The 54,933-nt window shown below is 70.2% G+C and carries 61 protein-coding genes and 1 pseudogene (1 of these 62 only partly in view); 32 read left to right on the top strand and 30 right to left on the bottom strand.

All coding sequences use genetic code 11. The features are described 5' to 3' along the window. Both ABZT17_RS30110 and ABZT17_RS30105 read right to left on the bottom strand, forming a co-directional pair. Nucleotides 1–1,210, bottom strand: partial view of an aminoglycoside phosphotransferase family protein gene (locus ABZT17_RS30110; RefSeq protein WP_356353295.1) — the 5' portion only. 893 nt of this gene lie to the left of the window's left edge; 1,210 of the gene's 2,103 nt are visible here — the first part of the coding sequence; its start codon is at nt 1,208–1,210; its stop codon lies off the left edge, out of view. A gap of 239 nt (nt 1,211–1,449) precedes the next feature. Next, nucleotides 1,450–2,529, bottom strand: coding sequence for an aminoglycoside phosphotransferase family protein (locus ABZT17_RS30105; RefSeq protein WP_356353293.1), 1,080 nt, complete (start codon nt 2,527–2,529; stop codon nt 1,450–1,452). 168 nt (nt 2,530–2,697) lie between these two features. On the opposite strand from ABZT17_RS30105, the gene ABZT17_RS30100 reads away from it, so the two are divergent. Then, a complete protein-coding gene (locus ABZT17_RS30100) occupies nt 2,698–3,537 on the top strand; it encodes an HAD-IA family hydrolase (RefSeq protein WP_356353291.1) in 840 nt (279 codons plus the stop codon). On the opposite strand, the gene ABZT17_RS30095 is transcribed toward ABZT17_RS30100, so the two are convergent. Further along, complete coding sequence (locus ABZT17_RS30095; RefSeq protein WP_356353289.1) at nt 3,506–4,396, bottom strand: GntR family transcriptional regulator; 891 nt, start codon at nt 4,394–4,396, stop codon at nt 3,506–3,508. The two genes, ABZT17_RS30100 and ABZT17_RS30095, sit on opposite strands and share 32 nt — an antisense overlap. A 171-nt stretch (nt 4,397–4,567) precedes the next feature. Between ABZT17_RS30095 and ABZT17_RS30090 the strand changes: the two genes are divergently transcribed. Continuing rightward, nucleotides 4,568–4,756 carry a hypothetical protein gene (locus tag ABZT17_RS30090; RefSeq protein WP_356353287.1) on the top strand — a complete coding sequence of 63 codons (189 nt, stop codon included), beginning with the start codon at nt 4,568–4,570 and terminating at the stop codon, nt 4,754–4,756. On the opposite strand, the gene ABZT17_RS30085 is transcribed toward ABZT17_RS30090, so the two are convergent. Both ABZT17_RS30085 and ABZT17_RS30080 read right to left on the bottom strand, forming a co-directional pair. Further along, nucleotides 4,747–5,484, bottom strand: a complete 738-nt coding sequence (locus ABZT17_RS30085; protein WP_356353285.1) for an HAD family hydrolase — start codon at nt 5,482–5,484, stop codon at nt 4,747–4,749. The genes ABZT17_RS30090 and ABZT17_RS30085 overlap by 10 nt on opposite strands. After that, nucleotides 5,484–6,362, bottom strand: coding sequence for a GntR family transcriptional regulator (locus tag ABZT17_RS30080; RefSeq protein ID WP_356353283.1), 879 nt, complete (start codon nt 6,360–6,362; stop codon nt 5,484–5,486). Before ABZT17_RS30080 ends, ABZT17_RS30085 begins: the two co-directional genes overlap by 1 nt. Nucleotides 6,363–6,530: 168 nt before the next feature. On the opposite strand from ABZT17_RS30080, the gene ABZT17_RS30075 reads away from it, so the two are divergent. Then, nucleotides 6,531–6,719, top strand: coding sequence for a hypothetical protein (locus ABZT17_RS30075; protein WP_356353282.1), 189 nt, complete (start codon nt 6,531–6,533; stop codon nt 6,717–6,719). Between the two features lie 36 nt (nt 6,720–6,755). On the opposite strand, the gene ABZT17_RS30070 is transcribed toward ABZT17_RS30075, so the two are convergent. Continuing rightward, nucleotides 6,756–7,670, bottom strand: a complete 915-nt coding sequence (locus ABZT17_RS30070) for a GntR family transcriptional regulator (protein WP_356353281.1) — start codon at nt 7,668–7,670, stop codon at nt 6,756–6,758. A 171-nt stretch (nt 7,671–7,841) separates the two neighbouring features. On the opposite strand from ABZT17_RS30070, the gene ABZT17_RS30065 reads away from it, so the two are divergent. Next, nucleotides 7,842–8,027, top strand: a complete 186-nt coding sequence (locus tag ABZT17_RS30065; RefSeq protein WP_356353279.1) for a hypothetical protein — start codon at nt 7,842–7,844, stop codon at nt 8,025–8,027. Nucleotides 8,028–8,244: 217 nt separating this feature from the next. On the opposite strand, the gene ABZT17_RS30060 is transcribed toward ABZT17_RS30065, so the two are convergent. Both ABZT17_RS30060 and ABZT17_RS30055 read right to left on the bottom strand, forming a co-directional pair. After that, on the bottom strand, nt 8,245–9,504 hold the full coding sequence (locus ABZT17_RS30060) for a GNAT family N-acetyltransferase (protein ID WP_356353277.1): 1,260 nt from the start codon (nt 9,502–9,504) through the stop codon (nt 8,245–8,247). A 62-nt stretch (nt 9,505–9,566) separates the two neighbouring features. Next, nucleotides 9,567–10,175, bottom strand: coding sequence for an aerial mycelium formation protein (locus tag ABZT17_RS30055; RefSeq protein WP_356353275.1), 609 nt, complete (start codon nt 10,173–10,175; stop codon nt 9,567–9,569). A gap of 169 nt (nt 10,176–10,344) precedes the next feature. On the opposite strand from ABZT17_RS30055, the gene dtd reads away from it, so the two are divergent. Then, a complete protein-coding gene (gene dtd, locus ABZT17_RS30050) occupies nt 10,345–10,770 on the top strand; it encodes a D-aminoacyl-tRNA deacylase (protein WP_356353273.1) in 426 nt (141 codons plus the stop codon). A 48-nt stretch (nt 10,771–10,818) separates the two neighbouring features. Here the strand turns inward: dtd and ABZT17_RS30045 are convergent, their stop codons facing one another. From ABZT17_RS30045 to ABZT17_RS30020, 6 genes are all read right to left on the bottom strand, one after another. After that, entirely contained in the window at nt 10,819–11,784 is a 966-nt protein-coding gene (locus ABZT17_RS30045) for a folate-binding protein (RefSeq protein WP_356353271.1), read from the bottom strand. Between the two features lie 10 nt (nt 11,785–11,794). Then, nucleotides 11,795–12,232, bottom strand: coding sequence for a transcriptional repressor (locus ABZT17_RS30040; RefSeq protein ID WP_356353269.1), 438 nt, complete (start codon nt 12,230–12,232; stop codon nt 11,795–11,797). Nucleotides 12,233–12,248: 16 nt separating this feature from the next. Continuing rightward, nucleotides 12,249–12,824: an FABP family protein gene (locus ABZT17_RS30035; protein ID WP_356353268.1), complete on the bottom strand. Its 576-nt coding sequence runs from the start codon at nt 12,822–12,824 to the stop codon at nt 12,249–12,251. A 245-nt stretch (nt 12,825–13,069) separates the two neighbouring features. Beyond that, the gene (locus tag ABZT17_RS30030; RefSeq protein ID WP_356353266.1) at nt 13,070–13,984 is read right to left on the bottom strand and encodes a hypothetical protein; all 915 of its coding nucleotides are present in this window, start codon (nt 13,982–13,984) and stop codon (nt 13,070–13,072) included. Next, nucleotides 13,981–14,631: a hypothetical protein gene (locus ABZT17_RS30025; protein WP_356353264.1), complete on the bottom strand. Its 651-nt coding sequence runs from the start codon at nt 14,629–14,631 to the stop codon at nt 13,981–13,983. The genes ABZT17_RS30030 and ABZT17_RS30025 overlap by 4 nt, the downstream gene beginning before the upstream one ends. 902 nt (nt 14,632–15,533) lie before the next feature. After that, nucleotides 15,534–16,310, bottom strand: coding sequence for a hypothetical protein (locus ABZT17_RS30020; RefSeq protein ID WP_356353262.1), 777 nt, complete (start codon nt 16,308–16,310; stop codon nt 15,534–15,536). Between the two features lie 103 nt (nt 16,311–16,413). Here ABZT17_RS30020 and ABZT17_RS30015 point away from each other — a divergent pair, with 103 nt between their 5' ends. The 6 genes from ABZT17_RS30015 (at nt 16,414) to ABZT17_RS29990 (ending at nt 19,692) form a co-directional block, all read left to right on the top strand. Further along, nucleotides 16,414–16,776, top strand: coding sequence for a DsrE family protein (locus ABZT17_RS30015; protein WP_356353260.1), 363 nt, complete (start codon nt 16,414–16,416; stop codon nt 16,774–16,776). Nucleotides 16,777–17,017: 241 nt separating this feature from the next. Then, nucleotides 17,018–17,770: a DUF2993 domain-containing protein gene (locus tag ABZT17_RS30010; protein WP_356353258.1), complete on the top strand. Its 753-nt coding sequence runs from the start codon at nt 17,018–17,020 to the stop codon at nt 17,768–17,770. 192 nt (nt 17,771–17,962) lie between these two features. Then, on the top strand, nt 17,963–18,043 hold the full coding sequence (locus ABZT17_RS30005) for an Ms5788A family Cys-rich leader peptide (RefSeq protein WP_350751515.1): 81 nt from the start codon (nt 17,963–17,965) through the stop codon (nt 18,041–18,043). A 116-nt stretch (nt 18,044–18,159) separates the two neighbouring features. Beyond that, the gene (locus tag ABZT17_RS30000; RefSeq protein WP_356353256.1) at nt 18,160–18,999 is read left to right on the top strand and encodes a sulfurtransferase; all 840 of its coding nucleotides are present in this window, start codon (nt 18,160–18,162) and stop codon (nt 18,997–18,999) included. Nucleotides 19,000–19,067: 68 nt separating this feature from the next. Further along, complete coding sequence (locus tag ABZT17_RS29995) at nt 19,068–19,358, top strand: DUF1416 domain-containing protein (RefSeq protein WP_126393189.1); 291 nt, start codon at nt 19,068–19,070, stop codon at nt 19,356–19,358. Nucleotides 19,359–19,431: 73 nt separating this feature from the next. Then, on the top strand, nt 19,432–19,692 hold the full coding sequence (locus ABZT17_RS29990) for a DUF3099 domain-containing protein (protein WP_356353254.1): 261 nt from the start codon (nt 19,432–19,434) through the stop codon (nt 19,690–19,692). Nucleotides 19,693–19,852: 160 nt separating this feature from the next. Here the strand turns inward: ABZT17_RS29990 and ABZT17_RS29985 are convergent, their stop codons facing one another. The 3 genes from ABZT17_RS29985 to ABZT17_RS29975 are packed head-to-tail and all read right to left on the bottom strand — an operon-like array spanning nt 19,853 to nt 22,106. After that, nucleotides 19,853–20,908, bottom strand: a complete 1,056-nt coding sequence (locus tag ABZT17_RS29985) for a hypothetical protein (RefSeq protein ID WP_356353252.1) — start codon at nt 20,906–20,908, stop codon at nt 19,853–19,855. Between the two features lie 2 nt (nt 20,909–20,910). Next, nucleotides 20,911–21,165: a MoaD/ThiS family protein gene (locus ABZT17_RS29980; RefSeq protein ID WP_356353250.1), complete on the bottom strand. Its 255-nt coding sequence runs from the start codon at nt 21,163–21,165 to the stop codon at nt 20,911–20,913. Between the two features lie 59 nt (nt 21,166–21,224). Beyond that, entirely contained in the window at nt 21,225–22,106 is an 882-nt protein-coding gene (locus ABZT17_RS29975; protein ID WP_356353248.1) for an alpha/beta fold hydrolase, read from the bottom strand. Between the two features lie 181 nt (nt 22,107–22,287). Here ABZT17_RS29975 and ABZT17_RS29970 point away from each other — a divergent pair, with 181 nt between their 5' ends. The 6 genes from ABZT17_RS29970 (at nt 22,288) to ABZT17_RS29945 (ending at nt 27,954) form a co-directional block, all read left to right on the top strand. Next, nucleotides 22,288–23,067 carry a response regulator transcription factor gene (locus ABZT17_RS29970; RefSeq protein WP_356353246.1) on the top strand — a complete coding sequence of 260 codons (780 nt, stop codon included), beginning with the start codon at nt 22,288–22,290 and terminating at the stop codon, nt 23,065–23,067. A gap of 97 nt (nt 23,068–23,164) precedes the next feature. Continuing rightward, nucleotides 23,165–24,187 carry a LacI family DNA-binding transcriptional regulator gene (locus ABZT17_RS29965; protein ID WP_356353244.1) on the top strand — a complete coding sequence of 341 codons (1,023 nt, stop codon included), beginning with the start codon at nt 23,165–23,167 and terminating at the stop codon, nt 24,185–24,187. A gap of 146 nt (nt 24,188–24,333) precedes the next feature. Next, entirely contained in the window at nt 24,334–25,476 is a 1,143-nt protein-coding gene (locus ABZT17_RS29960; RefSeq protein WP_356353243.1) for a trypsin-like peptidase domain-containing protein, read from the top strand. A 28-nt stretch (nt 25,477–25,504) separates the two neighbouring features. Beyond that, on the top strand, nt 25,505–25,711 hold the full coding sequence (locus ABZT17_RS29955) for a hypothetical protein (protein ID WP_356353241.1): 207 nt from the start codon (nt 25,505–25,507) through the stop codon (nt 25,709–25,711). A gap of 78 nt (nt 25,712–25,789) precedes the next feature. After that, on the top strand, nt 25,790–26,524 hold the full coding sequence (locus ABZT17_RS29950; RefSeq protein ID WP_356353239.1) for a response regulator transcription factor: 735 nt from the start codon (nt 25,790–25,792) through the stop codon (nt 26,522–26,524). Further along, the gene (locus ABZT17_RS29945; RefSeq protein ID WP_356353237.1) at nt 26,521–27,954 is read left to right on the top strand and encodes a HAMP domain-containing sensor histidine kinase; all 1,434 of its coding nucleotides are present in this window, start codon (nt 26,521–26,523) and stop codon (nt 27,952–27,954) included. The genes ABZT17_RS29950 and ABZT17_RS29945 overlap by 4 nt, the downstream gene beginning before the upstream one ends. A 20-nt stretch (nt 27,955–27,974) precedes the next feature. On the opposite strand, the gene ABZT17_RS29940 is transcribed toward ABZT17_RS29945, so the two are convergent. The 4 genes from ABZT17_RS29940 to ABZT17_RS29925 form a co-directional block, all read right to left on the bottom strand. Continuing rightward, nucleotides 27,975–28,577 (bottom strand): DUF4276 family protein, encoded by a 603-nt coding sequence (locus ABZT17_RS29940; protein WP_356353235.1) that lies wholly within the window; start codon nt 28,575–28,577, stop codon nt 27,975–27,977. Beyond that, the gene (locus ABZT17_RS29935; RefSeq protein ID WP_356353233.1) at nt 28,561–29,793 is read right to left on the bottom strand and encodes an AAA family ATPase; all 1,233 of its coding nucleotides are present in this window, start codon (nt 29,791–29,793) and stop codon (nt 28,561–28,563) included. The genes ABZT17_RS29940 and ABZT17_RS29935 overlap by 17 nt, the downstream gene beginning before the upstream one ends. 305 nt (nt 29,794–30,098) lie before the next feature. Next, on the bottom strand, nt 30,099–30,449 hold the full coding sequence (locus ABZT17_RS29930) for a hypothetical protein (protein ID WP_356353231.1): 351 nt from the start codon (nt 30,447–30,449) through the stop codon (nt 30,099–30,101). Next, entirely contained in the window at nt 30,446–31,762 is a 1,317-nt protein-coding gene (locus ABZT17_RS29925; protein ID WP_356353229.1) for a serine/threonine-protein kinase, read from the bottom strand. The genes ABZT17_RS29930 and ABZT17_RS29925 overlap by 4 nt, the downstream gene beginning before the upstream one ends. A 204-nt stretch (nt 31,763–31,966) precedes the next feature. On the opposite strand from ABZT17_RS29925, the gene ABZT17_RS29920 reads away from it, so the two are divergent. The 3 genes and pseudogenes from ABZT17_RS29920 to ABZT17_RS29910 all read left to right on the top strand — a co-directional run bounded on the left by ABZT17_RS29920 (nt 31,967) and on the right by ABZT17_RS29910 (nt 33,915). After that, on the top strand, nt 31,967–32,221 hold the full coding sequence (locus tag ABZT17_RS29920) for a hypothetical protein (RefSeq protein ID WP_356353227.1): 255 nt from the start codon (nt 31,967–31,969) through the stop codon (nt 32,219–32,221). A 150-nt stretch (nt 32,222–32,371) separates the two neighbouring features. Further along, nucleotides 32,372–33,729, top strand: a pseudogene (locus ABZT17_RS29915) (IS200/IS605 family accessory protein TnpB-related protein). Between the two features lie 18 nt (nt 33,730–33,747). Beyond that, on the top strand, nt 33,748–33,915 hold the full coding sequence (locus ABZT17_RS29910) for a hypothetical protein (protein ID WP_356353225.1): 168 nt from the start codon (nt 33,748–33,750) through the stop codon (nt 33,913–33,915). Here the strand turns inward: ABZT17_RS29910 and ABZT17_RS29905 are convergent. Both ABZT17_RS29905 and ABZT17_RS29900 read right to left on the bottom strand, forming a co-directional pair. After that, complete coding sequence (locus ABZT17_RS29905) at nt 33,905–35,689, bottom strand: ABC transporter ATP-binding protein (protein ID WP_356353224.1); 1,785 nt, start codon at nt 35,687–35,689, stop codon at nt 33,905–33,907. The two genes, ABZT17_RS29910 and ABZT17_RS29905, sit on opposite strands and share 11 nt — an antisense overlap. Nucleotides 35,690–36,221: 532 nt before the next feature. Further along, nucleotides 36,222–38,024: a bifunctional metallophosphatase/5'-nucleotidase gene (locus ABZT17_RS29900; RefSeq protein WP_356353222.1), complete on the bottom strand. Its 1,803-nt coding sequence runs from the start codon at nt 38,022–38,024 to the stop codon at nt 36,222–36,224. Between the two features lie 193 nt (nt 38,025–38,217). Between ABZT17_RS29900 and mshD the strand changes: the two genes are divergently transcribed. After that, entirely contained in the window at nt 38,218–39,144 is a 927-nt protein-coding gene (gene mshD / locus ABZT17_RS29895) for a mycothiol synthase (protein WP_356353220.1), read from the top strand. Between the two features lie 29 nt (nt 39,145–39,173). On the opposite strand, the gene ABZT17_RS29890 is transcribed toward mshD, so the two are convergent. The 5 genes from ABZT17_RS29890 to ABZT17_RS29870 all read right to left on the bottom strand — a co-directional run bounded on the left by ABZT17_RS29890 (nt 39,174) and on the right by ABZT17_RS29870 (nt 43,753). Beyond that, nucleotides 39,174–39,839 carry an ABC transporter gene (locus ABZT17_RS29890; RefSeq protein ID WP_356353218.1) on the bottom strand — a complete coding sequence of 222 codons (666 nt, stop codon included), beginning with the start codon at nt 39,837–39,839 and terminating at the stop codon, nt 39,174–39,176. Between the two features lie 98 nt (nt 39,840–39,937). Then, nucleotides 39,938–41,464 (bottom strand): ABC transporter permease, encoded by a 1,527-nt coding sequence (locus ABZT17_RS29885; protein WP_356353216.1) that lies wholly within the window; start codon nt 41,462–41,464, stop codon nt 39,938–39,940. After that, the gene (locus ABZT17_RS29880; RefSeq protein WP_356353214.1) at nt 41,461–42,327 is read right to left on the bottom strand and encodes an ABC transporter ATP-binding protein; all 867 of its coding nucleotides are present in this window, start codon (nt 42,325–42,327) and stop codon (nt 41,461–41,463) included. The genes ABZT17_RS29885 and ABZT17_RS29880 overlap by 4 nt, the downstream gene beginning before the upstream one ends. Next, on the bottom strand, nt 42,324–43,184 hold the full coding sequence (locus ABZT17_RS29875; protein ID WP_356353301.1) for a zf-HC2 domain-containing protein: 861 nt from the start codon (nt 43,182–43,184) through the stop codon (nt 42,324–42,326). Before ABZT17_RS29875 ends, ABZT17_RS29880 begins: the two co-directional genes overlap by 4 nt. 29 nt (nt 43,185–43,213) lie before the next feature. Next, complete coding sequence (locus tag ABZT17_RS29870) at nt 43,214–43,753, bottom strand: RNA polymerase sigma factor (RefSeq protein ID WP_356353212.1); 540 nt, start codon at nt 43,751–43,753, stop codon at nt 43,214–43,216. A 111-nt stretch (nt 43,754–43,864) separates the two neighbouring features. On the opposite strand from ABZT17_RS29870, the gene ABZT17_RS29865 reads away from it, so the two are divergent. From ABZT17_RS29865 to ABZT17_RS29835, 7 genes are all read left to right on the top strand, one after another. Then, nucleotides 43,865–44,296: a GntR family transcriptional regulator gene (locus ABZT17_RS29865; RefSeq protein ID WP_356353210.1), complete on the top strand. Its 432-nt coding sequence runs from the start codon at nt 43,865–43,867 to the stop codon at nt 44,294–44,296. After that, a complete protein-coding gene (locus ABZT17_RS29860) occupies nt 44,293–45,204 on the top strand; it encodes an ABC transporter ATP-binding protein (protein ID WP_356353208.1) in 912 nt (303 codons plus the stop codon). Before ABZT17_RS29865 ends, ABZT17_RS29860 begins: the two co-directional genes overlap by 4 nt. Further along, entirely contained in the window at nt 45,201–46,235 is a 1,035-nt protein-coding gene (locus ABZT17_RS29855) for an ABC transporter permease (protein ID WP_356353206.1), read from the top strand. The genes ABZT17_RS29860 and ABZT17_RS29855 overlap by 4 nt, the downstream gene beginning before the upstream one ends. Next, a complete protein-coding gene (locus ABZT17_RS29850) occupies nt 46,232–47,050 on the top strand; it encodes a hypothetical protein (protein ID WP_356353204.1) in 819 nt (272 codons plus the stop codon). Before ABZT17_RS29855 ends, ABZT17_RS29850 begins: the two co-directional genes overlap by 4 nt. A gap of 327 nt (nt 47,051–47,377) precedes the next feature. Beyond that, nucleotides 47,378–49,606, top strand: a complete 2,229-nt coding sequence (locus tag ABZT17_RS29845; protein ID WP_356353203.1) for an RNA degradosome polyphosphate kinase — start codon at nt 47,378–47,380, stop codon at nt 49,604–49,606. Continuing rightward, nucleotides 49,587–50,759: a CHAD domain-containing protein gene (locus tag ABZT17_RS29840; RefSeq protein WP_356353201.1), complete on the top strand. Its 1,173-nt coding sequence runs from the start codon at nt 49,587–49,589 to the stop codon at nt 50,757–50,759. Before ABZT17_RS29845 ends, ABZT17_RS29840 begins: the two co-directional genes overlap by 20 nt. Beyond that, nucleotides 50,756–51,181, top strand: coding sequence for an NUDIX hydrolase (locus tag ABZT17_RS29835; protein WP_356353199.1), 426 nt, complete (start codon nt 50,756–50,758; stop codon nt 51,179–51,181). Before ABZT17_RS29840 ends, ABZT17_RS29835 begins: the two co-directional genes overlap by 4 nt. Here ABZT17_RS29835 and ABZT17_RS29830 read toward each other — a convergent pair. Beyond that, complete coding sequence (locus ABZT17_RS29830) at nt 51,178–51,363, bottom strand: hypothetical protein (RefSeq protein ID WP_356353299.1); 186 nt, start codon at nt 51,361–51,363, stop codon at nt 51,178–51,180. The genes ABZT17_RS29835 and ABZT17_RS29830 overlap by 4 nt on opposite strands. A gap of 65 nt (nt 51,364–51,428) precedes the next feature. On the opposite strand from ABZT17_RS29830, the gene ABZT17_RS29825 reads away from it, so the two are divergent. After that, on the top strand, nt 51,429–52,253 hold the full coding sequence (locus ABZT17_RS29825) for a hypothetical protein (protein WP_356353197.1): 825 nt from the start codon (nt 51,429–51,431) through the stop codon (nt 52,251–52,253). Between the two features lie 127 nt (nt 52,254–52,380). Next, nucleotides 52,381–52,551, top strand: coding sequence for a hypothetical protein (locus ABZT17_RS29820; RefSeq protein ID WP_356353303.1), 171 nt, complete (start codon nt 52,381–52,383; stop codon nt 52,549–52,551). A gap of 62 nt (nt 52,552–52,613) precedes the next feature. Here the strand turns inward: ABZT17_RS29820 and ABZT17_RS29815 are convergent, their stop codons facing one another. Further along, nucleotides 52,614–52,934, bottom strand: a complete 321-nt coding sequence (locus tag ABZT17_RS29815; protein ID WP_356353196.1) for a metal-sensitive transcriptional regulator — start codon at nt 52,932–52,934, stop codon at nt 52,614–52,616. 211 nt (nt 52,935–53,145) lie between these two features. Here ABZT17_RS29815 and ABZT17_RS29810 point away from each other — a divergent pair, with 211 nt between their 5' ends. Both ABZT17_RS29810 and ABZT17_RS29805 read left to right on the top strand, forming a co-directional pair. Then, nucleotides 53,146–53,766: a DUF47 family protein gene (locus ABZT17_RS29810; RefSeq protein ID WP_356353194.1), complete on the top strand. Its 621-nt coding sequence runs from the start codon at nt 53,146–53,148 to the stop codon at nt 53,764–53,766. A 7-nt stretch (nt 53,767–53,773) separates the two neighbouring features. Further along, entirely contained in the window at nt 53,774–54,772 is a 999-nt protein-coding gene (locus ABZT17_RS29805; protein WP_356353192.1) for an inorganic phosphate transporter, read from the top strand. Nucleotides 54,773–54,933: the final 161 nt, after the last annotated feature.

Below are 54,933 nucleotides of genomic sequence, written 5' to 3'. Positions count from 1 at the left end.
CCGGCACCCGTACCAGCGAATTGAGGTGAGTCGTTCCTTCGAAGATCTGATCGGCCGGGGTCACCGCCTCCTGCATCAGAGCCGCGGTCACGGCGGCATGAGAGAAGGCCGGGTGCTCCGGAACCCGCCGGTCCGGCTTCCATACGATCCGTGCCGCGCCCGAGCGGCTCTCGCCCCTCCGTCGGGCAGCCCGCCACCGGAACAGGGTCCGCTCGATGTCTCCCTGGCCGGGCACCTTCCGCAGCTCCAGCGCGTCCGCACCCCTCTCCAGGGCCTCGCGAACACGCGTGGTCGCCACGTCGAGGCCTCTGCGGTCGGACGAGCTCTTCAGGGCTTCCGCCGCCCGCATGACGTCCGCGTACACCGACTGCGCGTACTCGAACTTCACATAGTGGCGCAGATCGTCCTCCATGCCCCTGACGGCCTCCGGGCGTACCTGGACCATGACGTCCGCCCATGTGTCGATGACTTCCTGCCACTGGTCGGACGGGTATCGCATGCGGACCAGATGGGTCGCGAGATCGTGCAGGGGGTCGCCGTATGTCGCCAGCTCCCAGTCCACACAGATCAGGGGCGGCTCGTTGTCGTACGAGACGATCAGGTTGTCGCGGTGCAGATCGGCGTGGAGCAGGCTGTACGGACGTCGGGTCATCTCCGGAACCCGTTCGGCGAACCGGCGGAGCGCGTCCCCGGAGATACCGAGCATCCTGAACAGTCCGCCGTAAGCGGCCCAGTTGGCCTGCCGGATCTGCTGGTCCGCCGCGAGTGCCAGTGCGCGCAGGAAGGCCTGGCTGTCCCGGTGGTCGGCCGGCCAATCCGCGGGCAGCGCCGGCAGCGCGTCGCGGGGCACCTCGGCCATCCGGGCGAACAGCCAGGCCACCGCGCTCACCAGGGACTTGTGCACCTCCTCGTAGTCCCCGCACAGGCTGGACAGCGGCACCCCCGGGACGTAGGTGTGCAGGGCGAAGCCCGACCCCGTCCACAGGCATTCGGGTCGGGGGAGCCTGCCCTCCAGGGCGTCCAGGATCCGCGCCTCGTCCTGCCAGGTCCGGATCACCACAGGCAACGCGTCCGTGCGTCGGACCCGAACGGTCACGGGGGTTCCGGCGACGCGGCGGACCAACCCCGCCACGTCCGAGGGGAGCGGAACAACGTAGTTGTCGTTGTGATGGCCGCTGCTCGCCAGCGCGTTCGTCTCGGCGAGACGCACGAACGCGCTGACGACATCGTCATCACGAGGGGCTCGTCCCCCAACGCGACGGGGAGGACGGGGAGTTGCAGCCACAGGGCGCTCCGGGTGTTGCTCAGGACGGTGGCAGTGCCGATGTGCGCCGCATGCTAGAGCAGAGGCGCGGCTCCAGTGGCACGAACATACAGTGACCCAGGTCTCACGCGCTGCACAGGAGTCTCAGAACGGTAACGATGCCCCAGCGTCAAATCCCGTACGTCTCAGACGCCTTCGGGCAGCTCCTTGCGGGACCAGCGGACGAGCTCGGCCACGATCTGCGCAAGGCCCGGCATCCTCTTGAGCCCGAGCGGCTCGGCGGCTTTACCCAGGACCCTGTGCAGCTTCCGGGCGGCCGGAAGTAGGCTCGCCCAATTGAAATCCCCGCCCTCACACAGCGAGAGCGAGACCCGGATGACATCGGTGAACACCGACTGCACCCTCTTGAAATCGAGGAGCACCGGCAGATCCCGCTCCATTCCGTCCGATCCCCCGGTGAGCGTTCCGTCGATCACCCGACGCCATTCCCGCTTCATACGGTCTTCCTGATCCGCCGGGAACTTCGTCAGGTAGATATGCGTGGCCAAGTCGTAAAGGGGGTCGCCCAGCATGGCCAACTCCCAGTCGATGGCCCACAGTCTGCCCTGCGGATCAAGGATCAGGTTCTCGCGGTGGAGGTCCGCGTGCAACAGGCAGAAGGGGCGCCGCTCCATTCCCAACGCCCTCTCCCTGATCCGCACGAACGCGTCACCGCCCACCCCGAGTCCCGTGAAGAGACCTTCGAATCGGGCGCTGTTCTTCTGGTAGACCTGCTCCTCGGTGAAGACGATGAGCCGTTCCAGGAATCCACGGGTGTCGCCGTCCTTGGGACGGTCCTCCACGGTGCACCGCCGCTCCACGGCGGACAGGGTCGCCGGCGTGATCCGCGACATCTCCCGGAAGAGGTCGACGATCTGGACGAAGACCGGATCGGGAACACTGCGACCGGCCCAGGGACGGGATCCGAGAGTCCGCCCCACGATGAACTCCTGCATGCTCATACCCGCGATGTCATGGACCTCGGGGATACGAGTGATATGCCCCCTCAGAGCCCGCAGCAGTTCCTCCTCCGACATGAAGCACCGGCGGTCGTACCAGAGGATCTCGGCGCGCGGTTCACGGAACTTGACGGTCTGTCTGCCGCCCGGCAGATCCAGGACGTACGTCTCGTGGTGGTACCCCCTGAGTGGACCCATGACCACGCTCGAGGCGTCGCTCAGCGCCTCGGCTCGCCGCCGAACGCCGGAGACCAGGTCGGATGTCATTCTCTGGGGTCAGTCCGTTCCAGTGGTACCGATGAGGTAAGGGGTGATGGACGTTACTCCACCGGCCTCCTGTCGCGATGGACAACCCCTCCATTCGGCCGCACCCATCGCCGTCCCGGGCGAACCGGCGCACGCGCGAACGACGCCACGCCCATGGGCAATTACCGGGTGAACCTGCGCCGACCTGCGGCGTTGGTGGCGCAGGACCTCGATGAGAGACTCGGTCGCGACCACCGAGGAGGTCTCTTGACAGACACGATCGAAGAGCAGGCCGCCGTCCGGGAACTGCTCGATTCCGCACAAGCCGTGCTGTTCGACTTCGACGGCCCCGTGTGCGACCTCTTCGGCGACGAGTCCACATCGCCCGTCGCGAAGAAGATCAGGCGGATGGCGAAAGGGGTCTGGCGCGAGCTGGATCCCCAGGTCGAGTTCTGCGACGACTCGCACGGCGTCCTCCGCTGCCTCAGGGACATGTACGACCGCCGGCCGCACGGGGAACTCGACCCGAGCCCGCTCGCGGAAGCGGAGCGCATCGTCGCCGAGTTCGAGTGCGAGGTCGTCCTCGAAGCCCGGACCGCGCCGCACTTCGTCACTCTCGTGCGCCTACTGCTCGAACTCCCCAGGCGGCTGGCCATCGTGAGCAACAACGCCGAGCGTCCGATCCGAATGTATCTCCGAAAGCTGGACCTGGAGGGGGAGTTCGAGGTCTTCGGCAGGGACCCCGAGAACGCGGGACACATGAAACCGGACCCTCATTGCGTCGAACGCGCCCTTGACCACCTCGGGATCGAGCCCTCCCACTGCCTTCTGGTGGGAGACCAGATCACCGATCTGAAAGCGGCCCAATCGGTCGGCACGCCCTTCCTCGGTTACACACAGGACGAAGTCCGGCGAGTGGAGATGAGGAAATACGGAGCGCATTCCGTGGTCCTCTCGCACCTTCCCGTCGTAGCGGCCGCACGTGGGCTGATCACCATCAGTCGGGGATCGGGGCCGGCCGCTCCGTGAGAAATTCCCAAGCCGAGTCGAACCAGGTCTGCATGGTCTCCACGAACACGGTGCCCTGCGAGAACGGATCGTTCTCGTCCTTGACGTGATGGGTGAGCCGAGCACCGAGACCGAACACGTCGATCGCCTCGATCTCCTCGTCCTCGAGTGTTATCGGCCGTTTGAAGACCTCGTAGGGACCGTACAACGCCTCCGCCCCGTTGATGAGATAGAGCTTGAACGACGGAACCAGCAGGACCCGGCGGATCTCGAACTCCACCTGGGGGACCAGGCGCAAGGTCCTGAGATCACGGAGAACCCCCTGCAGCGATGCGGCGTGGCGGCGCGCGATGGCCAGGAGGCGCTCCCTCAAGCGCTGGTCATGAACGCCGTCGTCGGTCCGCCAGTAGGGAAACTCCAGCGACTCGGAAGGCAGCAACATACGGAGCGCGATGCGCCGCGGGGTGATGTTCCCGGCCCTGATCTCCTCTATCTGGAGCCGTATGTGGGCGTCCAGTGACTCCGACGTGAGCGTGAAGACGTCCAAGGTCACCTCGGGCTGTTCGAAGGCCCGGGCGATGAGCGGTCCCAACGTGACGGTGCGGTCGGGCCGTTTGCTGCTCGACGGAGAGTTGATCCGCTGCGTCCTGATCACCCGGGATCCGCTGCCCTGCCGGGACTCGATCCAGTGCTCGCTCTTGAGCTCCCTCAGCGCCCGCTGCACGGTGTCGCGGGAGACACCGAACTGTTCGGCCAGCTCACGCTGCGACGGCAAGGAGGAGCCCTCCGCGTAGGTGCCACCGGCGATGCGTGCCCGCAACTCCGCCGCGACACGCTCGAATTCCTTGCCGGTGCCGTCGCCGGCATTGCCGTCGCTCACACGGCGACCGTATCCCTCCGCGCCCTCGGGCACACCATTTTCAGCCCAATCAGCCATCCAGTTTGACTGCCCGTTAAGGGATCAAGCGACCAGGGCACAACCAATTCACGGCAACCAGTCCAATTGGACGGGTAGTTGATCGGTTCTCGGGAGCGGACAGGGGTGGGGCCCGTGTTGGTCGTCCAGTTGGTCGGTTCCGCAGCGGCACTTCTCATGGGGCAGCTGCTCCAGAAGCGCTACGGGATCCCCGCGGTGCTCGGCCTGCTCCTGCTGGGCATCGGGATCGAGGCGCGCAGCACGAAGTGCGCGGGCGTCGGGGCCGCCCTGCTGATGCTGGCCGTGGCGGCTCCTCAGACCTGATCCCGGAGCACCCGCAGCACCGGCAGCAGCGAGGGGACCACATGCCGGGCGCCCGCCTGCCTCAACTGCGTCGCCTTGTACTCATTACGCGCGTAGCCCAGGAACGGCACGCCCGCCTCCTCGGCGGCCGCCAGGTCCGTGGGGGCGTCACCGATCATCAGGGCAGCCGAGGGCGCGGCGCCCATCGCGTTCAACGCCCGGTTGAGGCAGTGCGGGTGGGGCTTGAGCAGGTCGAGTTCGGGGGTGCGCCCGTAGATGTGCGGGGCGAAACAGCCGGCCAGACCGCGGACGCCGAGGTAGTCGGAGACCGTACGGGGTGAGTTGTTGGTGGCGACGGCCAGCCGGCTGCCGACCGCGCTCCAGGTCCGTATCAGCGGATCCGCGTAGGCCGTCGGCATGGCGGAGGTGACGGCCTTGAGCTCCTGCTGGGTGAATCTCTCCTCCAGTTCCGCCACCAGATCGCTGTGCGGATGCCGTCTGTTGACGGCGTACAGCACCACCATCGGGTCCGGATGGACGCGTTCCTCCTCGGTGAGCAGACCACGCAGCCCCTGCCGCTCCAGCCAGGCGACGAGTTCACCCGCCACCTTCTCGGCGGTGTGCCCCGCGAACAGTCGACAGATCGGACCGTCGAAGTCGAACAGCACGAAGCGGGCGTTGGTGATCAGCTCCTGCAGGTTCCCAGTCTCTGTCGTCACCGGATCAGTCTGCGTCGTATCACTAGTCACTAGGAGAGTGTCAGGTCCGTCGTGATGGTTTCCCAGAGGGCGTCGAACCACTTCTGGGATTGCTCGAGGAACGCGGCGTCCCGTTGACCCGCCCGTTGCTCGAAGGAGAAGAGGAGCGAGTCGCCGCCCAGGGTGTCGTACATCTCCAGCCTCTCGCTGTCCCACTCCTCCTCCCGCTTGGTGATCATGTAGTACGCGATGAGCGCCTCGGAGCCGTTGAGCAGGTAGAGCTTGATGGGCGGGGTGAACGGCAGGGCGCGGAAGGTGACGCGGACGTCTACGCCGTGGGAGGAGCGCAGGGACTGGAGGTTGTGGCGCAGGACGTGGCCCTGGGCGTTGCGCATCTCCAGCCAGCGTTGGTGGACCGGGTCCTCGTCGCCCCGGCCCTCGACCGAGATGGGGAAGGCCAGATTGATCTCCCGGGACGGGAGGAGGAGACGGACGTCGATCGACTCGGGGCGTATCTCGCCCGCGTGGATGCGGCGGAGGGGCTCCCCCAGGGCCAGCATCAGGGTCTCGGCGGTCAGACATGCCGCGTCGACTCGGACGTTCGGTACCGCGAACGCCTCCGTGAGGCGGGGGGCGAGGCCCACCATCGTCGGTTGGGGTTCGCCCAGCGCCGGCGCGGGCACCGCGATCCGCGGCGGGCTGCCCTTGCTGACGTTCGTCAGGAGGCCGGCCTCCTGGAGGACCCGTAGTGCCTGGCGGACGGCGCCCCGTTCCACCCCGAACTCGTCCGCCAGCTCCGCCTGGGTGGGCAGGCGGTCGCCGGCCTTCAGGTCGCCGTTGTTGATGCGTTCCCGCAGGATGTCGGCGATCTCCTGGGGCGAGAGCCTTCTGCTGCCGTTCACTGCCACGTTCTCCTGGGTCACGACCAAACGCTACAACTTCGATCCATCTACGGGGAGTTGTTGATGACTTGTTTATTAGTAGGTACCAAGTGGGGACAACTTAATCAGAGTTGGTTACCAACTTAGCTCAGTTGGTGGAAGTTTAGCCTCCTGGGCTCACCATCTCCCGCTCCACCGCCTGAAGGGAGAACCACCGTGCCCGCCCTCGCCCTCCTTTCCGCCATCTTCGTCGTCGGCGTCGACCAGACCGTCCAGTGGAAGTACGGCCCCGCCGGGGTCATCGGCCTGCTCCTGCTCACCATAGGCATCAAAGCCAGAAACCCGGCCGTCAGTTCGGTCGGGGCTGTCGTGCTCGCGCTGCTGGTCGCGGGGCCCGCTCTATGAGTGAGGAAACAACCTGGTCAGATGGTGTGGGAGACATCAGCTCGTGAGCGTCAGCTCCGAACTGATCGTCTCCCACAGTGCGTTGAACCACAGGTGCGACTGCTCGACAAAGGTGGTGTCGCGCAGACCGGCGCCCTGCTCGAAGGCGAACAGCATGGACTGGGTGCCCTCGGCGTCGTACATCTCCAGCTGTTCGTGGTCGATCTCCTCCGCGCGCCGCGTGAGCGTGTAGTACGCGAAGAGCGCCTCCATGCCGTTGAGCAGGTAGAGCTTCACGGGCGGGGTGAAGGGAAGGGCGCGGAAGGTGACCCGGACGTCTATGCCGTGCGTGGCCCGCAGGGCCAGCAGGTTGTGCTTGAGGACCTGGCCCTGGGCGTTGCGCTGGGCCAGCCAGTGGCGTTGCAGCCGGCCGTCGACGGACGGGTCCACCGGGGTCGGGAAGGCCAGGTCGATGTCACGGCTCGGCAGCAGCACTCGGACGTCCACCTTGGCTGGATTCAGTCGCCCCGCGTGGATCTGGCGCAGCGGTTCGCCGATCGCGAGGTTGAGGGAGACCGAGGTCAGGCAGAGGGCGTCTATCTCGACGTGCGGAGCGGCGAAGGCGTCCGCTATACGCGGGGCGAGCGCCACCATGGTGGGCAGCGGAGGCGCCGCGGGGCCGGTCAGGGCGGACCCGAGGCCCGGACCGGGGGCCACGGTCGCGGGGGCGCCCTTCGACACGTTCGTCAGCAGGTGCTCGGACTGCAGGATGCGCAGCGCCTGGCGTACGGCACCGCGCTCGACTCCGAACTCGTCGGCCAGCCTGGCCTGCGTGGGCATGCGCTGGCCCGGGCGGAGCTCACCCGACCTGATGCGGTCGCGCAGCTCTGCGGCCACCTCCTGGTGTGACTTCTGTGGCCGCTGTGACCTCGTCCCTCCATTGACGGAGGCGTGTTTCGGGTCCACGACCAAACACTACAACTTCCCGCCATCTTTCGGCAGTTCCGGGAAAGGTGGTTATGAGACGCTTCCAAGCGGAGATAAGTACAGTGAAGTTGGTCGCCAACTTCAGCAACATGGTCAAACTTTTGGAGGGTTGGCCGCACCAGCGGTCCCTCTCCTCGCCCGAAGGAGGGACCGTCCATGCCGCTCTTCGCCCTCGTCATCGCCGGTCTCGCCGTCGGACTCGATCAGCTGGTCCAGTGGAAGCTCGGGGTGATGGGTGTCATCGCCGTCGCCGCCCTGTCCATCGGCCTCAGAGCAAGGAGCACCGCCATCAGCGGCCTGGGAGCGATCATCCTCGTGATGCTCCTCGCCCAGTCGGGCTGAAGGCACACAGCCCGCCGGTCTCGTCCCGGTTCGGCCGGCCGGGCTCCCTTCCGGAGGGGAGCCGGGAGCCCGATCGGTCTGCACAGCCACAACTGAACACCGACAACTGAACAGTTCTCCGAGCACAGTCACAACTGAACAAGCACAGCCCAGCACAGTCACAACTGAAGAGCACGGCTACGGATGAATCACCAACCGCCGTCCAGCGAAAGGAGCTTCAGAACATGTCCGGGCACCAGGGTCGCCCGGACGTACGCAGCAGGGCGTCGGCCACCCGGGCGGCGCCCGCTCGTTCTTCCCGCACCCGGCCGAGAGCCGCCAGCCGCAGCGCCGATTCGTCGCCCAGCCACAGTCGCGCCAACTCCGCGACATCCAGGGCGAGATCGGCGCTGTCCGTCGTGGGTGCGCAGGATCCGGCGCCCTCCGCCGACGCCTCCAGGCGGTAGCGGCCGCCGGTGAAGCCGGCCCGGTCGGTGACGTCGAGGACCAGGGAACCCGATGTGTCGTACGTCCGCGCCTCCAGAGCCCGTACGACATCCAGGATCCGCACCCAGAGCCAGTCCGCCTGTGTGGTGATCCGGGCGGCCCTCGGGTCCGGGAGCAGAAGGAGAAGCAGGTCGTCGGGGGCGCGCGGGCCGGTCTTGAGGTGGGTGACCCAGTCGATCGAGGCGAGATAGCGCCACAGGGCGTGCTCGGCGGCCGGGGTGGTGGCGATCAGGCCCCGTACGGTCGCCGTGTCCAGCGGCTGCTTGCCGTCGCCCCAGTTGTCGTCCACCTCGTACGCCACCAGGCCCTCGACCGTGCCGTCGGCCGAGCGGTACACGGCGAAGAACGGTTCGGTCCACTTCGCGTCGACCCGCAGGGCACCGGTGTTGAGCTGCCACCACCAGTCGCCGCGGCTGACGGCACCCGGGGTGGCGCGGCGGAAGCGGTCGTGCAGCTCGGGCCCGATCTTGCGTACGTCCTCGGCGTCCACCAGATCGATCCGGGCGCCGCCTTCGGGGCCCGGCCGGCGGGCGTCGAGGCCGCTGCGTGCGATGTCGACGGTCCACTCGGCGGCGGAGGTGGCGGGGCCGAAGCCGAAGCGGCCGTAGATCGGGTACTCGGCGGCGATGAGCGTGGCCACCACGTCGCCGCGCTCCTTCGCCTCGGCGAGGTCCTGGCCCATCATGCGGGTGAGCAGCCCGCGGCGGCGGTGGGTGGCGGTGACGGTGACCCCGGAGACCGCGTCGGCCTGGACCGGCGCGCCGCCGACCGCGGTGACCTCCTGCGCGAACGACCGGAACGTCGCCACACACCGGTCCCCGTCGAACGCCCCGAGATAGCGGTTGTGCTCGAACTGGGCACGCCGGGCCTCGAGTTCGGCCTCGTCGACGGTGGGCCCCTGGAGGAACCCGGCCTTCACCGCACGGAGCCACTCGGGAAACTCGGCCTCGGTGATCGGACGGACGTCGATGTCGGAGCGCGCGCGAGTCATGAGGTCACGGTAGATCCACGGCCGTGGGGTGTCGCGCGGTTTTCCGCGCCGCCCACGACGAGTCACATCAACAGGTCGTCCACCTGCGCCTCGCCCTCCCGGTAGCGGCGGGCGATCTCCGCGCTGCACTCGTCCGTCGTCCGCTGCAGCCGCTGACGGCGGCGCGAGACCTGCTGCTCGTAGCGGACCAGCCGGCCCATCGCGGTGTTCAGCTCCAGGTCCGTCCGCGCGTCCAGGTCGGAGAGCTCGACCTCGGCGAGCATGTCGGCGGCCAGCTGCCGGTACTCCGCGCTGTGCGGGGTGCCCAGCGTGACATGGCGGGCCGAGGAGCGCTGCCGGGCCGGGGCGTCCGTCAGGATCTCCGGGAGCCGCTCGACCACGGAGGCCGCGCCCGCGGGCGACCGTCGGGCCAGCTCGGCCCGCAGGATGTCGATACGGCCCTGCAGCAGCCGTCGCACATAGCTCAGGTCGGCCTCGTCGCGCTGTGCGTCCCGGCGCAGGGTGCGCAGCTCGGACAGGCGCAGGGCCGTCAGCTCGGGCTCGGGCGGATCTGCGGGCAGCTGCGGGCCGCCCAGCCCGATCGGACTGTCCTTACGTTGTGCGGGCGGGCGTGACGACGACCGCTCTCCTCTGCACGAGGCGGGCTGCCGCCCGGTACTCGGTGTGCTCATGTGCCTCAACCGTCCCCTCGACCGGCGTGTGAGGAGCATCGTCCCACCCCAAGTGGCCGCTATGTGACCGAGTGCCCCCGAACGGCCCCAGATGGGCGCTTAAGGATCAAAAAGAGGTCCCGGGGCGGCCGCTGACGAGGCCCTTCCCCGCGCACGGCATCATGGGCACATGCGTGCAGTGGTGCAGAGGGTCGACGGCGCGAGCGTCGTCGTGGAGGACGAGACGGTCGGGGAGATCACCGGTGAGGGACTGTGCGTCCTGGTCGGGGTCACCCACGAGGACACCAAGGAGAAGGCGGCCCAACTCGCCCGCAAGCTCTGGTCGATCCGCATGCTCAACGACGAGAAGTCATGCAGCGACATCGACGCCCCGCTGCTCGTCATCAGCCAGTTCACGCTCTACGGCGACGCGCGCAAGGGCCGCCGCCCCACCTGGAACGCGGCCGCCCCCGGCGATGTCGCCGAGCCCCTCGTCGACGAGGTCGTCGCCCAGCTGCGGGCGCTCGGCGCGACCGTCGAGACGGGCCGGTTCGGCGCGAAGATGCGGGTCTCGCTGACGAACGACGGCCCGTTCACGGTGCTCGTGGAGATCTGAGGAACCCGAAGAACTCCCACGGTTCCAGGGTTCTACGGTTCCAGGGTTCTACGGTTCTACGACGACCTCCTGCGCCGCCGCCGTCTCCCCCGCCACCAGCCTGGCGTCCACCGCCACGTTCCGCTTCACCAGGGCCAGGGCGACCGGGCCCAGCTCGTGGTGGCGTACGGAGGTCGTGATGAAGCCGATCTTGCGGCCGTCGGGGTCCTCGTCGGCGAGGCGGATCTCGGTGCCGGGGGTGGGGAGGTGGACCTCGCTGCCGTCCAGGTGGAGGAAGACCAGGCGGCGGGGGGGCTTGCCGAGGTTCTGGACGCGGGCGACCGTCTCCTGGCCGCGGTAGCAGCCCTTCTGCAGATGCACGGCCGTGCCGATCCAGCCCAGCTCGTGCGGGATGGTGCGGTGGTCGGTCTCGAAGCCGAGGCGGGGGCGGTGGTGCTCGACGCGGAGGGCCTCGTAGGCGAGGATCCCGGCCGGCGGGCCCGCCTTCTCGGCGTACGCCTCCAGGTCGGCCCGGGGCAGGAACAGATCACGGCCGTACGGCGTCTCGCGTACGACGACGTCCTCGGGGACCTCGGCGATCGAACCGGCCGGGAGGTGGACGACCCCGAACTCGGCGGTCCGGTCGGCGACTTCGACCCGGTAGAAGAACTTCATCGACTCCAGGTACGCGAGCAGCGCGTCCTGGGTCCCCGGCTCGATGTGCGCCCAGACCGTGGAGCCGTCGTCGACCAGGTACAGCGCGTGCTCGATATGGCCGTGGGCGGAGAGGATCAGGGCCTCGGTGGACCGGCCGACGGGGAGGTCGCTGACGTGCTGGGTGAGCAGGAGGTGCAGCCAGCTCAGCCGGTCCTCGCCGGAGACGGTGATCACACCGCGGTGCGAGAGGTCGACGAAGCCGGTGCCGTCGGCCAGGGCGCGCTGCTCACGGAACAGGTCGCCGTAGTGGGCGGCTACGCCTTCGTCCACGCCCTCGGCGGGGACGGCGCCGGGCAGGGACAGCAGGGGGCTCTTCATGGGCACAAGCCTACGACTCGGTAGTTGAAGTCTTCATGGAACAGTCGCGGCACCTGCCGAAGATCGCGAAGTGCTTCATGTCCGTCTCGAAGCCGAACTCCCGCCGCAGTTTCGCGGTGAAGTCGGAGGCCACCGCGACATCCGCCTCGATCACGTTCTCGCAGTCCCGGCAGACCAGGTGGATGTGGTGGTGGCGGTCGGCCAGGTGGTAGGTCGGGGCGCCGTGCCCGAGGTGGGCGTGGCTGACCAGCCCGAGCTCTTCCAGGAGCTCCAGGGTCCGGTAGACCGTGGAGATGTTGACCCCCGACGCCGTCTTCTTCACTTCCGTGAGGATGTCGTCGGGGGTCCCGTGCTCAAGGGTGTCCACGGCTTCGAGGACAAGCTGACGCTGCGGCGTCAGTCGGTAGCCGCGCTGCCTGAGGTCGCTCTTCCAGTCGGTGCTCACCACACCGACGAGTCTAGAACTACTTGAAGAACGCGATCCCGTCGTCCGGCATGTCGTCCGGCAGGGCCTTTGCCCAGCGCTCGACGTCCTCCGGGGTGACGACCTTCTTCAGATGGGCCGACATGTAGGGGCGCAGCTCGACGTCGGGGGTCTGCTTCTCGCCGACCCACATCAGGTCGCTGTTGACGTAGCCGTAGAGCCGCTTGCCGCCGGTGTACGGGCCGGAGGCCGCGGTGCGCGCCACCGCGTCCGTGACCAGGTCGATCTGCGGCTTCTTGGCCGCCAGCTCGCCGTACCAGATCTCGACGACGCCGTCGTCGCGGACCATGGTGACCTCGACCTTGCGGTCGGCGTCGACGCGCCAGAAGCCGTGCTCGGACTCCAGCGGGCGGACCTTGTTCCCGTCGTTGTCCAGGACCCAGGTGTGGGACTGGTACTCCAGGAAGTCCCGGCCGTCGTGGGAGAAGGTGACCTCCTGCCCGAAGTTGCACTTCTCGGCGCCGGGGAAGTCGTGCACACCCGCGCCTGCCCAGTTGCCGAGCAGGAAGACGAGCGGGACGAGGTCCTTGTGGAGGTCGGACGGGATCTCGATCATGAGGGGATATTCCTAGACGTGGTCAGCGCTGGCCCTGGTACAGCTTCTTCACGGTCAGGTAGGCGAAGGCGAGAACGCCCACGCAGACCAGGACCAGCAGGGTTTCGAAGAAGATCTCCACGACGTGCTCCTTGTTGAGCGGAGGTGCTGTACGTACACAGGGCCGGGCCCCAGCTTACGCGGCCGGGGCCCGGGGTTCTGAGTGAGGTGCGACCGGGGGACGCCCTGGGCCGCCCGGGCGGTGGTCAGCCCAGCAGCTGGCTCTGCAGGGCCACCGTCTGCCGGAACGGCACCGGCTTCGCCGAGCCCTTCCTGGACTGCACGATCACCGCGAGGACGTCACCGGCGGACAGGTACGCCTGCCGGTCCTGCTCGGCGCCGTACGGGGTCGACTCGACGTAGACGGAGTAGTCGACGTTGTAGTCGTGGGCGTCGGTCGGGAAGTCCTTGTCGAACTCGGAGGTGATGGTGCCGCGCAGCTGCTCGGCCGGGCCGTCGGGCGGGGCCTCGCTGGTGAACAGGCCGTCGACGACCGTCGCCGTGGAGAACTGCAGCAGGTAGACGCGGGTGCGGGTGCCGTCCTCGGTGGTCCAGCCGCGGGCCGCGATGTGCCGCAGACCGTCGTCGACGAGTGTCTGCCGCAGGGTGTCGCGGGTCTCCTTCTGCGCGTACTCGGCCAGGAAGTCCTTCGTCTCCAGCCAGCCGTCGGTGCCGTGCAGCTTCTTGTCGTCCACCGCGCCCCTGGGCTCGGGCAGGAGGAGGGCGCGCAGATCGGCGTAGTGGGCGCCGGCCGTGTTCCCCTCGTCGAAGGGCCCCGGGCTGCCGGACGGCAGGGGCGGCTTGACGATCGTGGGGTAGTCCCAGCGCCCGTCCGACCGGGTGGACAGGCCGGGCAGGTCGGTCCGCTCCATACCCGTGATCCCGTACGCCGTCCCCGCCCCGGCCGCCGCGAACACGGTGACGGCGGCGGTCCACCGCAGCACGGCCCGCAGGACCCGGCGGTCCTTCCTGCCCGCCGGCGCCGGGGGCTCCGCCTGGAGCGGCGGCCCGTCGGGCAGGGGCGGCGCGGCCGCTTCCGGAAGCAAGGCGAGCCCCTGCTCCGTCTGCTCCGTCTGCTCCGTCTGCTCCGTCTGCTCCGTCTGCTCCGTCTGCTCGCTCATACGGCCTCCCCCGGCTCGGCGACGCGGTCGAGCTGGTCCTTCAGGAGCTCCGCGACGCCCTTGCTGTCGAACGGCTTGACCCCGTCGGCGCTGACGGTGATCAGGATGTCTCCGCGGTAGGCGGAGCAGTACATCGCGTCGAGGTCCTTGTCGGTGTTCTTCGGCGGCAGGAAGCAGCCGGCTTCCTTGTGACCCTTGATCTGCGGGCCCTTGCGGAAGATGTCCAGGCCGGCGAGGAAGGCGTTCTGGGACGTCGAGATCTTCCGGACGTCGGAGCTGTTCTCCATCTGGGACAGCACGATGTTCACGGCGACGGCGGAGTCCGTGAAGAAGGAGCCGCCGGCCTCCTTGGCGTAGCTGCGCATGGCCATGCCCTTGATGTGCTGCTTGTCGATCAGCTTCTCCAGCTGCCGGCGCTCGGTGCGCGGCAGGCCCCGCAGCGACTCCTTGCGCAGGGCGGTGGCCTGGGCGCCGCTGAGTTCGGTGTCGGCGGGGAACTCCCCGAAGTCCGGGCCACGCTTCCAGCCGTCGCCGTACGCCACGAGCATCCCGGGCAGCCCCTTGACGGACGCCTTCGTCGCGTCGCCGGACTTGGTCTCGGGAAACTTCCAGACCGCGGCACCGGCGTCACGGTCGGCCCCGTCCACGGTGACGACGGTGTACCCGACACCCCCCACAACAGCCACAGCCAACAGCACCGAAAAGGCAACGCCGGCTATACGCCCACGCTTACGACGTCCCTCACCGCCCACCACGGAGTCGCCAAACGGGCCGGCGAACACGGGGACGGCGGACGGATCCACGGGCCCGGGAGCGGCAAACGGGTCCGCGGGCACGGGGGCGGTGGACGCATCCACGGGCACGGGGGCGGTGGACGCATCCACGGGCATGTGGGCGGGCCCGGAGACGGGCGCGATCCCGAGCGCGGGTGCGGGTTCGCGGGCAGGCACGGATTCACCGGCAGGCGCAGAACCCGCCTCAGACGCGGACACGGCCTCCGGCCCGGGTACGGGCCCAGGTCCGTGGGCAGGCGCGGACGCTGCCTCAGACGCGGGGGCAGGGCCAGGTTCGCCAGCAGCCACAGGAGCCGCCTCAGGCGCGGGCACCCCCTCCAGCGCGGACACTCGCTCCGGCGCAGGCGCTGCCTCAGCGCCGGACACGGCCTCCGGCCCGGGTACGGGCCCAGGTCCGGGAGCAGTCGCCGACGCCTCCTGAGCCGCGGGCGTGGGCCCGGCTTCGCCGACAGCCGCAGACGCTGCCTCAGACGCGGGCGCGGGCCCCGGTCCGTGGGCAGGCGCGGACGCTGCCTCAGACGCAGGGGCAGGGCCAGGTTCGCCAGCAGCCGCAGGAGCCGCCTCAGGCGCGGACGCCCCCTCCAGCGCAGGCTCCTCCGCGGGTGCGGGCATCGGCTCCGACGCCGCCACCGGCGTGGAAGCACCCTCGGCCGCGGAAGTGCCCTCCAGCGCGGGCGCCGCCTCCTCCACGGGCGTGGGTGGGTGCGTCGGTGTTGGTGGGGCGGGGTCCTGGTGTGGGTCGGTCTGGTCGTTTGTCACAGCCGCTCCATCTGGCGCTTGGCCAAGTCCATGATCGTCGCCTTGGGGATCGGCTTCGTGTCGTAGACGTAGATCTCCATCGTTATGTCGCCGCGGTACGCGAAAGCCTCCGCGCTGTACAGCGGCAGATAGCCGGCCTTGGTCTCGGGGCGCTTGTGGACGTACGCCCTGCCGCTGCCGGTGCCGGGGATGGACCAGCTGTCGGTGCCGGCCGTCTTCTCGGCCCAGTACTCGCCGTTGTCGCTGGAGTCGCCGGCCTCCAGCGACTCCTGCTGGCGGTACTGGACCAGATGGATCTCCACGGTCCGGTTGCCGCCGGTCTCCCAGCCGGTGACGGCCACCCTGCGGAGCTCGTCATGGATGAGGCTGTTGAACATCGTGGCCGGCTTCGTGTAGCTCTTGGCGTATTCGGCCAGGTCCATCCAGCCGTCCTCGGACAGCCAGTCCGCCTTCTTCGTCCCGCTCGGCTTGCGGACCAGCAGCTTGCGCAGATCGCCGTCGACCCTCACCTGGCGGTCCTGCGCGGCGGACAGCGGCTCGGGCCCCCTGCCCTTCGTCTGGGCCAGCGCCGGCTGGGAGAGCGAGGGCAGCCGGGTCGGCTCGCGGTCGGCCTGGATCAGATAGCCGGTGCAGGTGCCGGCCACGACGCCGAGGACCGCGGCCCCGGCGATCAGCAGGGCGGTACGGCCGCGGCGTCGGCGTCCGGGCGTGACGGACGTATCCGGCGCAACCTCCGCAACCGGCTTGTCCGTCACCTCTTCGGGTACTTCCAAGACGTTCCCCCATGAAACGTGAAGCGCGCATTCCGTATGCGCGCTCCACAGGTGACTCATGGCCAACACCCCGAGTTGTAAGGGAGTTGATTACGATTCGGCCATGGCGAAGAAGCTCGTGATCAAGGTGACGGCGGGGGCCGATGCCCCCGAGCGGTGTTCGCAGGCGTTCACGGTGGCGGCGGTGGCCGTGGCCAGCGGCGTCGACGTCTCCCTGTGGCTGACCGGCGAGTCCGCGTGGTTCGCCCTGCCGGGCAGGGCCGCCGAGTTCGAACTGCCGCACGCGGCCCCGCTGCCGGACCTCCTCGACTCGCTGCTCACGGGCGGCAAGGTCACCCTCTGCACCCAGTGCGCGGCCCGCCGGGACATCACGGAGAAGGACGTCATCGAAGGCGTACGGATCGCCGGTGCACAGGTGTTCGTACAGGAGGCACTCGGGGACGACACGCAGGCGCTCGTGTACTGAGTCACGTGACCACCCGTCCCAGTCCCTTGCCCTGCCCCCGCCCCCGCCCCCGCCCCCGCCCCCGTACCGAATCACGTAAGCGCTCTTCCTGAGTCCTGTCACAGGTGATCGACAATCCGGTGATCGGTGTACGGCACAGGGTTACTCTCGCGCCAGGCGGCCACCCGGTCGTCAGTGGCCGGCCTCGCCGGAGGTCGGGCCACCGGCCTCGTCGAACAACCGCCAAGGTGGGGGACACCGTATGCGCGCCCTGCGAATACTTCTGATCGTCGTCGTGATCCTGGGCGGCCTCTTCGTGATCGCGGACCGGGTCGCGGTCCACTTCGCCGAGAACGAGGCGGCGGACAAGGTGCGCACCACCGAGGACCTGGCCTCGACCCCGGACGTGGACATCAAGGGCTTCCCGTTCCTCACCCAGGTGGCCTCCGGCAGGCTCGACGACGTCGTGGTCAGCATCAAGGACTACGTGGCCACCGCCGCGACCGGCACCGCGGGCAGCGGCGCGAGCGGCGCCAGGAGCATCCGTATCGACGATCTCAGGGCCGACATGAAGGGCGTCTCCTTCTCCGGCGACTACAGCTCCGCGACCGCCGACACCGCGACCGGCACGGCCACCATCGCCTACGACGAGCTGCTGAAGGCGGCAAAGTCCGAGCCGACGGACATCTTCCCGGGCGTCAGGGCGCAGGTGGTGGGTCTCTCGGACGGCGGCAACGGCAAGATCAGGGTCGACATCAAGGTCTCCGTCGCCGGCGCCTCGCAGACGTACCCCGTGCTGTCGACGGTGACCGTGGACGGCGACAGGGTGCAGGTGCACGCGGACAACCTGCCCAAGCTGGTCGTCGACCTCGCCGACTCCCGCATCCGCGCGATCACCGACTTCCAGCAGACCATCGACCAGCTGCCGGGCGGTGTGAAGCTGGACAGTGTGCGCGCCGCGAAGAACGGTGTGGAGATCACGGTGAAGGGTTCGAACGTCAGGCTCGCGGGGTAGACCGAGGACCGGCGGATCGTCCGAAGGGCGAGACGGTGACGTCCGTACCGCAGATGTGATGACGGACATACGTGCCCGGAGGGCGTATGGTCATGCACCCCGGGCCCGCTCCGTCTCATTAAACGGACGATCGCGTCTCACCATTCGACACGCCGGTGACACGCCCCGCTGTCCCTCCCTACGATCGTCGATATGAAGCGACAGGCGGATCTCACGAAGCGGCGGGCAGTCGACCTGTGCCGCGTCGCCGCCATGCTCTGTCGCCCCTTCTGAGCGGAGGCGTCGCCTTCCGCATTCCCGCCGCCCTGCCAAGGGCACCCGTGTGCTCCGGTGCAACCGCCGGAGGCACTCCGCACGCCCCGCCGCAACTGCCCCGGAGGAGAAAGAGCATGAGCCGCAGCGACGTCCTGGTCGACGCCGACTGGGTCCAGGACAACCTGGACAACCCCGAGATCGCGATCGTGGAGGTGGACGAGGACACGTCCGCCTACGAGAAGAACCACATCCGCAACGCGATCCGCATCGACTGGACCAAGGACCTTCAGGACCCGGTCCGCCGCGACTTCATCGACCAGGAGGGCTTCGAGAAGCTCCTGTCGACGAAGGGCATCGCCAACGACACGCTGGTGATCCTCTACGGCGGCAACAACAACTGGTTCGCGTCGTACGCGTACTGGTACTTCAAGCTGTACGGCCACGAGAACGTCAAGCTGCTCGACGGTGGCCGCAAGAAGTGGGAGCTGGACGCCCGCGAGCTGGTCGAGGAGGTCCCGGAGCGCACCGAGACCACCTACAAGGCCAAGCCGCAGAACACCGCGATCCGCGCCTTCCGCGACGACGTCGTGGCGGCGATCGGTTCGCAGAACCTCGTCGACGTGCGTTCCCCCGACGAGTTCTCCGGCAAGCTGCTCGCCCCGGCCCACCTGCCGCAGGAGCAGTCGCAGCGTCCGGGTCACGTCCCGTCCGCCCGCAACATCCCGTGGTCGAAGAACGCCAACGACGACGGCACCTTCAAGTCGGACGACGAGCTCAAGGAGCTCTACGCCGAGGAGCAGGTGGACCTGGCCAAGGACACCATCGCCTACTGCCGCATCGGTGAGCGCTCGGCCCTGACCTGGTTCGTCCTGCACGAGCTGCTGGGCGTGGAGAACGTCAAGAACTACGACGGCTCCTGGACCGAGTACGGCAGCCTGGTCGGCGTCCCGATCGAGCTCGGCGCCAACAAGTAAGCCCAACCCGTTCGCAATTCCCGACCGGCCTTCCTTCCGGTCAGACCCCTCTGAATCTGGAGAAAGACATGTGTGGAGCGAAGGCCGGCGGCCCGGACGCCTCGACGATCAAGCCCGGTGAGACCACGATCCAGGGTCAGGTGACCAAGGACGGCGAGCCGGTGACGGGCTACGTGCGTCTGCTGGACTCGACCGGCGAGTTCACCGCCGAGGTCCCGACCTCGGCGACGGGCCAGTTCCGCTTCTACGCGGCCGAGGGCACCTGGACCGTCCGCGCCCTGATCCCCGGCGGCACGGCCGACCGCACGGTCGTCGTGGCCGAGAAGGGCGCCCTCGCCGAGGTCGCCATCGCGGTCTGACCACCCGGCACCGTCGAAGGGCCGCACCTCACCAGGTGCGGCCCTTCGCCGTGCCCGGCCCTACCCTGGAGGAATGCTGGCACGTCGGCGTCACGTCTATTTCGCCATGATGGGCACCTGTATCACGCTGTTCGTCCTGGCCTGGGGAGTCGTGCGGATCTGGTCGGTTCCGGCGGCTGTGGCGATGTGCGTGGTCGCCATGGTCATCCCGCCGTTCGCCGCCATGGTGGCGAACCGTCGCGGCCCCGACGACCGCTGGTGGGACGACCCGTCCGGCGACCCCAAGTCCGACGAATGGTGGGACGAACTGGACGGCAAGAAACGCCCGAGGTGACGTGATACCGGGTACCTCGCTGACCGGCGTCACAGCGAGCGCCCCGCAAGGCGCCGTGCCTCTGGGGGCCCACGCCCCCCAGACACCCGCTCGTCCTGGACGGCGAGGCCGCGCGGCCGGTGGCGGAGGGCTCTGAGTGCGTCGGCGCGGATCAGGGGCCTCAGCCCAGAGCGCGTCCCAGTAGCCAGAGGGCAGGGGCCGCTGATGCGAGGGGGAGCGCGACGCCTGCTGTGAAGTGGACGAACCTGGACGGGTAGTCGTAGCTCGCCACCCGGTGGCCGATCAGGGCGCAGGCCGCCGCGGTCGCGCCCAGGAGGGCGCCCTTGGCGCCGAAGTCGGTCAGGCCGCCCACCGCGATGCCCGCGCCCGCCGCGGCGAGCACGGAGACCACGACGGACGCCGGGGTCGGCAGCGGGAGCGCGCGAGCCAGGACCGCCACCGCGACCGCCGCCGCGCCGACCGTCACCGCGTCCGGGTCGGCCGCGAGGTATCCCGCCGCCACGATCGCCAGCGCCGCCGAGGCGACCGTGGCCATCAGGCCGTACATCCGCTCGTCCGGGTCGGCGTGCGAGCGCAGCTGCAGGACGAGCGAGAGCAGTACCCAGACTCCGAGGGTGCCGAGGATGGCCGCCGGCCCGTGCCCACGACCGGCCACCAGCAGCGCGGCATCCGCGGCCAGCGCCCCGAGGAACGCCAGCGCGATGCCCTGCCGGGCCGGCCACATGCCGTTCAGCCGGAACCAGCCCGCCGCGGTGACGGCCTGGAGGACGACGAGCGGTACGAGCAGGGCGTACGAGCCGACCGCCGCCGTACCGGAGAGGAGCAGGCCGAGCAGTGCGGTGAGCGCGGCCGGCTGCATGCCCGGCTCGATGACCGGGGAACGGCCCTCCAGTCGGGCCCGCTGGGCGTCGGTGATCCGGGAGTTGCCCCCGAGGGTCGCCGGACCGTAGCCGGTGCCGTCGACGCCGGGTGCCTGAGGCGGCTGGGGCGTCTGGGATGACTGGGGTGCTTGGTAGGGCTGTGGTGGCAGATACCCGGTCTCCACACCCTGCACCGGTGAGTGCACCTGCGTCTCCCATGTCTGCCCCTGCCACTGCTGCGTGTGCTGCTGGGCGGCGTACGGGTCGTCGTAGGTCTGCTGCCACTGCGGGTCGTAGCCCTGTGGCTGTGGGTCGTAGCCCTGCTGGTACTGGTTCTGGTACGGCTGCTCGGTCATCCTCACCCTCCTGCGAACGGCGGGAGCACCTCGACCGTGCCGCCGTCGGCCAGCCGTACCGTCTCATGACCGCGGGTCCCGACAGGGTCACCGTCGATGAGGAACGAGCATCGCCGCAGCACCCGGGTCAGTTCCCCGGGGTGTCGCGCGCGCACGGCGTCGAGGGCCTCCGCGAGGGTGACCGCGTCGTACGGCTCCTCGGCGACCCCGGCCGCGGCCTTCGCGGCGGCCCAGTAACGCACCGTGACCTTTGGCATCCGTTCCTCGATCGATCGGCGGCGCGCACCATCGCGGTGCGCCCCTGTGTTCCGTCAGGCTAGCCCGCCCGGCCGACAGCCCAGTTCCCGATGCGGGCCAGCAGCTCGTCCGTCGCCGCGTGTTCCGCGTGGCCCATACCTCCCTCCAGCCAGAGTTCGCCGTGCTCACCGGCGGCCGCGGCCAGCATCCGGGGGTGGTCGACCGGGAAGTAGCCGTCCCGGTCGCCATGCACGATCAGCAGCGGAGTCGGGGCGATCCGGGGCACCGCCTCCACCGGGGACAGCGGGACCGGATTCCACTCCCGGTGGTGGATCCTCGTACCGAAGCCGTAGCGGCCCACCAGTCGGCCTTCCGGGCGCGTCACCAGCCAGTGGAGCTTGCGCATAGGGGCCGTGCCCCGGTAGTACCAGCGGGCCGGTGCACTCACCGAAACCACCGCGTCCGTGCCCGCATCCGTGCGCCCCTCGCGCCCCGAGCCGTCGGCGCCGCCGGCGCGGTGGAGCGCCGCGTGCCGCAGCACCACGGACCCGCCCATCGAGAAGCCGACGGTCGCCACGCGCGCGTGCCCGAGCGAGCGGGCCCAGCGGACGGCCGCGGCCAGATCGAGGACCTCCTTGTCGCCGACCGTCGAGCGCCCGCCGGAGGCGCCGTGGCCGCGGAAGGAGAAGCTGACCACGGCCCCGTACTGGGCGAACGCCTCGACGACCCGGCGGACATGGGGCTTGTCCACATCGCCGGTGAAGCCGTGGGCCAGAACGAACACGAGATCAACGGCAGATGGCGCGGAGGCGTCGTATACGGCGGAGCCCGGGTCGTATACGGAATCGATCGTCACCCCGTCGTCGGTGTGGAGAAACGTCCGCAAAGGTGTGCGTCTGATCGTCTCAGAGTTCGGAATACGGGTGGAACGGGCCACATGACCTGCCGGACCAGTGCTCATGTGGGCTATTCTGCTGGGCAGAGGACTCGGGCAGCGTAGCCCCCGGGTCCTTTTGTGCTTTCGGAAGCGTTGTATACGAAGCGGGAAACTCCAGGTGACCGCTGGTGTACGGGGCCTTCGGGATCGCAGAGCAGGTGATACACCGCACACGTCCTCGCAGGGACCGAGGAGGAACCGACGTATGAGTTCTCTGCTGCTCCTGACCAATGCCCTCCAGCCGTCGACGGAGGTACTGCCGGCCCTCGGCCTGCTGCTGCACAACGTGCGCGTGGCACCGGCGGAAGGCCCCGCACTCGTCGACACCCCAGGTGCCGACGTCATCCTCATCGACGGCCGCCGTGACCTGCCACAGGTCCGCAGCCTCTGCCAGCTGCTGCGCTCCACCGGCCCCGGCTGTCCGCTCATCCTGGTCGTGACGGAAGGCGGCCTCGCGGCCGTCACCGCCGACTGGGGCATCGACGACGTACTGCTCGACACGGCGGGCCCCGCCGAGGTCGAGGCGCGCCTGCGGCTGGCCATGGGCCGCCAGCAGATCGTCAACGACGACTCCCCCATGGAGATCCGCAACGGCGACCTGTCGGTCGACGAGGCGACCTACAGCGCGAAGCTCAAGGGCCGCGTCCTCGACCTCACCTTCAAGGAGTTCGAGCTCCTCAAGTACCTCGCCCAGCACCCGGGCCGCGTCTTCACGCGCGCGCAGCTGCTGCAGGAGGTCTGGGGCTACGACTACTTCGGCGGCACCCGTACGGTCGATGTGCACGTACGGCGTCTGCGCGCCAAGCTCGGCCCCGAGCACGAGTCACTGATCGGGACCGTCCGGAACGTCGGTTATCGATTCGTTACTCCCGAGAAGGCGGACCGGGTCGCCGACGAGGTCAAGGCCAAGGCGGATCGGGCAAACACGGAGGATGTGGACGAGTCCGCCGCCCTGGACGTCGCCGAGGTACCGGCGGAGGCATAAAGGGCGCCCGGGCAGGGCATTGCTTCCGCACATGCGGTACCGAGGGAAGCTTCTGTACGCCCTGCCCGGAGCGGGTATATCCGCGTAGACTCCGCGCGTGGCCAAGGTGACTCGGGATGATGTGGCGCGACTGGCGGGGACTTCCACCGCGGTGGTCAGCTATGTCATCAACAACGGACCCCGGCCGGTCGCCCCGGCCACGCGCGAGCGTGTCCTCGCCGCGATCAAGGAGCTGGGGTACCGGCCGGACCGGGTCGCCCAGGCGATGGCGTCCCGACGGACGGACCTCATAGGCCTGATCATCCCGGACGCGCGCCAGCCCTTCTTCGGCGAGATGGCCCACGCGGTCGAGCAGGCCGCGTCCGAGCGCGGGAAGATGGTGCTGGTCGGCAACACCGACTACGTCAGCGAGCGCGAGGTCCACTATCTGCGCGCCTTCCTCGGCATGCGGGTCTCCGGACTCATCCTCGTCAGCCACGCGCTGAACGACCAGGCGGCCGCGGAGATAGAGGCCTGGGACGCCCGGGTGGTGCTTCTGCACGAGCGGCCCGAGGCCATCGACGACGTCGCCGTGGTGACGGACGACCTGGGCGGTGCGCGGCTGGCCGTCGAGCATCTGCTGCGCCACGGCTACGACTACGTCGCCTGTATGGGCGGTACGGCCGAGACGCCCGCCGTGGGCGACCCCGTCTCCGACCACGTCGAGGGCTGGCGACGGGCGATGGAGGAGGCCGGGAAGCCGACCGAGGGCCGCTTGTTCGAGGCGCCGTACAACCGTTATGACGCGTACCGGATAGCGCTGGAGATCCTCGGCGGGCCCCGGCGGCCGCCGGCGATCTTCTGCTCCACCGACGACCAGGCGATCGGTGTGCTGCGGGCGGCGCGGGAGCTGCGGATCGATGTGCCGGGGGAGCTGGCCGTCACCGGGTTCGACGACATCAAGGAAGCGGCGCTGACGGATCCGCCGATGACGACCGTCGCGTCCGACCGGCCCGCCATGGCCAGGGCCGCGGTGGATCTGGTGCTGGACGACGGGGTACGGGTCGCGGGCGCCCGCCGGGAGCGGTTGAAGGTGTTTCCGTCGAGATTGGTGACGCGAAGGTCCTGCGGCTGCGAGTAGCGGGGTATGAAGGCATGTACATGAGGTCCGGCTGAGAAGGGCCCTCGATCCACGAGTAAGGCCTTTATATCGGGCATACGAGGTTCTGCCGGGCTTCTCAGCGGGCACTCAGGAAGCTCTCATGGTCGGGGGCGAAGCTCAGTGGCATGACCGAGAGCTTCCGCCGCAGCGGCGAGTACGAGAACCCGTACCAGGGCGACCAGCAGCAGTACGCCTCCTCGCCCGTGAACCCCGAGTGGCCGCCTCCGCCGGCGTACCGGCCGGCGCAGCAGCAGCCCGTTCCGCAGCCGGTGGAGCCGGTCGCGGTCGCCGCCGGTGGCGGTTTCCACGGTGACGGCGGAAACGGTGGCGGTACGGCCGTGCAGGCCACCGTGCCGGGCGAGGCGGCCCCCGGGGCCGGACCGGCCGAGAAGAAGCGGACCCGGGGCCCCATCGCCCTGCTGGCCGCCGTGGCGATCGTGGCCGCGGCGATAGGCGGCGGCACGGCCTACGCCTTCCAGGAGCTGACCGGCAACGACACCGTCGCCACCAGTTCGACCACCACCAATGTGGTGCCGTCCAGCAAGAAGGGCGACGTCGCCGCCATCGCCGCGGCCGTCAGCCCCAGCGTGGTCGAGGTCAGCGCGACGCTCAGCGACGGCTCGTCCACCGGCTCCGGTGTGATCATCACCAGCGACGGCGAGATCGTCACCAACAACCACGTCATCTCCGGCGCCCAGTCGATCAAGGTGACGACCAGCAACGGGAAGTCGTACACCGCGAAGGTGGTCGGCACCGACAGCAAGAAGGATCTCGCGCTGCTCAAGCTGGAGGGCGCGTCCGGACTGACGGTGGCTTCCCTCGGCAACTCCTCGGGCGTCCAGGTCGGTGACACGGTCGTGGCGATCGGCTCCCCCGAAGGCCTGTCCGGCACCGTCACCAGCGGCATCGTCTCGGCCCTGAACCGCGATGTGACCGTCTCGACGGACGAGAGCCAGGGCCAGGGCGGCGGCGGTGGCGGCCGGTGGCCGTTCTCCTTCGGCGGCCAGCAGTTCAACGGCGACACGGGGTCCTCGACGACCACGTACAAGGCGATCCAGACGGACGCCTCGCTCAACCCCGGCAACTCGGGCGGCGCGCTGATCGACGCCGGCGGGAACATCATCGGCATCAACTCCGCGATGTACTCGGCCAGTTCGTCCTCGTCCTCCGGTTCCTCCGACGCCGGCAGCATCGGCCTCGGCTTCGCCATCCCGATCAACACCGTCAAGGCCGACCTGGCGAAGCTGCGGTCGGGTTCCACCAGCTGAGCCGCACCGCACGAGCAGGGAGTACGTCATGATCCAGCAGGTTTCCCACACCGTCGCCGGCGCCGGCCCGGCCGGCTTCGCCCTGGCCCTCGAAGTGGCGTACGAGCTGCACGCGCCGCTCGTGGCGGACCGGGCCCCCGAGGTGGCCCCGCAGCTGATGGGGCTGCGCACCACCGCCGCCCACCCGCACCACCGCAAGGTGCCCCTGAGCAGGCTGACGGCGATGCGGGGCTGATGTGCGAGGCTGAAGGCCTTCAGCACGCCGAGCTCGCTCAGCCCCTGTTCGTCCCACCGCATCGAGGAACCGAAGACCATGAGCCCCGCCGAAGGCGACCGTGACACCCAGCGCATCCTGATCGTCGACGACGAGCCGGCGGTCCGTGAAGCACTCCAGCGCAGCCTCGCCTTCGAGGGGTACGAGACCGAGGTCGCGGTGGACGGCGCGGACGCCCTGGAGAAGGCGACCGCCTACCGGCCCGACCTGGTCGTCCTCGACATCCAGATGCCCCGCATGGACGGTCTCACCGCCGCCCGCCGTATCCGCGGCGCGGGCGACACCACGCCGATCCTGATGCTGACGGCGCGGGACACGGTCGGTGACCGGGTCACGGGTCTCGACGCCGGGGCCGACGACTACCTGGTCAAGCCCTTCGAACTGGACGAACTCTTCGCCCGCGTCCGCGCGCTGCTGCGGCGCAGCTCGTACGCGGCCGCCGCGGGTGCCGCCGCCGAGGAGAACGAGGCGCTGAACTTCGGCGACCTGCGGATGGATCTCGCGACGCGGGAGGTGACGCGAGGCGGGCGGCCGGTGGAGCTGACCCGTACCGAGTTCACCCTGCTGGAGATGTTCATGGCGCACCCGCGCCAGGTGCTGACCCGTGAGCAGATCCTGAAGGCGGTGTGGGGCTTCGACTTCGAGCCGTCGTCCAACTCGCTGGACGTGTACGTGATGTATCTGCGCCGCAAGACCGAGGCGGGCGGCGAGCCGCGGCTCGTGCACACGGTCCGGGGTGTGGGGTACGTGCTGCGGCAGGGTGGGGCGGAGTGAGGAAGGTACTGCGCCGCTTCCAGACCCTGCCGATCCGGTCCCGCCTGGCGATGCTGGTCGCGGCGGCGGTGGCGTTCGCGGTGGCGGCGGTGGCGGTCACGTGCTGGTTCATCGTCCAGGGAAAGCTGTACGCCCAGCTCAACAGCGACCTCAACGACATGGCGCGCAGACCCGGCACGGTCAATCAACTCCTGCAGAGGTGCACGCAGACCCCGCAGGAGAACACCCCGAACTATCCCGGCCGCAACGACTACGTCCAGGCGATCAAGGAGAGCGGCGCCCCCTGCGTCGACCCGAACTCTCCGAGCACGGTCAAGGTCACCGACTCCGACAAGGACGTGATCAAGTCGGCGAAGTTCCTCCGGGGGGACGTCCGCAACGGCACCGACAAGAAGGGCAACGCCGTCCGTGTGATGACCCTGTACCTCGGTGTCGACCAGAACGACGGGCAAGGGGTCGCCCTGCAGCTCGCGGTCCCCCTCAAGGGAACCCAGTCCACCCTCAACGAACTCGCCCTGATCCTCCTCCTCGTCTCCGGTGTCGGAGTCCTCGGTGCCGGCGCCGCCGGGCTCGCGGTCGCGCGGGCCGGTCTCCGTCCCGTCGACAAGCTCACCGAGGCCGTCGAGCACGTGGCCCGCACCGAGGATCTGAGCATCCGCATCCCGGTGGAGGAGGACGCCGAGGACGAGGTGGCCCGGCTCTCCCGCTCCTTCAACTCGATGACGACCTCCCTGGCCAACTCCCGTGAGCTGCAGCAGCAGTTGATCGCGGACGCCGGCCACGAACTCCGCACCCCCCTCACCTCCCTCCGTACCAACATCGAACTCCTCACCCGCAGCGAGGAGACGGGCCGCCCGATCCCCCCGGCGGACCGCAAGGCGCTCCTCGCCTCGGTGAAGGCGCAGATGACCGAACTGGCGTCCCTGATCGGCGACTTGCAGGAGCTGTCGCGGTCGCAGGGGCAGCGGGGCGAGCGTGTGCAGGTGGTGTCGCTGCGGGACACGGTCGAGGCGGCCCTGCGCCGGGCCCGGCTGCGCGGCCCCGAGCTGACGATCACCGCCGACCTCCAGCCCTGGTACGTTCGCGCGGAGCCGTCCGCCCTGGAGCGGGCGATCGTCAACATCCTCGACAACGCGGTGAAGTTCAGCCCCGACAGCGGCACGATCGACGTCCAGCTGGACCGCGGCACCCTCACCGTCCGCGACCACGGCCCCGGCATCCCCGAGGACGAACTCCCGCACGTCTTCGACCGCTTCTGGCGCTCCCCCAGCGCCCGCGCCCTCCCCGGCTCGGGCCTCGGCCTGTCGATCGTCGCCCGTACCGTCGAGCAGGCGGGCGGCGAGGTCACCCTGGCCCGCGCACCGGGCGGCGGCACGATCGCGACCGTACGCCTACCGGGGGCACCGACACCTCCGCCCGAGGTGCCGTAGGGGTCTGTGATCCAAGAACCTCACAGAAAGTGCAGGCGCTCCAAGGCCGTACGCAGGTCGCCGACCCAGCGTTCGTATGCGGGAACCCGCTGGAGCACCTTCAGAGACACACGCTGTCCCAGCAGATCAAAGTCGAACTCGGGCCGGTGTCGTGGACCGAACGCCTCTGCCAGAGTCTTCTTGGGATCTGCGACCTTCTCGACCTCGCGCGGTGAATTGATCAGCTGTCGCACTGCCGCCTCAGGCCCCGTCGGCAGGGCGGCGGGATCGGCGAGCATCCAGGCCTCGGTCTCCCGGACAGGAATGATCCCCACGACTCGTTCACGGGCTTGAGGCTCGCGCAGCGCGGCTCGTACGGAGTCGATCTTCCCTCGTTCGTTGTGATCGTGGTGAACGACCACGAGGTCGAAGTGTTCCAGCAGCGCCTCGACTTCCGAGACAACGCGATCACGGGGTTCGACAGTAAGACGCTCGCCCGGCCTGGTGGTGTCGAAGAGGAAACCCTCCCCGGACTCCGACACCAGCGCCTCGACCTGACGGTTGATCAGCGGCAGCAGAAACCACTGGTCGCTGAGTCCCTCGGTGAGCAACGCGATACTGAGGTATCTAAGCCCCATGCTCATACCCCACCGGGTTCAGGTACTGGCGTACCTCCATGGGGGTGACGTACGTGCCGCGCTCGCCGGATCCGGCAACTTTGCGGGCACGGGTGAGCCTGGTCGGCGACTGCCCGCCGCCCAGGCGGGTGACCGTGTCGAGGAAGACCACGTCGTGAGATGCCTTGTCGAGAAGGGAGGAGAGGACCACCGGGGAGTGAGAGGTCACGAGGATCTGATGAAGGCCGTCGCTGTCACCCCTTCCGACACCCCCGTACCATTCCCATTCCTGCGGTTCGGACCGCCTCAGATCCGTGGCCCGCTCTCTCAACCTCTCCAGAAGTCTCGGCACACGACTCGGGTGCAGTCCGTTCTCTGGTTCTTCCAGCATCAGCACACCAGAGTGGACGGGGTCGTGAGCCGCGGCGAGCAACCCGAGCAGACGAAGCGTTCCGCCGGAGACGACCTGCGGGGGCATCTTCGGCTCATTCCTGTGCCGGATCCAGATGTCCCACTGGCCCCGTTCCACATCCCGGGCCACATCGATCTTCCGGACCTCGGGAAGAACCGCTGCGACGTCCGCCTCGAAACCGGCCTTTCCCTCCGGTTTCCCCTCCCACAGCCTGCCGAGCACTGCGCCGAGGTTACTGCCGTCCTCCGCAAGAGGGTCGGAGTCGTACGCGTCGGAGGGACGGCGCATCGCCTCGGGCTGAAGGTCCAGGATGCGCCATCCCGCGACGGCTTCTCTCACTGCGCCGAACACCGCTCGCTGCGCCTGGTTTTCCGCCACCGGGTCCGGATCCCCCCGGAGCACCCGGGTGGCATTGCGGTCGATCTGTTCGGCTACCGCTCGTGGCAGTTCGAGTCCCTCGCTGCCGAGACATGTGAAACGCCCCTGGACGGCCAACGTTTCGGATGCCCCTTGCGTGTCGATGGTCATTTCGACCCTCACATGCGCCGCACCGAGCGGGGTCCGCACCAGGACGTTCGCACTCAGCCGCATCGCGTCAACCAGGCCGCCCTCTGGCCCTCTCCGAAACAGCTCCCGGGCCCCGCCCCGCCTGGCGTACCGAACCAGCGTCTGACCTCGCGGATCCTTCACCAGCCGACCGAGCAGTGCCACGGCCTCCAGCAGGTTGGACTTGCCCGAGCCGTTCGCGCCCAGCAGCACGAGGAACGGCGACACGTCGAGTGAGAAGTCCTCGAACGTCTTGAAGCCGTCGATCTCGATCCGGGTGATCACCGATGCTCCTCACGCGCCACAGGCCCACGAAACGGGTGCATCCCCACAGTAGACGCCCTGACACGCCCATACGGTCCCAGCGACGGCGGGGCCACCCTGAGGGTGGCGGGGAACGGTGGCTGCGGTGGAGCAGCCGGAGGAGCCTGGGGCTTCGCCAGAAGGGCGTCCGCAAAGGTCGTACTCCCGCGGACCTCACCCGGTCGTGGGGCCACACGCCTTGTTCTTCACCCCATCCACGAACACGGACCGCTCCGCCGTCGGCTGTTCGGTGTGTTCAGGTCCCGGCCATCTCTCCGGCCGTCCGCTCACTTGCCCTGCCGGTCCCGACGGAACACCAGGCCGGCGAAGGCGGCGATGCCGGCGCCGAAGATCCCGGCCGCGACACCGGGGGCGTGATGGTCGACCAGATACTTCGCCAGCCAGAACAGGCCGGTGATGCCGGTGCCGGCCACCACCGCGCCGAAGATCCGGAAGCGTATCTCCACCTTGTCGAGCCAGCGCCGATGCTCGTAGTCGGCCTCGATCTGCCGGAGCATGCGTTCTGCGCTGCCCGGAAGTCTCGTCTCCCATGCGGCGATCTGAGCGTCGAGGGGGAGGTCCTGCCACGAACTCCGGGGCCCGCCCGACGCTTCCTGCTCCGGAGTGGGTTCGCTCATCGGTCGCCTCCCGTGAGCCCGGCATCGGGTGCGGACGGCGGCGGGCCAAGGCGGTCGTAGGCCTCTCGGAGGTAGGCGTCCTTGGTGGGCGGTGGTAGCAGTACGGCCGTACGAGGTCGCCGGAACACGGCGGCGTCGGTGAGGCCCCTGAGGAAGGCGGCGCCTCGGCACGGGGTGGTCCTGAAGGGGCCGGGGGGTCTCAGGGGGGCTACCGGGTAAGTCGGCGCGCGGCGACGGGCGTTGAGCACAGCGACCGTCACGAGGATCGCCCACAGGACGGCCAACCGCCACGTGGTGTCGATACCGGGCAGGACGTAGACGACGCAGGCGACGCCGATGAGGACGGCCGACGTGACAGCGAGGAAGTCGGCGACCGGGCCGGCCCCGAACGCCCTGGCGGTCGGTGGCAGGACGCTGCGTGGTTCGGGCAGGGCCGGTCCGGTCCAGCCTGGTGCGACACCGGCCTCCGCCGCCTCTGTCGGGGACCCCCGCCACTCGATGCCGGCGAAGCTCATCCTCTGCTCCGCCTCCCCGGCCGTCGGGCGCCGGGCGGGGTCTTTCCGCAACAGCTCCAGCAGGACGGGGGCGAGGGGACCGGCACGGTGAGGAGGCGGAGGCTCCTCGTGGAGAACGGCGTACAGGTCACCGAGCGTCGTGCCCGTGTCGAAGGGCCCGTGGCCCTCCACCGCCGTATACAGGACGGCGCCCAGCGAGAAGAGGTCGGAGGCCTCGCCCGCATGACCACCCTGGATGGTCTCGGGAGCCATGTACTGAGGCGCTCCCACCAGCATGTCGCCCGGTGCGGTGCCGCGGCTGATCAACTCGCCGTACCCGAACCCCGTCACGAGAACCCGCCCGTCGGGTGCGAGCAGCACGCGCTCCGGTGCCAGCGCGCGGTGCACCACTCCGACAGCGTGCGCCGCCCTCAGTGCCCGAAGCACGGCGAGCCCCACGCGCGCCGTCTCCCGCTGGCTCAACGGTCCTTGTTCCGAGATCACTTGGGCCAGACTGCGCGTATCCGGCACGTACTCCGTGGCGAGCCACACCCAGTCGCCCTCAGGTATGACGTCGTATGTCCGAAGGACCTGCGGGCTGTCGATGAATGTCACCGGCCTCAACCAGCGCGCGAAGTCCTCCCTCCTTGGACGCGACAGGTCGTCCGTCGGCACGGGGACCATCCGCAGGGCCACCTGCCGGCCGGATGTCTCGTCCTCGGCGAGCCACACGGCGCCCGTGGCGCCCGACTCGAGCTGCCGCAGCAGCCGGTACCGCTCCGCGAGCAGAGTTCCCGCGATCAGCCTCTCCCCCGACACCGCTCCGCCCCTCTCACCCGGTCACCTCGACTTCCTTGTCCTTCCCCCTGAGTACCGTGATCCCTCCTTGCCCGCCTCCTCCACTCCTCAACACCCCTGACACCAAAGGGAATTCGCAGAGAGGGGCCGGACCCGGCAGGAACGTCGACTTCATCCTCGGGCGGGCCACCGCCGTGATCGGCGCCGGGTCGGGGGCGGCGAGCGGTGGCCGGTTGGCTCGCAGGGTGGCCGCGGACCCCCGTCCTGACGTGCACGACCCACCTCTACGACTTCGAGGGCCGTCGTTTCCTGCTTCCGCAGCTGGACGACCGGCGGCTGGACGACCCGTACGCCGAGGTCTCCGAGCTGTGTCTGGCCGCCGCCCCGCGCCGCAGCCTCAGTTGGGAGCGGCAGCCGAACGTCGAGGATCTGATCCTCCACCGGACCGCCCGGCGCAAGGGGTGGAGCTGGGGGTTGTGAACAGGAGGTGATCGACGGCAGTTGAGCGTGTTCTGGCGCGCATGAGTGAGTTTCCGGGCGGTGGCCGACACACACGCCTGCATGGGGAACGGGAGTTCTTGCGTCGAATGCGTGACCTTCGCCCGTGGTGGTCGTTGGGTCTGGTGACAGATTGATCTGCTCGGCTCGCTCGCCTGCCGTGATCTGAAGGCGTGGTGCGCGGCCGGGCTGGAACACGACAGTGAGCAGTGGGCCCGAAGGCCACTCACGATCAGTGGGCGCTGGCCCGGCGCGGCCAGCTCGCGCACATTCAGAGCCTGGAAGCCGGGATCCAGACGATCGAGCACCGGCTGTCCCGGCCAGTGGGTGAGAAAGGCACCAAGCAGGCGCCGGGCGGCTACCGCGGCACTCGGGAGTGGCATGCGAAGAGGCGCCGCCTGTGTGTGCTCGAAGACCGGCTTCAGATGGTGCGGGCGGACCGTGAGGCCGGGGTCGTGCGCGTGGTGCGAGGCGGGAAACGGCTGCTGAACACCCGCCATCACCTTGAGGAAGCGCAGCTCACTGAGGAGCAGTGGCGCACGCGGTGGCGGGCAGGGCGCCCGGCTTTTCGCCGCGGACGGCGAGTCCGGCAAAAGGTTCGGCAACGAGACCATCCGCGTCACACCCGGCGGCGAGATCTCGGTCAAGCTGCCCGCGCCGCTGGCGCATCTGGCGAACGCTCCACACGGCCGGTACGTGCTGGCGGCGAAGGTGTCGTTCGCGCACCGGGGTGAGCAGTGGGCCGACCGCGTGGCAGCCGACCGGGCCATCGCCTACCGCATCCACGAAGACACAGTTCGCGGGCGCTGGTACCTGACCGCGTCCTGGACGATCCCCCCGGTCCAGACAGTGCCGTTGGCGGCGGCCCGCGCCGGTGGCTTAATCGGCTTCGACGCCAACGCCGACCACCTGGCCGCCTGGCGCCTCGACGCACACGGCAACCCGTGCGGCGAACCACGCAGGTTCTTCTTCGACCTCGACGGCCCCGCCTCCTACCGGGACGCCCAGGTGAGACACGCCCTGATCCGCCTGCTGCACTGGGCTGCCCGGCACGGACTGAACATCGCCATCGAGGACCTCGACTTCGACACGGACAAGACCCGCGAGAAGCACGGCAGACGGAAGCCCGGCTACACCTCCAAGTGGGGCGCGCAGCACTGGCAGAAGCCTCTCAGCAGCACGAAGCGGGCCACAACGCGGCACGACGCCGCGAGCGTGGCTATCGGAAGGCGCGCCCTCGGGCACGGTATCCGGCGACGGGCGGCACCGCCCCACACCCACCGGAGCGATGGGTGTGGGCATCGGACCGCCCAGGCTGGACATGGCGCCCGAGGGCGTGAGGAACGCCGCCCCGCGTCCCCGGACCACGAACACGATCCGATGGCGCTGAGCGTGGAGTGAAAGCGGCCGACCAGTGTGCCCAGCACCGTCCGGGGCACACGGCTGAGCATGGGTTCTGGCAACAGGACTCACTCCCGCTCGGCCTTTAGGAACGGTTCAACGGCGCGTTGCTCGTGCTGCTCGCGATGTTCGTGTTCAGCATTCGGCAGGCCGTCACGGGCAGGCCGGATCACGAGTTCCTGGAGCTGGTGTGCGTGCCGCTGGTCGCCCTGGTCGCGCTCGGCGCCCTGTTCTCCTGGTACTGGACCCACCGCACCCCGCCCGCTACCACCTGAGGATCATCGTCTCGTCCACCGTCGGCGGTACGTCCGCCACCGCGTCCGGCAGGGGCTCGGCGAGGGCCGCGTAGGTGCCGCCGCGGGCGAGGAGTTCGGCGTGGGTGCCGGTCTCCACCAGGCGTCCCCGGTCGACGACCAGGATGCGGTCCGCGTCGGGGGCGAGGCTCAGATCGTGGGTGATCATGATGGTCGTACGGCCCGCCATCAGCTTGCGCAGGGGCGCCACGACCTGGCGGGCGGCGACCGCGTCCAGGCCTGCCGTCGGCTCGTCCAGGACGAGGACCGGCGCGGCGCGCAGCATGGCGCGGGCGATGGCGACGCGCTGGAGCTGACCTCCGGACAGGGCGGCGGTGCCGGGCGCGATGGGGGTGTCGTAACCCTCGGGGAGTGCGGTGACGAAGTTGTGGGCCGCCGCTTCGCGCGCCGCGCCCTGGATCTCCTCCTCGCTCGCGCCGGGGCGTCCGCAGGCGATGTTCTCGCGGATCGTGCCGTTGAGGATGAGGGTCTCCTGGGGGAGCAACGCCACGTTCTCGCGCAGGAATTCGAGACTCATGTCGGTCAGTGGGACGCCGTCCAGGGTGATCACGCCCTGTGCGGGGTCGTAGAAGCGGGTGAGCAGCTTGGAGAGGGTGGACTTGCCGGCACCGCTGGAGCCGGTGACGATCACCAACTCGCCGGGGCCCGCGGCGAAGTTCACGTCCCGCAGGGAGGCGCGGCGGGAGTCCGGATAGCGGAAGGAGACGTCGTGGAAGGCGACCCAGCCGCGCACGGGCCAGGCGGCGACCGGTTCGGCGGGATCGGTGACGGCGGGCCGGGTGTCCAGGATCTCGTTCAGCCGCTCGGCGCCCGCGGTGGCCGCGGTGAGGGTGAGGCCGAGCCGGCCGAGGCTGCGGACCGGTGGATAGAGGTAGCCGATGAACGCGGCGAAGGCGAGGAGCTGACCGAGGGTCATCCGCCCGGCGGAGATCTCCCAGACGCCGAGGCCGATCACGGCGAGGACGCACAGCGTCTCGACGACCTCGACGAACTGCTCGTACATCTCGCTCAGCCGGGCGCCCCGGACACTGGCGCTCATCCAGGCGCGTGCCTCGCGGTCGAGCCGCCGCTCCTCGTCCGCACGGCGGTTGTAGGCCTGGGTGAGCACGATGTTGCCCAGTGACTCCTCGACGACCGAGGTGATGGCGCCGTCGGCGACCCGCTCGTCCTGGGAGGCCGTCCTGATGCGGCCGGAGAAGCGGCGGGCGGCGAGCAGGAAGAGGGGCGCGAGGACGAAGGTGGCCAGGGCCAGGTCCCAGCGGAGATAGAGGGCGGCGGCGGAGTAGAAGACGGCCGAGAAGGCGGCGGCGACCGTGCCGACGACGCCCGACACGACCATCTGCTCGATGGCCTCGACATCACCGGTGAGGCGTTCGACCAGGTCGCCCTGGCGGTGCTTCTGGAAGAAGTGCGGGGGCAGGTCCTGGACGTGCCGGAAGACCCTGGCGCGCAGTCTGAGGACGAATCTCTCGGCGGTCCAGGTGGCGAGCGAGTTGCCGAGGTAGCCGACGAGCGCGCCGAGCGCGGCCACGCCGAGCCAGGCGGCGGCCGGGCCCCAGAAGGCGGCGAGGGAACCGGCCTTCAGGGCGTTGTCGGTGAGTTCGGCGAACAGCAGGATCGAGGCGGTCTCGGCGAGTGCGGAGACCACCACGCAGGCGATGATCGCCACCAGCCATCTGCGGTCGCCGCGGGTCAGCGGCCAGAAACGGCCGAAGGCCGCACGGACTTCCTTCATGGTCGACAACTCCCTTCGGTACGGCGGGAACACGGCCGAGGCGGGGCCACCGGATTGCGAGCATGCTCGCCCTGACCGGTGACCCCGCCTCACGGAGTGCTTTCGGCGCGTCTGTCACTGATCTGCAACAGTTCTTCTGCCGATCCGCTGCAATTACCTTTGATTTACGTGTGTGAATTACACGTCAGTGCTTGTCGCCGATGGGGCGGCGCTTCGGGGCCGGCTTCTTCGGAGCGGGCTTCTTTGCCGCCGGGGCGGGCTTGCAGGGGGCCTTCTTGACCGGGGCGATCTTGTGGAAGCTCATGATGATGTCCTTTGCTCTCGGTTGCCGTTTGCGCTGTTCGCTTTCGACATGGAAAACACTACGGCATTTCCGGAGCCGCGAAAGGCCAATTCCACTGAGAGGTTCCTGAGTTGATGCTGTGAGCGATTCATATGCCATTTCCGGAACCGAACCCGCGCTTACACAGAATTTAGAAACAGCAGGGGCCCGGTGCCGACCGGCACCGGGCCCCTGATCAGGGCGGAACGGTTACTGCGTGATCGTGATCCGGTTCGTGGCCGGCGGCGCGATCGGGTTCGACGCGGAGGAGTTGGCGGTGAGGTACCGCTCCAGCGCCGCCAGGTCGTCCGTGCCGACCAGGTCGTTCGTGCCCTGGCCCAGCGTGGTGAAGCCGTCGCCGCCGCCCGCGAGGAAGCTGTTGGTGGCGACGCGGTAGGTGGCCGACGGGTCGATGACGCTGCCGCCCAGCCTGATGGAGTCCGTGACCACGCGGTCCGCTCCGGTCTTCGTCAGGTCGAGCGTGTACGTCAGCCCCGACGACGGCTGCAGGACCTTCGGGGAGGCCGCGTTGGAGCCGCTCACCTGCTCCTTGAGCACCTGGATCAGCTGGGCGCCGGTGAAGTCCTGGAGGTTGACCGTGTTGGAGAAGGGCTGGACGGTGAAGCCCTCGGCGTAGGTGACGACCCCGTCGCCCTCACCGCCCTTGGCCGCGTAGGTCAGCCCCGCCCGCACTCCGCCGGGGTTCATCAGCGCCAGGTCGGTCTCCGGGTCCAGCTCCCTGCCGTACGCCAGTTGCGCGTCGGCGATCAGGTCGCCCATCGGGGACTCGGTGCCGGAGTTGGCGATGTCGGCGGAGATGTAGCCGATCGCGCGGTTGCCGACGGGGGCCGCGAGGGTGTTCCACCGGCCGATCAGCTCGGTCATGTCGGGCGCCTTGGCGACGGTCCGGGTGACCACGTGGTTCGCGGACTTGACCGCCGTACGGACGATGTCACCGGTGAAGCGGTCGTACGTCAGCGTGGTGTCCGTGTAGAGGCGGCCGAAGGACGCGGCCGAGGTGACCATGCGGGGCTTGCCCGACGGGTCGGGGATGGTGCAGACGTAGGCCGCGTGGGTGTGGCCGGTGACCAGGGCGTCCACGGACGGAGTGATGTTCTTCGCGATGTCGACGATCGGGCCGGAGACCCCGCTGCCCGAACCCCCGGAGTCACAGTCGTAGTTGTACGCGCCCGAGGCCGGCAGGCCTCCCTCGTGGATGAGGGCGACGATCGAGTTGACGCCCTGGGCGCGCAGCACCTTGGCGTACTTGTTGATCGTCTCGACCTCGTCCTTGAACTTCAGGCCCTTGACGCCCTCGGCGGAGACGACACCGGGGGTGTCCTCCAGGGTCACGCCGATGAAGCCGATCCGGACGTCCTTCTTCTTCCAGATCCAGTACGGCTTCAGGATGGGCCTGCCGGTCTTCTCGTCCAGGACGTTCGCGGCGAGGTAGGGGAAGTCGGCGCCCTCGAACTTCTTGTCCGTGTAGCAGCCGGCCGTCGGGTGGCAGCCGCCGTTCTGCAGCCGGGCCAGTTCCCTCGCGCCCTCGTCGAACTCGTGGTTGCCGACCGAAGTGACGTCCAGGTCCAGCTTGTTGAGGGCCTCGATGGTGGGTTCGTCGTGGAAGAGACCCGAGATGAGGGGAGAGGCGCCGACCATGTCGCCGCCGGCCGCGGTGATGGAGTACGGGTTGTTCTTGCGGGCCTCGCGGAGGTGGGTGGCGAGGTACTCGACACCGCCCGCGTCGATCGTCTTCGTCGTGCCGTCGGCCTGCAGTTCGGTGACGCGGCCCGACGAGCCCGACGGGGGTTCGAGGTTGCCGTGCAGGTCGTTGAAGGAGAGAAGCTGGACGTCCTGGTAGCGGCTCGGGAGATGACCGCCGCCCTTGTTCTCGTGCGCGTCCGCCGGGAGGGCGGCGGCGAGGGCGCCCACGGTGGCGAGGCCGGCGGCCGCGGCCATCAGGCGGTGGACACGAGGTCTGCGGCGCGGGCTGGACTGGTCGTTGGCTGGCATACGCCCCCCTGTGGGTGTACTGGGATCCGGTCCCCGTCCGGCGCAGCCTAAGGTCAACGCGCGTAGCGTCGATAGAGGTTCCTTGGTTACATCCTGGTTTCCCTTTGCCCTCCGCTTTGCCATTCCGTTCCGTTCGCCCCTGGCCTCCGGTTCGCCGGGCGTGGTGCGGCGGGCTCCCCGTACCCTCATACGCATGACCAGCGACGACACCGCACGCGCGGGCCGGGCCCGCTCCATCGAGACCCTGTCCGCTCTCTCCCCCGAGCAGATCGAGGCCGTGCTCGCCCTGCTGGCGGCGGCCGCCGCGAACGACGGCCAGCAGGCGGTGTCCGAACAGGGGCGGCTGCAACTGCGGGGCGGTGAGCGCGAGGGCGTCTCCCACTTCCTCCTCTCCCTCGACGACGAACTCGTCGGCTACGCCCAGCTGGAGGACACCGATCCGGTGGAGGCGCCGGCCGCCGAGCTGGTCGTCCACCCCGAGCACCGCGGCCACGGCCACGGGCGGGCGCTGGGCTCGGCCCTGCTCGCCGCGTCCGGCAAGCGGCTGCGGGTGTGGGCCCACGGCGGCCACTCGGCGGCCCGGCATCTGGCGCAGGTGCTCGGTCTGACGCTGTTCCGTGAACTCCGCCAGATGCGGCGGCCGTTGACCGATCTGAACCTCCCCGAGCCGGTGCTGCCGGCGGATGTGACGGTCCGTGCCTTCGTCCCCGGTCAGGACGACGGCGCCTGGCTCGCCGTGAACGCCGCCGCCTTCGCCCACCACCCCGAGCAGGGGTCCCTGACCCAACGGGACCTGGACGCCCGTAAGTCCGAGCCCTGGTTCGACCCGGCCGGCTTCTTCCTCGCCTTCCGCGGTGACGAACTCATCGGTTTCCACTGGACGAAGGTGCACGCCGAGGAGGGGCTCGGCGAGGTGTATGTGCTCGGGGTGCGGCCGGGGGCGCAGGGAGGCGGGCTGGGGAAGGCGCTCACGACGATCGGGTTGCGGCACCTGGAGCGGCGAGGAGTGGCGAACGCGATGCTGTACGTGGACGCCGACAACAAGGCGGCCGTATCCGTCTACGAGCGGTTGGGATTCAGCACGTACGAGACGGACCTGATGTACCGCACGGAGACCTGATCGTCGGTGAGGGTGCGCGGCCCCGGGGGCTAAGCCCCCAGCCCCCCGTCGGCCCCCAGCCCCCCGTCGGCCTTCGGCCTCGTCCTCGGACGCCGGACGGGCTGAACTTTCCGCACCGGCTCCGGCAGGCTCAGCAGCAGGGCCGTCAGCGCCCCGGCCAGCAGCCACGCCCACCGCTCGTGGGCCGTGTCCCAGCGCTTGTCCTGGGGCCAGACGAACAGGGCCCAGCGCTGTGGCAGCAGCAGCGGTGACACGATCGCCGTGAAGAGCAGGGCCGCCGCCACCGAGGGGCCCGGACGGGGCTCCTCCGTGAGGCGGACGGCCACCGCGCCGGCCGCGAGGGCGAGTGCGCAGGTCGCCGCCGCCTCCACGGTGACCGCGCCCCACGGGGGCCGTACCGGCGACGGGATCAGCAGGAGCACGGCCGTCCACCACACCACGGTGACGGGGGTGACCAGCGCCAGCCGCAGGCCGGTGCGCAGCGCCCGCCGGACCGGCACCGTCGAGGTGGTGTGGCGGGCCGGGTCGTCCAGGACGAAGGCCAGGCCCAGGGCGTAGGCGAGGGCGGCGGTGCGCAGCCCGGTCAGGGGCGGCCAGTTGGCCGGTCCGTCGCCGGGCAGACGGGGCACACACGCCAGCAACAGGCCCAGGACGGCTCCGACCGCCAGCGCCCGCCAGGGCAGCGTCCGCGCCACCGCCGGCGTCAACTCCCTTACGAGTAACCGCACTTCAGCAACCCCTCGGCCCATGCCCCGGCCCGCTTCCGACGCCGTGCTTTCCGAGACCTTCCCTGTCACGCCTCGCATTTCTCCAGGCCCTTCCGCGGTGCCCTGGCGCCGAGCAGGGCGGCCGCCCGTGCGGTGCTCACCTTCGGGGCCGTCAGCTCCGTCCAGTGCGCCTTCACCCGTGCCTCGACCTCGTCGCGGTTCTTGCCGAGCAGTTCCCGTACTACGTCCGTCTGTGCGGCCGACATGCCCAGCGGGTTGGTCGGGGAGAGGACGATCGCGGAGCCGGTCAGGCTGTCGTCGAGGCGGACGTGGCGCAGCGACTGGAGCGGGTCGGGCAGGCCGGAGATCCCCAGCCACATGATCGTGACCATACGGCCGTCGCACAGGTCGACCGTCGCCTTCTCGCTGCCCGCCACCAGTACGGAGGCGACGGCAGTCGAGAACTCGGGGACGCGGTTGCCGCCCCACGCGGTGCCGACGGTCACCTGGTGGGCGGTGGCGGCCGGCTCGATGGTGGTGTCGGACTCCAGGCCGTAGCGGGCGTCGATACGCTGCCGTATCACCAGGTCCTGGTCGTGGGCCGGGCCGCCCGCCAGGGACTGCACCCCACGGACCACACCGGCCCAGGTGTCCACCCGGCCCGACCACTCCGGGAAGGCGCAGTACGTCGATCCGTCCCGGCGCACGCAGTTCTGCACCTTCTCCGGGCTCACCGAGGCCCGCTCCCGTGCCGCGACGACCGACTGCGGCAGCGGTCCGCTCTGGAGCACCCCGCCCGTGACCGCCAGCGCCAGCGCACCCGCGAGCGAGCCCGTCAGGACCCGGCCGCGGCCGCCCGCGGCGAACATCGCGGCCAGCGCCACCGTCAGCGCGAAGGCCGCGAGGTACAGGGCGTGCCAGGCGGCGGGCCGGCCCAGCAGGTCCGCCGGCAGGCTGTTGCCGGCCGAGTCGGTGACGACCGGCTCCAGCCAGTGCGGCCCGCGTTCGCCGCCCCCGGACGGAGCGGCCATGACGGCGAGGACGAAGAGGAACAGCACGATCAGCGACGCGGTCAGGCCGGACGGGAGCAGCCGGGCGACCAGGACGCCGAACGCGCCGAACAGCAGCACGGCCAGGGGGCCCACGAGCAGCTCGGCCGGTGAACCCGACCCGACCGCACCGGACTTCAGCGCCGACCAGCCGAACTGCACGCCCACGCCCACCGCGACGAGCAGGGCCACCGGAACGAGGGAGAGGGCGTGGGCCGCCGTGCGGCGCCACGGTTCCAGGGGCAGCACCCCGAAGTGCCGTTCCGTGTCACGCCGCTTGGAGCGCAGCACCGCCTGGTTGACGCAGAACAGCGCCGCGAGCCCCACCAGCAGCGGGCCGAACTGGGTGGACCGGTCGGCGTCCTGCAAGGCCGGATAGCCGCCCTGGTAGTCCGGGGTGGTCCAGCCGATCCACACCGCGTACAGCGCCAGCGCGCACAGCATCGGGACACGCAGCAGCAGTCTGCGTCCCTCGAAGAGCGCCAGGGCGAGCACGGCCCGGCGGGGGGAGCCCGCCGAAGGGGCCTCCACTCCGGTCACCTTCTCGTCGAGCAGCGCGCTCATGCCGCCACCTCCGCGCTCGCTCCGGCGTCGTCCAGGGTGAGCAAGTAGCCGTCCTCCAGGGTCGGTTCGAGGAGCTGGGCGCCCGGCGGGGGGCTGCCCACGTTGCGGAAGGAGCCCGTTCCGGTGCGCCAGCCCGCCTTCGCTCCGGGGTCGCGTTCCGTGCTGCTCCACACCCGGCCGGCCGCCCGCGCGGTCAGCTCGGCGGGGGTTCCGTCGAAGCGGATCCGGCCGCCCGCCATCACCAGCACCCGGTGGCAGAGCATCGCCACGTCCTCGGTCTGGTGGGTGGACAGCAGGACCGTCCGCCCCTCGCCCGCCTGGGCGATCAACTCCCGGAATCGCATGCGCTGTTCGGGGTCGAGGCCGACGGTCGGCTCGTCGAGGACGAGGAAGCCGGGGTCGCCGACGAGCGCGGCCGCCAGCGCCACCCGCTGCCGCATCCCGCCGGACAGCTTCTTGATCCGCTTGCCCCGTACGTCACCCAGCGCGACCTCCTCCAGCACCCGCCGCACCTCACGGTGGCGTGCCGTCCGGTCGGTCATCTCCTTCAGGATCGCCACGTAGTCGACGAACGCGAAGGGGGTGAAGTCCGGGTGGAAGCCCGGGGTCTGGGGCAGATAGCCGAGCCCGCGCCGCACCTCCTGGCGGCCCGAGGAACTGCCCGGGTCGTGGCCGAGGACCGTGAAGGCGCCGCTGTCGGCGGGCACGGCGGTGGCCAGCACCCTCAACAGGGTTGTCTTTCCGGCGCCGTTGGGCCCGAGGAGGCCGGTGACGCCCTGGGTCAGGCGCAGCGACACATCGTCGAGGGCGCGGGTGCCGCCGTAGCGGAGACTGAGTCCGGAGGCGGAAACGGTGGGTGTCATACGGCACTTCCCCTGAAGTGGTCGGACTGGAAGCGGACGGCTAGGGAGCGGTCGAAGCGGTCACGGGCGAGGAAGAGCAGCCCGCCGGCGAGCGCGGCGACCGCCGCCGCCACCCCCTGGCCGGCCGCGGTGAACGGCGCGAGCGTCGCGTCGGCGTCATGGGCGTGGGCCGCCAGCAGCAGCGCCACCCATGCCCCGCCGACCAGCGACGGCGCGAGCACCGGGCCGAGCCGGGCGGACAGCGCGAGGCCGGTCGAGGTGAGGGCGAGGGCGGGCAGCAGCCAGGCCAGGGCGCCCAGCCCGTAGCCGGGCAGGGCGAGCGTCGCCAGGCCGTCGAGGCCGAGCCCGGCGGCGAGCACGGCGACCGTGCGGATCATCAGCAGCCGGAACCCGTGCAGCGGGGCGACCACCGTCATCTCGTACGTCGGGTCCAGCGCGGGCCCGTACGACAGCGCGACCCCGGCCAGCGGGAGCAGCGGCGCCAGGGCCAGGAAGAGGGTGGGGGAACCGGCGCTCGGGACCACCTGGGTCGACAGCACCGACATCACCAGTACCGCGACGACCGCCCCGAGCCAGGACCGGCGCAGCACGGGCGTCGCCGTCAGCAGCCGCGCGATGTGGTCGGGGACCCCGGTCCGCACCAGCAGCCGCTCGAACAACGGGGGCCTGGGCACGTCGAGTTCGGCGTCCAGCCGCTCCCAGCCGGCGTCCAGGGCCACCGGGTCGCCGACGGAGGCGAGCACCGCGCGGCACTGGGCACAGGCCATCAGATGCGTGTCGGCGGACCACAGCAGCGGCGGCGCCAACTCGCCCCGGGCGTAGGCCCGCAGATCCTCCGCGTCCACGTGCCAGGTCATGCCGCCGCCCTCCGCGGTCGTACTCCCGCTCATGCCAGCGCCTCCCTCAACTGCTTGCGGGCCCGCATCGCCCGTGTCTTGACCGTCCCCGGCGGTATGCCGAGCAGCACGGCCGCCTCGCGGGTGGTCAGCCCGTCGATGACCGTCGCCTGGAGGACCGCGCGGAGATCCGGTGAGAGCCGGACCAGGGCGCCCGCGAGGTCCCCGTGCTCCACCCCCGCGAGCACGCGTTCCTCCGCGGACGCCTCGTCCCGGTGCCGCAGCCGCGCCAGCGTCTGCCTGAGCCGCCCCCGCGCACCGTCCCCCCGCAGCGCGTCGATCAGCCGCCGGGAGCCGATACGCCACAGCCACCCGGCCACGTCCCCGTCCTCGCGGTAGCGGGCCTTGCCCCGCCAGATCGCGAGGAACGTCTCCTGTACGACGTCGTCGACCACGCCCGCGTCGGCGCACCGGCCGCGCAGCCGTGCGGTCAGCCACGGCGCGTACCGCCGGTACAGCTCCTCGAAGGCGCGCCGGTCCCCGTCCGCGGCGGCCCGCAGCAGCTCCCCGTCGCTTCTCGTTTCGCTCACGTCCCCTCATCGCACGGCCCGGGCCGATCGGTTCACCCGATTCCGCTTGACTTTCTCAGCCCCCTTCCAACACCCTTTCACTACTCAATTAGTGAAAGGGTGGTAGTACGGGTGGTCGAGTACCGCATCGACCGGCGCTCCGGCGTCGCCACCTACGTCCAGATCGTCCAGCAGACCAAACAGGCCCTGCGACTGGGCCTGCTGGAGCCGGGAGACAGACTGCCCACCGCACGCGAGGTGGTCGAGGCCACCGCGATCAACCCCAACACGGTCCTCAAGGCCTACCGGGAGCTGGAGCGCGAGGGCCTGGTCGAGGCCCGGCGCGGGCTCGGCACGTTCGTCAGGCGCTCGCTCGGCACCCAGCCCGCCGAATCCCCCCTGCACGGGGAGCTGGACGACTGGGCGGCCCGGGCCCGCGAGGCCGGCCTCGACCGCGAGGACGTGGCCGCGCTCTTCACCGCCGTACTCGAGAAGCAGTTCCCGGAAGCCCCCTTCAGGGGAAAGGGCGGTCCGGGACAGCACAGTCAGGGAGACCCCTCATGACCGAGACCGCCGGCTTCGCCCTGGAGGCGGCCGCCGTGGGCAAACGCTTCGGTGGGCGCCCGCGGCCCGGCCGCTGGGCGCTGCGCGACTGCGCCTTCCGGCTGCCCGCCGGCCGTGTCTGCGCGGTCGTCGGCCCCAACGGCGCCGGCAAGTCCACCCTCCTCGCGCTCGCCGCCGGCCTGCTGACGCCGACCGAGGGTCTTGTCACCGTCCTCGGCACGGACCCGGCGTCGGCCCGGCCGCGCGTGGGCTATGTCGCCCAGGACAAGCCGCTGTACCCGCAGCTGACCGTCGCCGAGACGCTGCGCATGGGCGCCGACCTGAACCCCGGCCGCTGGGAGGCGTCCGTCGCCGAGCGGATCGTGGCCGGCGGCGGCCTCGATCGGGCCTCCCGCGTCCGCTCCCTCTCCGGCGGCCTGCGCACCCGCCTCGCCCTCGCCCTCGCGCTCGCCAAGCGGCCCGAACTGCTGCTCCTGGACGAGCCCATGGCCGACCTGGACCCGCTGGCCCGGCACGAGCTGATGGGGGTGCTGATGGCGCAGGCCGCGCAGTACGGCACGACGATCGTGATGTCCTCGCACGTCGTCGCCGAACTGGAGGGCTCCTGCGACCACCTCCTCCTCGTGGGCGAGGGGCGGATCCGGCTCGCCGGGGACATCGACGACCTGCTGGAGGCGCACACACGCGTCTCCTGTCTCGCGGGGACGTCCCTCGACCCGCACACGGTGGTCGAGTCCCGCACCACCGGCCGCCAGCTCACCGCCCTGATCCGGACCTCGGGCCCGCTCCCCGAGGGCCTGACCGCCGCCGCCCCCTCCCTGGAGGAGCTGATCCTCTCCTACCTCCGCGGCCCCGGTGCCCCGGACGACACGACCACTCCGGCGGCCCACCAGAAGGCGGCGATATGACCGCCGCGGCCACCACCGCGCGCCCCGCGCGCGTGCCCTCGCCCCGCCTCACCCGCTGGCTGCTGCGCCTGCACCGCCCGGCCCTGTACGTCTGGATCGCGCTGGTCGTGGTCCTCTCCGCCGCCCTGCTGTGGCTGCGCGGCCCGGTCACCGACACGGCCGCCGAGGCATGGCGGCACTACGACGCCTGCAACGGCGACGGCCCCCGCACCTGCGCCGTCGACCAGTCCCCGATCAGCCGCTACAAGGAGCTCTACGGCTACACCACCACGGCCGTCTTCCTGATGCCGTTCCTGGCCGCCGCCTGGGCCGGGGCCTCGCTGATCGGACGGGAACTGGAGTCCCGCACGGCCCAGCTGGCGTGGACCCAGGGCGTCAGCCCGGCCCGCTGGCTGGCCGCCAAGCTCGCGGTCCCGGCCGTCCCGCTCGCGGCCGGCAGCGCCCTGCTGGTCCTGCTGCACCACCTCGCCTGGTCGGCGGGCGAGGGCCGGATCGACACCGCCAAGACCTGGTACGACACCACGACCTTCGCCGTCAACGGCCCCGCCCTGGTCGCCCTGACCCTGGCCGCACCGGCCGTCGGCGCACTCGCCGCCCTGGTCCTGCGCAACGCCCTGGCCGCCCTGGCCGCCGCCCTCGTGGGCATGGCCGCGCTCTGGACGGCCGCCCTCGGCGCCCTCCCCCACCTCTGGCCGAGCGTCACCAGGACCAGCGCCCTCGCCGACGGCCCGCTGGGCGTGGGCATCGAGGTCCGCCACGGCCTGGTCACCTCCACCGGCGCCCATGTCCCGGCCCCCGGCTGTCCGAACGACAACTACCGCGCCTGCTACCGCAGTTCGGACGCCGTCGGCTTCTACAAGGACTACCACCCCCGCTCCCACTTCTGGCCCCTGCACCTGATGGAGTCGGGCCTGGTGCTGGCCGTCGCCGCGCTGCTGGCCCTGGCCGCGTTCCGTCTGCTCGCCCGGCGCACGGGCACCGCCCGCACCGTCCGGCGCACGGGCACCGCCCGCGAGGGGAGGGCCGTATGACCGTCCTCATGACCCCTGCCCCGGCCTGCGCGGTCCTGCGGCTGCACCGGTTCGCCGTCGGAGTCTGGGTGCTGATCGTCGTCGGTGTCGCCGGGGTCCTGCTGTGGGACCTCGGGCCGGGGGCGAGCCATGCCGCCGCCGACTGGAAACGCGACTGCGGGGTCCACGGCTGCCGGTGGGCCGGCTCGATCAGCCTCTACCACGGCGCCTACGCACTCGCCGAGTTCATGATCGGCTCGATCCCCTGGCTCGCCGCCGTCTGGGCGGGCGCCGCCGTCGGCCGCGAACTGGAGAGCGGCACCGTCCGTCTCGCCTGGACCCAGTCCCTCTCCCCCGCCCGCTGGCTGGCCACCACCCTCGCCGTGCCCGCGGCCCTGCTGACCGCCGGCACCGCGGTCCTGGTCCTCCTCCACCGTCTGCTCTACGACGCCCACCAGGTGCCGGTCACCTGGCACTGGTGGGCCGCCCGCACCTTCACCGCCAACGGCCCGGCCGCCCTCGCCCTCCCCCTCCTCGGCCTCTCCCTGGGCACCCTCACGGGCCTGCTGCTGCGCCGCGCCCTGCCCGCGTCCGCCCTGGCGCTCCTCGGCATCGGCCTGGCCCTCGGCGCCCTCGGCGAAGTCCGGCCGCACCTGTGGCCGTGGGCCACCGGCGGGCCCACCGCCGCGGACGTCCTGGCGGGCCCCGACGCCGGCCACTACCACCCCGCCTCCCACTTCTGGCCCCTCCAGCTCACCGAGACCGCCCTCGTCCTCGCTCTCACCGCGGTCCTGACGGCCCTCGCCTTCCGTCTGCTGCGCCGCCGCGCCGTGTGAGGCATCCGATCCGCGGGCGTCCTTCCCCCCGGGGACACGCGAACGTATCCTCGGGGCGGCTCCCAGCGGTCCGTGACGCCGCTTCGGCCCAGGTGGACGCCCGGGAGCCGCCCCCCGATATCCCGCACGCCATGTCGCCGTAACCAACGGTTCAGACAGGCTTGCGACGCTCGGCCAATGACGCCCTCCGTGCCAGAACCTTCGCCGTCCCCCGAGGGGCCCGCGGGGGACGGGGACGCCCTCCGTGCCGTGCGCGACTCCGTGAACACGCTCCCGCCCGCTGCTTCCGACGCGCCCGTAACGCCCGGAGCGCGGAAGAATGGGTTCATGAGTCAGCCAGACACCGCCCAGGTTCAGCACGCTCAGCCCTCCGTGGGCTCCATAGCCGCGCACCGCCCGCACACGGTGGCAGCCGCGGTCTCCGACCTGGAACCCGACATCGACGCCGACCTCGACGCCTACGAGGAGTCGCCGTACGACGGGCCCCAGCTGCCGCAGGGGCGCTTCCTGGACCGGGAGCGCAGCTGGCTCGCGTTCAACGAGCGGGTCCTGGAGCTCGCCGAGGACCCGAACACCCCGCTGCTCGAACGGGCCAACTTCCTCGCGATCTTCGCCAGCAACCTGGACGAGTTCTTCATGGTCCGGGTCGCCGGTCTGAAGCGCCGTATCGCCACCGGTGTCGCCACCCGCTCCGCCTCCGGCCTCCAGCCCCGCGAGGTCCTGGAGATGATCTGGGCCCGCTCCCGCGAGCTCATGGCCCGGCACGCCGCGACCTACCACGAGGACATCGCCCCCGCCCTCGCGGAGGAGGGCATCCACCTGGTCCGCTGGAGCGAGCTCACGGAGAAGGAACAGGCCCGCCTGTTCACGCTCTTCCGGCACCAGATCTTCCCGGTCCTGACCCCCCTGGCGGTCGACCCGGCGCACCCCTTCCCCTACATCTCGGGCCTCTCCCTCAACCTGGCCGTGGTGGTGCGCAACCCCGTCACCGGCCACCGGCACTTCGCCCGCGTCAAGGTGCCGCCGCTGCTGTCCCGCTTCCTGGAGAGCTCCCCGGGCCGCTACGTCCCCATCGAGGACGTCATCGCCGCCCATCTGGAGGAGCTGTTCCCGGGCATGGAGGTCCTGGAGCACCACGCCTTCCGCCTCACCCGCAACGAGGACCTGGAGGTCGAGGAGGACGACGCGGAGAACCTGCTCCAGGCGCTGGAGAAGGAGCTCATGCGGCGCCGCTTCGGTCCGCCGGTGCGCCTGGAGGTCGAGGAGTCCATCGACCGCGAGGTCCTGGACCTGCTGGTGCGCGAGCTGAAGATCTCCGAGGCGGAGGTCTACCCGCTGCCCGGCCCCCTCGACCTGACCGGCCTCTTCCGCATCCACGGCCTGGACCGGCCGGAGCTGAAGTACAAGAAGTTCATCGCGGGCGTGCACCGCGACCTCGCCGAGGTCGAGTCGGCCTCCGCCCCCGACATCTTCGCCGCCCTGCGCACCCGGGACGTGCTGCTCCACCACCCCTACGACTCGTTCTCCACCTCCGTGCAGGCCTTCCTGCAGCAGGCGGCCGACGACCCGGACGTCCTCGCCATCAAGCAGACCCTGTACCGCACCTCCGGCGACTCCCCCATAGTCGACGCGCTCATCGACGCCGCCGAGGCCGGCAAGCAGGTCCTCGTCCTGGTCGAGATCAAGGCCCGCTTCGACGAGCACGCCAACATCAAGTGGGCGCGCAAGCTGGAGGAGGCCGGCTGCCATGTCGTCTACGGCCTGGTGGGCCTGAAGACCCACTGCAAGCTGTCCCTCGTGGTCCGCCAGGAAGGCGACACCCTACGGCGCTACAGCCACGTCGGCACGGGCAACTACCACCCGAAGACGGCGCGGTTGTACGAGGACCTGGGCCTGCTCACCGCCGACCCCCAGGTGGGCGCGGACCTCTCGGACCTCTTCAACCGTCTGTCCGGCTACTCGCGGCGCGAGACGTACCGCCGTCTCCTCGTCGCACCCAAGTCACTGCGCGACGGCCTGATCGCGCGGATCAACAAGGAGACGCAGCACCACCGTGCCGGCCGTCCCGCGTTCATCCGGATCAAGGTCAACTCGATGGTGGACGAAGCCCTCATCGACGCGCTCTACCGGGCGTCCCAGGCCGGCGTACCGGTCGACGTCTGGGTCCGCGGCATCTGCGCGATCCGCCCGAACGTCACGGGCCTGTCGGAGAACATCCGCGTCCGCTCGATCCTCGGCCGCTTCCTCGAACACTCCCGGATCTTCGCCTTCGGCAACGGCGGCGAACCCGAGGTGTGGATAGGCAGCGCCGACATGATGCACCGCAACCTCGACCGCCGTATCGAGGCCCTGGTCAGGGTCACCGACCCGGCCCACCGCGCAGCCCTGAACCGGCTGTTGGAGACCGGCATGTCCGACACCACCGCGTCCTGGCACCTCGGTGCGGACGGCGAGTGGATCCGGCACGCCACCGACGCGGACGGCCAACCCCTGCGAAACGTCCAGGAGATGCTCATAGACGCCCGGAGGCGCCGGCGTGGCACAGCAACACCTTGACCCGACGGACCCCACGGCCGGGCCCGCCCCCACAGGTGACGCCCTCGCGGGCTATCTGCGGGCCCAGGCCACCGAGTTCCTCCGAGCCCTGCGCCAGCACCGGGAGACCGGCCCGGCCGCGGGAGCCTCGGAGGATTCCGTCGACCCGACCCGCGCCCTGCGCCGCTCGGTCCGCCGTATCAGCGGCAGCCTGCACACCTACCGCCCCCTGCTGGAGTCCGACTGGTCGGAGCTCCTGCGCCCCGAACTGGCTTGGCTGTCAGGCACGTTGTCCATGGAACACGGCTACGCGGCACGGCTGGAACGGCTGGTGCTGGCGCTGCAGCGACTGTCGGGGGCGGCGGTGTTCCCGGCGCAGTCGGCGGGTGGGGCGGGTGGGTCCGCCCTCGCCGGTGCCGCTCCGTCCTCGGCCGCCGTACCGGCCGCGGCCGACGGGGCGGCCGGCGTCCGTGGCGCCGGGACGGTGCCCGCCCCGCTGAAGGCGGCGGGGCCCCACGCCGGTCCCGCCGGCCCGCCCCCCTCGATGGACCGCGGCAACCTGACGGTCGGCGCCGCCAAGGCGGGCGCCCTGCTCGAACGCCAGCTCACCCTCGCCAAGACCCGCGCCCACAGCACCGCCCTCCAGGCCCTGGGCTCCTCGCGCTTCCACGCGGTCGCGGACAAGGTCGCCGTACTCGCCAGCGAGGTCCCCCTCACGCCCACCGCCGCCACCACGGACCTCCGGCCCCTCGCCGGGGCGGCCGAGGAGCGCCTCACGGCCGCCGTCGCCGCCCTGCCGCTTGTCACCGCGGGCAGCCCCTACAACGCCGAGGCCCTCATCCACGGTCTCTCCCCGGACCCGGCCCCGCACCCCCAGGACGCCCCCTGGCACCAGGTCCGGCTGCTGCTGCGCCTGCACCGCTACGCCCGCGAGGCCCTGTGCGGCGGCGACGCCCCCCTCGACGTCCGCCTCCTCACGGCGGGCCAGGCCCTGGACCGTCACCGCGACGCGTCCGAGGCGGCGGCGGCCGCGGCGGCGGCGGCCCGTACCCCCCGTATCGCCCCTGCCACCGCGTACGCCCTCGGCGTGCTCCACGCCGATCAGCGCCACGAGGTGGAGGCGGCGCGGTTCGCGTTCCAACAGTGCTGGCAGAAACAGGTGGTGAGCACGTGACCCCGATCCCCGACAGCAATCACACCGACACCGTCGTCCAGGCCGCCGGCTGCGTCCTGTGGCGCCGCTCCCCGGTCGGCGGCGACCTCGAGATCTGCCTGGTCCACCGGCCGAAGTACGACGACTGGTCCCACCCCAAAGGGAAGTTGAAGCGCGGCGAGGACGCCCTCGCCGGCGCGCTGCGCGAGGTCGAGGAGGAGACGGGCTACACCGCCGAGTCCGGGACCGAACTGCCCTCGGTCCGCTACATGGCCAACGGCCGCCCCAAACGGGTCCGTTACTGGGCGGCCGAGGCGACCGGCGGGCGCTTCACCCCGAACGACGAGGTGGACCGCATCCTGTGGCTCTCACCCGCAGCCGCCCGCAGCCGGCTGACGCAGTACCGCGACCGCACCCTGATAGACGAGCTGCTGCCGCTCTAGCCGACCGCCCCGGTGTGGGCCGCGGCGTCCGTCCGGGCCTGGCTCCGCGCTCTGCGCGCAGGCCCCCGCCACCCACAACTGCACCGCGCGAAACAGAAGCGGCCTTGCTCAACGGTCGTCGTACGGTGTTCCTCCTGCGCCACGCAGACAACGTTACCGACCCGGGAGTAAAGGGCTGGTATCCGCGTGACGGCCCCCGCCCACCCGTCGTTATCCGGACGGGAACCGGCTTGGGGGTACGCGGGCGATGGCGGAGCGGCAGCGCAGGGTGGGCGGCGCGATCGTCGCCGGGGTCGTCGTCTGTCTCGGCGCCGGCGGCTGTTCCGGCGGGGCCGCCGCCGAGGACTCCCCCGCCTCCGACCCGGTCGGACTGCTGCGCCACAGCGCCGACACCCTGGAGACCGCGGGCAGCTCCAGGGCGACGACCTCGATGGAGATGGCCACCGGCGGCACCCGGGTCACCATCCGCGGCGAGGGCGTCTACGACTACACACGCCGGCTCGGCCGGCTGACGGTGACGCTCCCGCAGGACCCGGCGGGCACCACCGAACACCGCCCCATCACCGAACTCCTCGCTCCCGGCGCCCTGTTCATGAAGAACCGGGGCGCCGGAGTCCCCGCCGACAAGTGGGTCCGGGTCGACACGGCCGCCCTCTCCGACGGCAATCTGGTCACCGGCGGCGCGACGGACCCGTACGCGGCGGCGGCCCTGCTGCGCGGCACCCGCACGGCGACCTACGCCGGCCGCACCGAACTCGCCGGCACCGAGGTCCGCCACTACCGCGGCACCGCCGACCTGGCGCTCGCCGCCAAGGGCGCCTCCAAGGGCGTACGGGAATCCCTCGCGGCGGCCGCGAAGGGGTTCGCCACGGCCGAGGTCCCCTTCGACGTCTATCTCGACGACCGGGGCCGCGTCCGCAAGATCCGGCACAGGTTCAGTTTCGTGAACGGCGGGCAGAAGGGCACCGTGGCGGTCGCGTCGACGACGCTGCTCTACGACTTCGGGGCCCCCGTCGACGTACGGCTGCCGGCGTCGAAGGACATCTACGCGGGGAAGATCGCCGAGCGGTGAGACGCCCTCGGCGCCCTACTCACGGATGAGTGACGGGCGTCAAGAACTAGCCCGTCCGTGCCATGCGCGGTGTGTAGGCCGCTCCCTACTCTAGGAAGTCGGTAACGGCAGAGATGAGGTGATGCACGTGGCTCCGGTCGGCGGTACGGCAGTTCAGGACCACGTGGCTCTCGCCGAGATCGAGCTGTGCGGAGAGCTGATCATCGCGGCCTCGGCCGCCGAGGAGCGGCTGAGCCTCCAGAGCATCGACGAGGTGCTGAGAGTCGCCGAGGAACGCGCGGACGCCTCCGGCGCGTAGCCGGAGGTGCCACTCGGCGGGGTTCCTTTTCGGCCACCAGGGTATCCCGGTGCCCATGGCCGTCAGGTGCGCAGCATGCGGGCGATCGCCTTCGTCGCCTCGTCCACCTTGGCGTCGATCTCGTCACCGCCCCGGAGGGCCGCGTCGGCCACGCAGTGCCGCAGGTGTTCCTCCAGGAGCTGCAGCGCGAAGGACTGCAGGGCCTTGGTGGAGGCGGACACCTGGGTGAGTATGTCGATGCAGTAGACGTCCTCGTCGACCATCCGCTGCAGACCACGGATCTGGCCCTCGATCCTGCGCAGCCGCTTGAGGTGCTCGTCCTTCTGCTTGTGGTAGCCGTGCGTGGAGGCCGCTTCCGCGCCGGCCGCCTCGGTGGTCGTCATCGCGTCCTCCAGACATATACCCCAGGCGGGTATATCGTACCGAACTTTGCTGGGTATGGGGCCCTTGGCCGATGCCGGGGCCGAGCCCCGGCAATGCCCCCGTGACGACCACTGTGCCTGATGGGCGACACTGGGGGACGGCCCATAGCCGTGGCCGGATGATGCACCTAGCATCAGCCTGACCGAAACCGATGCATCCTGAGGACCCCTTGTGCGCTTTCGTCTGACCCCCAGGGAGACGAGCTTCTACGACATGTTCGCCGCGTCCGCGGACAACATCGTCACGGGCTCGAAGCTCCTGATGGAACTGCTCGGGGCGGACGCCTCCGCCCGGGCCGAGATCGCAGAGCGTATGCGGGCCGCGGAACACGCCGGTGACGACGCCACCCACGCGATCTTCCACCAGCTGAACTCCTCGTTCATCACGCCCTTCGACCGTGAGGACATCTACTCGCTCGCCTCCTCCCTCGACGACATCATGGACTTCATGGAGGAGGCCGTCGACCTGGTCGTCCTCTACAACGTCGAGGAACTCCCGAAGGGTGTCGAGCAGCAGATCGAGGTGCTGGCGCGGGCGGCGGAGCTCACCGCCGAGGCCATGCCGAACCTGCGCACCCTGGACAACCTCACCGAGTACTGGATCGAGGTCAACCGCCTGGAGAACCAGGCCGACCAGATCCACCGCAAGCTGCTCGCCCACCTCTTCAACGGCAAGTACGACGCCATCGAGGTACTGAAGCTGAAGCAGATCGTGGACGTGCTGGAAGAGGCGGCGGACGCCTTCGAGCACGTGGCGAACACGGTGGAGACCATCGCCGTCAAGGAGTCCTGAGCCTTTCATGGACACCTTCGCTCTGGTCGTGACCATCGCGGTCGCGCTCTTCTTCACGTACACCAACGGCTTCCACGACTCGGCGAACGCGATCGCGACCTCCGTCTCCACCCGGGCGCTCACCCCACGTGCCGCGCTCGCGATGGCCGCGGCGATGAACCTGCTGGGCGCGTTCCTGGGCAACGGGGTCGCCAAGACGGTCAGTGAGGGCCTGATCGAGACCCCGGCCGGCTCGCAGGGCATGGGCATCCTCTTCGCCGCCCTGACCGGCGCGATCGTCTGGAACCTCCTCACCTGGTACTTCGGCCTTCCTTCCTCCTCCTCCCACGCGCTGTTCGGCGGTCTGGTCGGAGCGGCGCTGGCGGGCGGCACCGAGGTGCTCTGGAACGGCGTCCTCGACAAGGTCGTCATCCCGATGTTCGTCTCACCGGTCGTCGGCCTGATCGTCGGCTACCTGGTGATGACGGCCATCATGTGGCTCTTCCGCCGCTCCAACCCGCACAAGGCCAAGCGCGGCTTCCGTATCGCCCAGACCGTCTCCGCGGCCGGCATGGCGCTCGGCCACGGCCTCCAGGACGCCCAGAAGACCATGGGCATCGTGGTGATGGCCCTGGTCATCTCCGGCCATGAGACATACGGGGACCCGATCCCGGTCTGGGTGAAGATCGTCTGCGCCCTGATGCTCTCTCTGGGCACCTACGCCGGCGGCTGGCGCATCATGCGCACCCTGGGCCGCAAGATCATCGAACTCGACCCGCCCCAGGGCTTCGCCGCGGAGACGACCGGCGCGTCGATCATGTTCACCACGGCCTACCTCTTCAAGGCCCCCATCTCCACGACCCACGTCATCACCTCCGCCATCATGGGCGTCGGCGCGACCAAGCGCGTGAAGGCGGTCCGCTGGGGCGTCGCCAAGAACATCGTCATGGGCTGGTTCATCACCATGCCGGCGGCGGCGATCGTGGCGGCGGCGGCGTACGGGGTCGTGTACCTGGCGTTTCTGTAGGGCGGGGAGGAGCGGGGCGGTCCGTCCGGCCGTCTCATCGCCGCGGGCCGTATCACTCAGCCCGTCCGGCGTTCGAGGACGAGGCCGTTCAGGCCGAAAGCGGGGGTCTGGGGGCGCGGCGGCCGGGCGGGTACATCTGCCAGGACTTGGTGATCGACTTC

It is taken from the genome of Streptomyces sp. NPDC005648 (assembly GCF_040605395.1).
In the GTDB taxonomy this organism is placed as follows: Bacteria; Actinomycetota; Actinomycetes; order Streptomycetales; family Streptomycetaceae; genus Streptomyces.
This window is presented reverse-complemented; position numbering and strand designations above follow the sequence as displayed.

Coding starts and splice junctions, on each gene's coding strand:
- ABZT17_RS29900 (WP_356353222.1), bottom strand. CDS start 38,024: ATGCCAGCCAACGACCAGTCCAGCCCGCGCCGCAGACCTCGTGTCCAC.
- ABZT17_RS30065 (WP_356353279.1), top strand. CDS start 7,842: ATGCCGCTCTTCGCCCTCGTCATCGCCGGTCTCGCCGTCGGACTCGAT.
- ABZT17_RS30055 (WP_356353275.1), bottom strand. CDS start 10,175: ATGAGCACACCGAGTACCGGGCGGCAGCCCGCCTCGTGCAGAGGAGAG.
- ABZT17_RS29930 (WP_356353231.1), bottom strand. CDS start 30,449: ATGAGCGAACCCACTCCGGAGCAGGAAGCGTCGGGCGGGCCCCGGAGT.
- ABZT17_RS30005 (WP_350751515.1), top strand. CDS start 17,963: ATGAAGCGACAGGCGGATCTCACGAAGCGGCGGGCAGTCGACCTGTGC.
- ABZT17_RS29825 (WP_356353197.1), top strand. CDS start 51,429: ATGGCGGAGCGGCAGCGCAGGGTGGGCGGCGCGATCGTCGCCGGGGTC.
- ABZT17_RS29815 (WP_356353196.1), bottom strand. CDS start 52,934: ATGACGACCACCGAGGCGGCCGGCGCGGAAGCGGCCTCCACGCACGGC.
- ABZT17_RS29995 (WP_126393189.1), top strand. CDS start 19,068: ATGTGTGGAGCGAAGGCCGGCGGCCCGGACGCCTCGACGATCAAGCCC.
- ABZT17_RS29860 (WP_356353208.1), top strand. CDS start 44,293: ATGACCGAGACCGCCGGCTTCGCCCTGGAGGCGGCCGCCGTGGGCAAA.
- ABZT17_RS30010 (WP_356353258.1), top strand. CDS start 17,018: ATGCGCGCCCTGCGAATACTTCTGATCGTCGTCGTGATCCTGGGCGGC.
- ABZT17_RS29855 (WP_356353206.1), top strand. CDS start 45,201: ATGACCGCCGCGGCCACCACCGCGCGCCCCGCGCGCGTGCCCTCGCCC.
- ABZT17_RS29905 (WP_356353224.1), bottom strand. CDS start 35,689: ATGAAGGAAGTCCGTGCGGCCTTCGGCCGTTTCTGGCCGCTGACCCGC.
- ABZT17_RS29875 (WP_356353301.1), bottom strand. CDS start 43,184: ATGACCTGGCACGTGGACGCGGAGGATCTGCGGGCCTACGCCCGGGGC.
- ABZT17_RS29940 (WP_356353235.1), bottom strand. CDS start 28,577: ATGAGCATGGGGCTTAGATACCTCAGTATCGCGTTGCTCACCGAGGGA.
- ABZT17_RS29955 (WP_356353241.1), top strand. CDS start 25,505: ATGATCCAGCAGGTTTCCCACACCGTCGCCGGCGCCGGCCCGGCCGGC.
- ABZT17_RS29980 (WP_356353250.1), bottom strand. CDS start 21,165: ATGCCAAAGGTCACGGTGCGTTACTGGGCCGCCGCGAAGGCCGCGGCC.
- ABZT17_RS30060 (WP_356353277.1), bottom strand. CDS start 9,504: ATGACTCGCGCGCGCTCCGACATCGACGTCCGTCCGATCACCGAGGCC.
- ABZT17_RS29885 (WP_356353216.1), bottom strand. CDS start 41,464: ATGAGCGCGCTGCTCGACGAGAAGGTGACCGGAGTGGAGGCCCCTTCG.
- ABZT17_RS30030 (WP_356353266.1), bottom strand. CDS start 13,984: ATGAGCGAGCAGACGGAGCAGACGGAGCAGACGGAGCAGACGGAGCAG.
- ABZT17_RS29845 (WP_356353203.1), top strand. CDS start 47,378: ATGAGTCAGCCAGACACCGCCCAGGTTCAGCACGCTCAGCCCTCCGTG.
- ABZT17_RS29970 (WP_356353246.1), top strand. CDS start 22,288: ATGAGTTCTCTGCTGCTCCTGACCAATGCCCTCCAGCCGTCGACGGAG.
- ABZT17_RS29880 (WP_356353214.1), bottom strand. CDS start 42,327: ATGACACCCACCGTTTCCGCCTCCGGACTCAGTCTCCGCTACGGCGGC.
- ABZT17_RS29805 (WP_356353192.1), top strand. CDS start 53,774: ATGGACACCTTCGCTCTGGTCGTGACCATCGCGGTCGCGCTCTTCTTC.
- ABZT17_RS29985 (WP_356353252.1), bottom strand. CDS start 20,908: ATGACCGAGCAGCCGTACCAGAACCAGTACCAGCAGGGCTACGACCCA.
- ABZT17_RS30035 (WP_356353268.1), bottom strand. CDS start 12,824: ATGATCGAGATCCCGTCCGACCTCCACAAGGACCTCGTCCCGCTCGTC.
- dtd (WP_356353273.1), top strand. CDS start 10,345: ATGCGTGCAGTGGTGCAGAGGGTCGACGGCGCGAGCGTCGTCGTGGAG.
- ABZT17_RS29850 (WP_356353204.1), top strand. CDS start 46,232: ATGACCGTCCTCATGACCCCTGCCCCGGCCTGCGCGGTCCTGCGGCTG.
- ABZT17_RS29990 (WP_356353254.1), top strand. CDS start 19,432: ATGCTGGCACGTCGGCGTCACGTCTATTTCGCCATGATGGGCACCTGT.
- ABZT17_RS30105 (WP_356353293.1), bottom strand. CDS start 2,529: ATGACATCCGACCTGGTCTCCGGCGTTCGGCGGCGAGCCGAGGCGCTG.
- ABZT17_RS30015 (WP_356353260.1), top strand. CDS start 16,414: ATGGCGAAGAAGCTCGTGATCAAGGTGACGGCGGGGGCCGATGCCCCC.
- mshD (WP_356353220.1), top strand. CDS start 38,218: ATGACCAGCGACGACACCGCACGCGCGGGCCGGGCCCGCTCCATCGAG.
- ABZT17_RS29975 (WP_356353248.1), bottom strand. CDS start 22,106: ATGAGCACTGGTCCGGCAGGTCATGTGGCCCGTTCCACCCGTATTCCG.
- ABZT17_RS29950 (WP_356353239.1), top strand. CDS start 25,790: ATGAGCCCCGCCGAAGGCGACCGTGACACCCAGCGCATCCTGATCGTC.
- ABZT17_RS30000 (WP_356353256.1), top strand. CDS start 18,160: ATGAGCCGCAGCGACGTCCTGGTCGACGCCGACTGGGTCCAGGACAAC.
- ABZT17_RS30045 (WP_356353271.1), bottom strand. CDS start 11,784: ATGAAGAGCCCCCTGCTGTCCCTGCCCGGCGCCGTCCCCGCCGAGGGC.
- ABZT17_RS29960 (WP_356353243.1), top strand. CDS start 24,334: ATGACCGAGAGCTTCCGCCGCAGCGGCGAGTACGAGAACCCGTACCAG.